Origin of the sequence: Pseudomonas sp. IT-232MI5, from assembly GCF_949767845.1 — a bacterium.
In the GTDB taxonomy this organism is placed as follows: Bacteria; Pseudomonadota; Gammaproteobacteria; order Pseudomonadales; family Pseudomonadaceae; genus Aquipseudomonas.
Map to the genome: position 1 here is coordinate 227967 of NZ_CATKQE010000002.1, position 55784 is coordinate 283750.

Annotated in this window: 55 protein-coding genes (2 of these 55 cut by a window edge); 25 read left to right on the plus strand and 30 right to left on the minus strand. The window is 59.0% G+C overall.

From position 1 onward, the window contains the following. The 3 genes from ACM6JQ_RS02370 to grxD form a co-directional block, all read left to right on the plus strand. Positions 1-51 carry the 3' portion of a hypothetical protein gene (locus tag ACM6JQ_RS02370; RefSeq protein WP_007916677.1) on the plus strand. It extends 240 nt beyond the left edge of the window, so the window shows 51 of its 291 coding nt (coding positions 241-291); its start codon lies beyond the left edge, outside the window; it ends in the stop codon at positions 49-51. A gap of 134 nt (positions 52-185) precedes the next feature. Beyond that, entirely contained in the window at positions 186-2291 is a 2106-nt protein-coding gene (locus ACM6JQ_RS02375) for a molybdopterin oxidoreductase family protein (protein WP_007916675.1), read from the plus strand. 97 nt (positions 2292-2388) lie between these two features. Next, a complete protein-coding gene (grxD, locus tag ACM6JQ_RS02380) occupies positions 2389-2730 on the plus strand; it encodes a Grx4 family monothiol glutaredoxin (protein WP_007916674.1) in 342 nt (113 codons plus the stop codon). A gap of 187 nt (positions 2731-2917) precedes the next feature. On the opposite strand, the gene bfr is transcribed toward grxD, so the two are convergent. Together bfr and ACM6JQ_RS02390 are read right to left on the minus strand one after the other, a co-directional pair. Beyond that, the gene (gene bfr / locus ACM6JQ_RS02385; RefSeq protein WP_007916671.1) at positions 2918-3391 is read right to left on the minus strand and encodes a bacterioferritin; all 474 of its coding nucleotides are present in this window, start codon (positions 3389-3391) and stop codon (positions 2918-2920) included. Between the two features lie 201 nt (positions 3392-3592). Next, the gene (locus ACM6JQ_RS02390; protein WP_003227725.1) at positions 3593-3811 is read right to left on the minus strand and encodes a bacterioferritin-associated ferredoxin; all 219 of its coding nucleotides are present in this window, start codon (positions 3809-3811) and stop codon (positions 3593-3595) included. A gap of 314 nt (positions 3812-4125) precedes the next feature. Between ACM6JQ_RS02390 and ACM6JQ_RS02395 the strand changes: the two genes are divergently transcribed. After that, positions 4126-4728 (plus strand): peroxiredoxin, encoded by a 603-nt coding sequence (locus ACM6JQ_RS02395; RefSeq protein ID WP_003227723.1) that lies wholly within the window; start codon positions 4126-4128, stop codon positions 4726-4728. Positions 4729-4806: 78 nt separating this feature from the next. On the opposite strand, the gene rnt is transcribed toward ACM6JQ_RS02395, so the two are convergent. After that, positions 4807-5484 (minus strand): ribonuclease T, encoded by a 678-nt coding sequence (rnt, locus tag ACM6JQ_RS02400; protein WP_007916667.1) that lies wholly within the window; start codon positions 5482-5484, stop codon positions 4807-4809. After that, on the minus strand, positions 5481-6527 hold the full coding sequence (gene pyrC / locus ACM6JQ_RS02405) for a dihydroorotase (RefSeq protein WP_007916661.1): 1047 nt from the start codon (positions 6525-6527) through the stop codon (positions 5481-5483). Before pyrC ends, rnt begins: the two co-directional genes overlap by 4 nt. A 160-nt stretch (positions 6528-6687) precedes the next feature. On the opposite strand from pyrC, the gene ACM6JQ_RS02410 reads away from it, so the two are divergent. Together ACM6JQ_RS02410 and ACM6JQ_RS02415 are read left to right on the plus strand one after the other, a co-directional pair. Continuing rightward, a complete protein-coding gene (locus ACM6JQ_RS02410; RefSeq protein WP_007916659.1) occupies positions 6688-7596 on the plus strand; it encodes a flagellar protein MotY in 909 nt (302 codons plus the stop codon). A gap of 129 nt (positions 7597-7725) precedes the next feature. Then, entirely contained in the window at positions 7726-8943 is a 1218-nt protein-coding gene (locus tag ACM6JQ_RS02415; RefSeq protein ID WP_007916658.1) for an argininosuccinate synthase, read from the plus strand. Positions 8944-9075: 132 nt separating this feature from the next. Here the strand turns inward: ACM6JQ_RS02415 and ACM6JQ_RS02420 are convergent, their stop codons facing one another. Further along, complete coding sequence (locus ACM6JQ_RS02420) at positions 9076-9792, minus strand: hypothetical protein (RefSeq protein WP_414893162.1); 717 nt, start codon at positions 9790-9792, stop codon at positions 9076-9078. Between the two features lie 503 nt (positions 9793-10295). Between ACM6JQ_RS02420 and ACM6JQ_RS02425 the strand changes: the two genes are divergently transcribed. Next, positions 10296-10922, plus strand: coding sequence for a response regulator transcription factor (locus tag ACM6JQ_RS02425; protein WP_007916656.1), 627 nt, complete (start codon positions 10296-10298; stop codon positions 10920-10922). 89 nt (positions 10923-11011) lie between these two features. On the opposite strand, the gene ACM6JQ_RS02430 is transcribed toward ACM6JQ_RS02425, so the two are convergent. The 8 genes from ACM6JQ_RS02430 to metG all read right to left on the minus strand — a co-directional run bounded on the left by ACM6JQ_RS02430 (position 11012) and on the right by metG (position 18008). Continuing rightward, positions 11012-11188 (minus strand): PA3496 family putative envelope integrity protein, encoded by a 177-nt coding sequence (locus ACM6JQ_RS02430; protein ID WP_007916654.1) that lies wholly within the window; start codon positions 11186-11188, stop codon positions 11012-11014. A gap of 106 nt (positions 11189-11294) precedes the next feature. Next, positions 11295-11933, minus strand: a complete 639-nt coding sequence (nth, locus tag ACM6JQ_RS02435; protein WP_007916652.1) for an endonuclease III — start codon at positions 11931-11933, stop codon at positions 11295-11297. Continuing rightward, positions 11930-12499 carry an Rnf-Nqr domain containing protein gene (locus tag ACM6JQ_RS02440; protein ID WP_414893163.1) on the minus strand — a complete coding sequence of 190 codons (570 nt, stop codon included), beginning with the start codon at positions 12497-12499 and terminating at the stop codon, positions 11930-11932. The genes nth and ACM6JQ_RS02440 overlap by 4 nt, the downstream gene beginning before the upstream one ends. Beyond that, entirely contained in the window at positions 12496-13101 is a 606-nt protein-coding gene (locus tag ACM6JQ_RS02445; protein WP_414893164.1) for an RnfABCDGE type electron transport complex subunit G, read from the minus strand. Before ACM6JQ_RS02445 ends, ACM6JQ_RS02440 begins: the two co-directional genes overlap by 4 nt. Then, the gene (locus ACM6JQ_RS02450) at positions 13098-14081 is read right to left on the minus strand and encodes an RnfABCDGE type electron transport complex subunit D (protein WP_095112327.1); all 984 of its coding nucleotides are present in this window, start codon (positions 14079-14081) and stop codon (positions 13098-13100) included. The genes ACM6JQ_RS02445 and ACM6JQ_RS02450 overlap by 4 nt, the downstream gene beginning before the upstream one ends. Beyond that, positions 14068-15276, minus strand: a complete 1209-nt coding sequence (gene rsxB, locus ACM6JQ_RS02455) for an electron transport complex subunit RsxB (protein WP_095112326.1) — start codon at positions 15274-15276, stop codon at positions 14068-14070. The genes ACM6JQ_RS02450 and rsxB overlap by 14 nt, the downstream gene beginning before the upstream one ends. After that, the gene (locus tag ACM6JQ_RS02460; protein WP_414893165.1) at positions 15273-15842 is read right to left on the minus strand and encodes an electron transport complex protein RnfA; all 570 of its coding nucleotides are present in this window, start codon (positions 15840-15842) and stop codon (positions 15273-15275) included. Before ACM6JQ_RS02460 ends, rsxB begins: the two co-directional genes overlap by 4 nt. A gap of 114 nt (positions 15843-15956) precedes the next feature. After that, a complete protein-coding gene (metG, locus tag ACM6JQ_RS02465) occupies positions 15957-18008 on the minus strand; it encodes a methionine--tRNA ligase (RefSeq protein ID WP_007916615.1) in 2052 nt (683 codons plus the stop codon). Between the two features lie 155 nt (positions 18009-18163). On the opposite strand from metG, the gene apbC reads away from it, so the two are divergent. Further along, positions 18164-19258: an iron-sulfur cluster carrier protein ApbC gene (gene apbC, locus ACM6JQ_RS02470; RefSeq protein ID WP_007916614.1), complete on the plus strand. Its 1095-nt coding sequence runs from the start codon at positions 18164-18166 to the stop codon at positions 19256-19258. 131 nt (positions 19259-19389) lie between these two features. On the opposite strand, the gene ACM6JQ_RS02475 is transcribed toward apbC, so the two are convergent. After that, positions 19390-20148 carry an SDR family oxidoreductase gene (locus ACM6JQ_RS02475; protein ID WP_095112325.1) on the minus strand — a complete coding sequence of 253 codons (759 nt, stop codon included), beginning with the start codon at positions 20146-20148 and terminating at the stop codon, positions 19390-19392. 164 nt (positions 20149-20312) lie between these two features. Here ACM6JQ_RS02475 and ACM6JQ_RS02480 point away from each other — a divergent pair, with 164 nt between their 5' ends. From ACM6JQ_RS02480 to groL, 4 genes are all read left to right on the plus strand, one after another. Continuing rightward, on the plus strand, positions 20313-21044 hold the full coding sequence (locus ACM6JQ_RS02480) for a HugZ family protein (protein ID WP_414893166.1): 732 nt from the start codon (positions 20313-20315) through the stop codon (positions 21042-21044). A 65-nt stretch (positions 21045-21109) separates the two neighbouring features. Next, positions 21110-21586: an FxsA family protein gene (locus ACM6JQ_RS02485; RefSeq protein ID WP_414893167.1), complete on the plus strand. Its 477-nt coding sequence runs from the start codon at positions 21110-21112 to the stop codon at positions 21584-21586. Between the two features lie 260 nt (positions 21587-21846). Further along, complete coding sequence (locus ACM6JQ_RS02490; RefSeq protein WP_007916610.1) at positions 21847-22140, plus strand: co-chaperone GroES; 294 nt, start codon at positions 21847-21849, stop codon at positions 22138-22140. 50 nt (positions 22141-22190) lie between these two features. Continuing rightward, positions 22191-23837, plus strand: a complete 1647-nt coding sequence (gene groL, locus ACM6JQ_RS02495; RefSeq protein ID WP_007916609.1) for a chaperonin GroEL — start codon at positions 22191-22193, stop codon at positions 23835-23837. A 196-nt stretch (positions 23838-24033) separates the two neighbouring features. On the opposite strand, the gene ACM6JQ_RS02500 is transcribed toward groL, so the two are convergent. Continuing rightward, positions 24034-24777 carry a phosphatase PAP2 family protein gene (locus ACM6JQ_RS02500; protein WP_414893168.1) on the minus strand — a complete coding sequence of 248 codons (744 nt, stop codon included), beginning with the start codon at positions 24775-24777 and terminating at the stop codon, positions 24034-24036. Positions 24778-24997: 220 nt separating this feature from the next. On the opposite strand from ACM6JQ_RS02500, the gene colR reads away from it, so the two are divergent. The 5 genes from colR (at position 24998) to ACM6JQ_RS02525 (ending at position 28724) form a co-directional block, all read left to right on the plus strand. Then, entirely contained in the window at positions 24998-25669 is a 672-nt protein-coding gene (colR, locus tag ACM6JQ_RS02505; RefSeq protein WP_007916604.1) for a two-component system response regulator ColR, read from the plus strand. Then, positions 25669-26943 (plus strand): sensor histidine kinase, encoded by a 1275-nt coding sequence (locus ACM6JQ_RS02510; protein WP_007916602.1) that lies wholly within the window; start codon positions 25669-25671, stop codon positions 26941-26943. Before colR ends, ACM6JQ_RS02510 begins: the two co-directional genes overlap by 1 nt. A gap of 161 nt (positions 26944-27104) precedes the next feature. Continuing rightward, complete coding sequence (locus ACM6JQ_RS02515; protein WP_007916600.1) at positions 27105-27773, plus strand: class I SAM-dependent methyltransferase; 669 nt, start codon at positions 27105-27107, stop codon at positions 27771-27773. A gap of 4 nt (positions 27774-27777) precedes the next feature. Next, the gene (locus tag ACM6JQ_RS02520) at positions 27778-28494 is read left to right on the plus strand and encodes a lipopolysaccharide kinase InaA family protein (RefSeq protein WP_414893169.1); all 717 of its coding nucleotides are present in this window, start codon (positions 27778-27780) and stop codon (positions 28492-28494) included. A 2-nt stretch (positions 28495-28496) separates the two neighbouring features. Continuing rightward, the gene (locus tag ACM6JQ_RS02525) at positions 28497-28724 is read left to right on the plus strand and encodes a hypothetical protein (protein WP_034153490.1); all 228 of its coding nucleotides are present in this window, start codon (positions 28497-28499) and stop codon (positions 28722-28724) included. Between the two features lie 167 nt (positions 28725-28891). On the opposite strand, the gene ACM6JQ_RS02530 is transcribed toward ACM6JQ_RS02525, so the two are convergent. From ACM6JQ_RS02530 to ACM6JQ_RS02575, 10 genes are all read right to left on the minus strand, one after another. Beyond that, positions 28892-31927, minus strand: a complete 3036-nt coding sequence (locus ACM6JQ_RS02530; RefSeq protein WP_414893170.1) for a multidrug efflux RND transporter permease subunit — start codon at positions 31925-31927, stop codon at positions 28892-28894. Between the two features lie 13 nt (positions 31928-31940). After that, positions 31941-33089 (minus strand): efflux RND transporter periplasmic adaptor subunit, encoded by a 1149-nt coding sequence (locus ACM6JQ_RS02535; RefSeq protein ID WP_007916593.1) that lies wholly within the window; start codon positions 33087-33089, stop codon positions 31941-31943. A 181-nt stretch (positions 33090-33270) separates the two neighbouring features. After that, positions 33271-34371, minus strand: a complete 1101-nt coding sequence (locus tag ACM6JQ_RS02540) for a DUF1513 domain-containing protein (RefSeq protein ID WP_095048271.1) — start codon at positions 34369-34371, stop codon at positions 33271-33273. Between the two features lie 14 nt (positions 34372-34385). Next, entirely contained in the window at positions 34386-35450 is a 1065-nt protein-coding gene (locus ACM6JQ_RS02545) for an imelysin family protein (protein ID WP_007916589.1), read from the minus strand. Between the two features lie 27 nt (positions 35451-35477). Continuing rightward, on the minus strand, positions 35478-36905 hold the full coding sequence (locus tag ACM6JQ_RS02550; RefSeq protein WP_414893171.1) for a di-heme oxidoredictase family protein: 1428 nt from the start codon (positions 36903-36905) through the stop codon (positions 35478-35480). 294 nt (positions 36906-37199) lie between these two features. After that, positions 37200-38546, minus strand: coding sequence for an imelysin family protein (locus ACM6JQ_RS02555; protein WP_007918935.1), 1347 nt, complete (start codon positions 38544-38546; stop codon positions 37200-37202). 224 nt (positions 38547-38770) lie between these two features. Then, complete coding sequence (locus ACM6JQ_RS02560; protein WP_007918934.1) at positions 38771-40822, minus strand: putative bifunctional diguanylate cyclase/phosphodiesterase; 2052 nt, start codon at positions 40820-40822, stop codon at positions 38771-38773. A 444-nt stretch (positions 40823-41266) separates the two neighbouring features. After that, positions 41267-41863 carry a superoxide dismutase gene (locus tag ACM6JQ_RS02565; protein WP_414893172.1) on the minus strand — a complete coding sequence of 199 codons (597 nt, stop codon included), beginning with the start codon at positions 41861-41863 and terminating at the stop codon, positions 41267-41269. A gap of 176 nt (positions 41864-42039) precedes the next feature. After that, the gene (locus tag ACM6JQ_RS02570; RefSeq protein ID WP_007918932.1) at positions 42040-42642 is read right to left on the minus strand and encodes a LysE/ArgO family amino acid transporter; all 603 of its coding nucleotides are present in this window, start codon (positions 42640-42642) and stop codon (positions 42040-42042) included. Positions 42643-42647: 5 nt separating this feature from the next. Next, positions 42648-43049, minus strand: coding sequence for an ACT domain-containing protein (locus tag ACM6JQ_RS02575; RefSeq protein ID WP_095112315.1), 402 nt, complete (start codon positions 43047-43049; stop codon positions 42648-42650). 96 nt (positions 43050-43145) lie between these two features. Here ACM6JQ_RS02575 and ACM6JQ_RS02580 point away from each other — a divergent pair, with 96 nt between their 5' ends. The 4 genes from ACM6JQ_RS02580 (at position 43146) to ACM6JQ_RS02595 (ending at position 47085) form a co-directional block, all read left to right on the plus strand. Continuing rightward, positions 43146-44045: a LysR family transcriptional regulator ArgP gene (locus tag ACM6JQ_RS02580; protein ID WP_007918929.1), complete on the plus strand. Its 900-nt coding sequence runs from the start codon at positions 43146-43148 to the stop codon at positions 44043-44045. Positions 44046-44142: 97 nt separating this feature from the next. Further along, positions 44143-45135 (plus strand): NAD-dependent epimerase/dehydratase family protein, encoded by a 993-nt coding sequence (locus tag ACM6JQ_RS02585; protein ID WP_007918926.1) that lies wholly within the window; start codon positions 44143-44145, stop codon positions 45133-45135. Positions 45136-45251: 116 nt separating this feature from the next. Beyond that, positions 45252-46106 (plus strand): ATPase, encoded by an 855-nt coding sequence (locus ACM6JQ_RS02590; RefSeq protein WP_414893173.1) that lies wholly within the window; start codon positions 45252-45254, stop codon positions 46104-46106. A 130-nt stretch (positions 46107-46236) separates the two neighbouring features. Continuing rightward, positions 46237-47085, plus strand: a complete 849-nt coding sequence (locus ACM6JQ_RS02595) for a cache domain-containing protein (RefSeq protein ID WP_414893174.1) — start codon at positions 46237-46239, stop codon at positions 47083-47085. A gap of 128 nt (positions 47086-47213) precedes the next feature. Here ACM6JQ_RS02595 and ACM6JQ_RS02600 read toward each other — a convergent pair whose 3' ends face one another. Next, complete coding sequence (locus ACM6JQ_RS02600) at positions 47214-48731, minus strand: MDR family MFS transporter (RefSeq protein WP_007912641.1); 1518 nt, start codon at positions 48729-48731, stop codon at positions 47214-47216. Between the two features lie 79 nt (positions 48732-48810). Beyond that, positions 48811-49995 (minus strand): 4-hydroxybenzoate 3-monooxygenase, encoded by a 1185-nt coding sequence (pobA, locus tag ACM6JQ_RS02605; protein ID WP_177321056.1) that lies wholly within the window; start codon positions 49993-49995, stop codon positions 48811-48813. Positions 49996-50181: 186 nt separating this feature from the next. Between pobA and ACM6JQ_RS02610 the strand changes: the two genes are divergently transcribed. Then, on the plus strand, positions 50182-51066 hold the full coding sequence (locus ACM6JQ_RS02610; protein WP_007912638.1) for a helix-turn-helix domain-containing protein: 885 nt from the start codon (positions 50182-50184) through the stop codon (positions 51064-51066). A gap of 71 nt (positions 51067-51137) precedes the next feature. On the opposite strand, the gene ACM6JQ_RS02615 is transcribed toward ACM6JQ_RS02610, so the two are convergent. Both ACM6JQ_RS02615 and ACM6JQ_RS02620 read right to left on the minus strand, forming a co-directional pair. After that, a complete protein-coding gene (locus ACM6JQ_RS02615) occupies positions 51138-51314 on the minus strand; it encodes a hypothetical protein (RefSeq protein ID WP_007912636.1) in 177 nt (58 codons plus the stop codon). Between the two features lie 130 nt (positions 51315-51444). Then, a complete protein-coding gene (locus tag ACM6JQ_RS02620) occupies positions 51445-52350 on the minus strand; it encodes a LysR family transcriptional regulator (RefSeq protein WP_414893175.1) in 906 nt (301 codons plus the stop codon). A 114-nt stretch (positions 52351-52464) separates the two neighbouring features. Between ACM6JQ_RS02620 and ACM6JQ_RS02625 the strand changes: the two genes are divergently transcribed. Next, complete coding sequence (locus ACM6JQ_RS02625) at positions 52465-53343, plus strand: MBL fold metallo-hydrolase (RefSeq protein WP_095112310.1); 879 nt, start codon at positions 52465-52467, stop codon at positions 53341-53343. 46 nt (positions 53344-53389) lie between these two features. Then, on the plus strand, positions 53390-54004 hold the full coding sequence (locus tag ACM6JQ_RS02630; RefSeq protein WP_095112309.1) for an NAD(P)-dependent oxidoreductase: 615 nt from the start codon (positions 53390-53392) through the stop codon (positions 54002-54004). A 211-nt stretch (positions 54005-54215) separates the two neighbouring features. Here ACM6JQ_RS02630 and ACM6JQ_RS02635 read toward each other — a convergent pair whose 3' ends face one another. After that, entirely contained in the window at positions 54216-55097 is an 882-nt protein-coding gene (locus ACM6JQ_RS02635; protein WP_007912629.1) for a LysR substrate-binding domain-containing protein, read from the minus strand. A 226-nt stretch (positions 55098-55323) separates the two neighbouring features. Between ACM6JQ_RS02635 and ACM6JQ_RS02640 the strand changes: the two genes are divergently transcribed. After that, on the plus strand, positions 55324-55784 hold the start of the coding sequence (locus ACM6JQ_RS02640; protein WP_414893176.1) for a 5-guanidino-2-oxopentanoate decarboxylase. Its footprint extends 1177 nt past the window's final position; the window shows 461 of its 1638 coding nt (coding positions 1-461); the start codon lies at positions 55324-55326; the stop codon falls past the right edge of the window.

A 55784-nucleotide genomic window follows, 5' to 3' on the forward strand; every position in this document is an offset into this window, starting at 1 on the left:
ACCATTCAGGAAATCCAGTTGGCGGCACCGCCTCAGCTCCCTTCCAGTTAAACGTGGCGATCTATCGGCTCTCCTGATAGTCGTCGATTCACAAGACGAACGTCGCTGGCGCCTGGACGGCGCCGGGGCCATAGTTTTGTTCCCGCGGGCGTGATTGTCCGCCCAGAACAAGACAGAGACTGGCCATGACCAAGACTCTCCATCACCGTGCCTGCCACCTGTGCGAAGCCATTTGTGGGCTGACCATCGAGACCACCGAAACCGATGGCCATGTTGCGATCACCTCGATCAAGGGTGATGCCCTCGACACCTTCAGCCGTGGCCACATCTGCCCCAAAGCCGTGGCCCTGCAAGACATCCAGAATGATCCGGACCGCCTGCGCCAGCCAATGCGTCGCGTTGGTAGCGAGTGGCTGCCGATCGAGTGGGACGAAGCGTTTGCGCTGGTGGCCGAGAAACTGGCGGCGATTCAGGAACGTCATGGCCAGAACGCTGTGGCGGTCTATCAAGGCAACCCGAGCGTGCATAACTACGGGCTGATGACCCACAGCAATTATTTCCTCGGTTTGCTGAAGACGCGCAATCGCTTCTCGGCGACCTCGGTCGATCAGTTGCCGCACCACTTGAGCAGTTACTTGATGTACGGCCACGGCTTGCTGCTGCCGATTCCGGACATCGATCACACCGACTTCATGCTGATCCTCGGCGGCAATCCGCTGGCCTCCAACGGCAGCATCATGACCGTGCCAGATGTTGAGAAACGTTTAAAGGCAATCCAGGCGCGCGGCGGTAAAGTCGTTGTGGTTGATCCACGACGCAGTGAGACGGCGGCGATGGCTGATCAGCATTTGTTCGTGCGTCCGGGGGGCGATGCGGCGCTGTTGTTTGGTGTGCTCAACACCTTGTTCAGCGAAGGGCTGACCCGCGACAGTCATTTGCCGATTGATGGTCTGGACGACGTACGCGCGGCGGTGGCGGCGTTCACGGCGGAGGCGATGAGTCCGTTGTGCGCCGTGCCAGCCGAGCAGATCCGCCAATTGGCACGTGACTTTGCTGCTGCGCCGAGTGCGGTTTGCTATGGGCGCATGGGTGTTTCAACCCAAGCCTTTGGCACCTTGTGTCACTGGGTCGTGCAATTGATCAATCTGGTCACTGGCAACCTCGACCGGGTTGGCGGCGCGTTGTGCACCGAGCCGGCCGTGGATCTGGTGGCGTCGACCTCGGGCGGGCATTTCAACAAATGGCAGAGCCGTGTCTCGGGTCGTCCTGAATACGGCGGCGAGTTGCCGGTCTCGGCGCTGGCCGAAGAAATGCTCACTGAAGGCGACGGCCAGATCCGTGCGCTGATCACTGTGGCCGGCAATCCGGTGTTGTCGACGCCGAACGGGCGGCAACTGGAGCAAGCGCTGGACGGCCTGGAGTTCATGGTCAGCATTGACCTCTACATCAACGAAACCACGCGCTACGCCGATCTGATCCTGCCGTCGACCTCGGCGCTGGAGAATGATCACTACGACACCACCTTCAATCTGTTCGCGGTGCGCAACGTCACCCGCTTCAACCGCGCGATCCTCGCCAAGCCTGAGGGTGCTTTGCATGACTGGGAGATCTTCGTCGGTCTGGCCAAGGCCTTCGCCGAGAAGACCGGTAAAGAACTGAAACCGACCATGCCGCCGGCGAAGATGATCGACATGGGCCTGCGCATGGGCCTGTACGGTGACGCCTCTGAGCAGAAACTCTCGTTGGCGACATTGTTCGATCATCCGCACGGGATCGATCTGGGGGCGCTGAAAGCGAATCTGGCGTCGCGGCTGAAAACGCCGAATCAGCGAGTGCAGGCCGCTCCGCCAGAGATTCTCGCTGACCTTGCACGTTTCGCTGCCTTGCAGGCGCCAGCCGCCGATGAGCTGTTGATGATCGGCCGCCGCCACGTACGCAGCAACAATTCGTGGATGCACAACTATCACCGTCTGGTGAAGGGCAAGCCGCGCCATCAACTGCTGATGCACCCGGATGACCTCGCTAGCCGTGGGCTTAACGATGGTCAGTTGGTTCGCGTCAGCTCGCGGGTTGGCCAGATCGAGGTGGAAGTGCTCGGCAGTCTGGACATGATGAAAGGCGTGGTCAGCCTGCCGCACGGCTGGGGCCATGCGCGGCCGGGTGTGCAGATGGCGATTGCCAGTGGCCAGCCGGGCTCGAGTGCCAATGATCTGACCGATGAATGCCAGCTTGATGAATTGTCGGGTAATGCGGCCCTTAATGGTGTGCCGGTGACGGTGGCGGCGGCCTGAACGTGACCGTCGGGGAGACCGAGCATGGCGCTCGGGATTCCGTTACAATGCGTCACCGTGCCGACCCATGAGTCGGAAAGTTCAGCCGAGGTGCTCCATGGATATCATCGAAACGATTAAAGAGCAGATTGCCAACAACACCATTCTGCTTTACATGAAAGGCTCGCCGAATGCCCCACAGTGTGGCTTCTCCGCGAAAGCTGCGCAGGCTGTCATGGCTTGCGGCGAAAAGTTTGCGTACGTGGACATCCTGCAGAACCCGGAAATCCGCGCCAACCTGCCTAAATACGCCAACTGGCCGACTTTCCCGCAACTGTGGGTCGGCGGTGAGCTGGTCGGCGGTAGCGACATCATGACCGAGATGGCTGCAGACGGTTCGTTGCAAACCACCATCAAGTCGGCTGTTGAAGCGGCAGCGGCGAACAAGTCCGAAGCCTGATCGGCCAGGTCTCATGCGACAGCTGCTGCTTCTGTAGGAGCTGTCGAGTGAAACGAGGCTGCGATCTTCTGATCTTCAGCCAATAAAAAGCCCCGCCACTCGAAAGAGGGCGGGGCTTTTTAGTGCGTTCGAAAAGTTACTGCAAGTTGCCGGTGCAATCTGAAAAGATCGCAGCCTGCGGCAGCTCCTACTCTTCGCCCATCTGCGATTGCAGATAGTTCTCAAGACCGACTTTATCGATCAGGCCCAGTTGGGTTTCCAGCCAGTCGATATGTTCTTCTTCGGATTCGAGAATGTCTTCCAACAGTTCACGGCTGCCGAAGTCGCCAACAGTTTCGCAATGCGCGATCGCGGTCTTCAGGTCAGCATGGCCGGTCTTCTCGATACGCAGGTCGCACTCCAGCATTTCCTTGGTGTGCTCGCCGATGTGCAGCTTGCCCAGGTCCTGCACGTTCGGCAGGCCTTCGAGGAACAGGATGCGCTTGATCAGCTTGTCCGCGTGCTTCATCTCGTCGATGGATTCTTTGTATTCGTGCTTGCCGAGCTTGTTCAGACCCCAATCTTCGTACATGCGCGCATGCAGGAAGTACTGATTGATCGCGACCAGCTCATTGGCAAGGATCTTGTTGAGATGCTGGATGACTGTAATGTCGCCTTTCATGATCGGAGTCCTGCCCTGTAATAGCTGTATATACGGCAGAGTTTGAGCTTCGCACTTATAAGTGTCAAACCTAAGTTATTGAATAATATATGAAAATTAATCGGAATAAGAATGTTTGTGTTCCGCGTCTGGACGCTAAGCAATTGATTTACAGGCATAAAAAAACCGGACATAAGTCCGGTTCTTTGAAATGGGGTGTTATTACGCGGCAGTAAATTCTACCGGATAGGGGATCGCGGCCTGAGCGGTTTGCAGCTTGGTCAGGGTTTCGCGTACCACTTCCTTGGCAAGGCAGGCACATTTGCCGCATTGGCTGGCGACGCCGGTGGCCTGGCGAACTTCTTTATAGCTGCAGCAACCTTCATAGATCGCTTCGCGGATCTGTCCGTCGGTGACGCCAGTGCAGAGACAAACATACATAAGTGAGAACCGTCGCTGGTTGTGACTCAATTGCGATGGATCTTAATGTTAACGAGAATGATTGTCAAAGTGCTTTCGGAACGCTTCAGCCGATTAACAGCCATGACTGACGAACGGTATTTACTGGCGATTTGCCTGGCCCCGTAAATGCAGCGCCGTTCTGCGCCTGCTTTGAAAAACCGTTAAGGACAGGCCAAATTCGCAGTGTATGATGGTCGGCCCTTGCGAAGGGGGTTCGTGTCACAGGGCTGTCGCCTGAGGGTGGCAGGCTGGCGCGGACCCTGAACTTCAAGTTTTTACACCAGGAGATATCAATGAGCGTACTCGTAGGCAAACAAGCCCCTGACTTCACCGTCCCGGCCGTACTCGGCAATGGCGAGATCGTTGACAGCTTCACCCTGTCCTCGGCCATCAAAGGCAAATACGGCCTGGTGTTCTTCTACCCACTGGACTTCACCTTCGTCTGCCCGTCCGAGCTGATCGCTCTGGACAACCGCATGGCCGACTTCAAGGCGCGCAACGTTGAAGTGATCGCTGTGTCGATCGACTCGCACTTCACTCACAACGCATGGCGCAACACGCCTGTGAACAATGGCGGCATCGGCCAGGTGAAATACACCATGGCTGCCGACATGAAGCACGACATCGCCAAGGCCTATGACGTTGAATCCGAAGGCGGCGTAGCTTTCCGTGGCGCGTTCCTGATCGACGACAAAGGCGTTGTCCGCTCGCAGATCATCAACGACCTGCCGCTGGGCCGTAACATGGAAGAGCTGATCCGTCTGGTCGACGCTCTGCAATTCCACGAAGAGCACGGCGAAGTCTGCCCTGCCAACTGGAAAAAAGGCGACAAAGGCATGAACGCTTCGCCAGAAGGCGTTGCTGCATACCTGACCGAGAACGCTGCAGCCCTGTAAGGCGCAACGTCGAGGTACAAAAAAACCGGCCCACGTGGCCGGTTTTTTTATCCGCGGGATTTACCCGACGACCATCGATCAGTCGTCGAAATCTTCCCAACCGCCCATCTGTTTCCAGCGGTTGACGATGCCGCAGAACAGCTCAGCGGTTTTCTCGGTGTCGTAACGCGCTGAGTGCGCCTCACGGCCGTCGAAATCGATGTCGGCTGCCTGACAGGCTTTCGCCAGTACGGTTTGACCGTACGCCAGACCGGCCAGCGTCGCGGTGTCGAAGCTGGAGAACGGGTGGAACGGGTTGCGCTTCATGTCCAGTCGCGCGACAGCGGCATTGAGGAAGCCAAGGTCGAAGCTGCTGTTGTGGCCAACCAGAATCGCGCGCTTGCAGCCATTGGCCTTCAACGCTTTGCGAATGCCACGGAAGATGTCGGTCAACGCGGTTTCTTCGCTGACGGCCATGCGCAGTGGGTGATCGAGCTTGATTCCGGTGAACTCCAGCGCCGCTGCTTCGATGTTGGCGCCTTCGAACGGCTCAACGCGGAAGAAGTAAGTGTGATCCGGGTAAACAAAACCCTTTTCATCCATGGCGATGGTGGTCGCGGCAATCTCCAGCAACGCATCGGTGGCCGAGTTGAAGCCGCCGGTTTCTACGTCGACGACAACCGGCAGGTAGCCGCGAAAGCGTGCTGCCATCGGGTGACGGGAACCGCCACCGCCACTTTGACCGTCCAGTTCGTCGTCGAAATGGTCTTCACTCACGCGTGTTCCTCCAGCAGGCGCCAGCGCAGTTTTTCACCGGCGCGCAGCGGGATAACGGTCAGCTCGCCGAATGGCAGGCTGGTCGGGGCGGTCCATTCTTCACGGACCAGGGTGATGCGATCGGTGTTTGCCGGCAGGCCGTAGAAACGCGGACCGTTAAGGCTGGCGAAGGCCTCGAGCTTGTCCAGCGCGTTACGCTGTTCAAAGGCTTCGGCGTACATCTCGATGGCGGCGTACGCGGTGTAGCAGCCGGCGCAGCCGCAAGCGGCTTCCTTGGCGTGCTGCGCGTGCGGCGCCGAGTCGGTACCGAGGAAGAACTTCGCGCTGCCGCTGGTGGCGGCATCGAGCAAGGCTTCCTGATGCGTGTTGCGCTTGAGGATCGGCAAGCAATAGAAGTGCGGCCGAATCCCGCCCACCAGCATGTGGTTGCGGTTGTACAGCAGGTGATGCGCAGTGATGGTCGCGCCAACGTTGGCCGAAGCCTCGTTGACGAACTGCACGGCATCGCCGGTGGTGATGTGTTCGAACACCACTTTCAGCGTCGGAAAACGCTCGACCACGCGGCGCATGTGCTCATCGATGAAAATCTTTTCGCGGTCGAACACATCGACGTCGCCACGGGTGACTTCACCGTGGATCAGCAGCGGCATGCCAACTTCGGCCATGGCCTCGATCGCCGGCAGAATCTTGTCGATGCTGGTCACGCCGGAGTCGGAATTGGTGGTTGCGCCGGCCGGGTACAGCTTGGCGGCGTAGACAAAACCACTGGCCTTGGCTTCACGAATTTCTTCGGGCTGGGTGCGGTCGGTGAGGTACAGCACCATCAGCGGCTCAAAGCGACTGCCGGCCGGGCGGGCAGCGAGAATCCGCTGGCGATAGCCGTCGGCTTCAGCGGCGTTGCGCACCGGAGGTACCAGGTTGGGCATGATGATCGCGCGGCCAAAAGTGCGCGCAACATCGGCAACGGTATTGGTCAACACGGCACCATCGCGAAGATGAATGTGCCAGTCGTCGGGACGCAGCAGGGTCAGGCGGTCGGACATGAGGGGATTCCAGGCGGGTCAAACTGAGGCGAATGCTACCGGAAAAGACTCTTGCAGGCACTCGCTATCAAGTTTTGCGGGAACCTTCCGATATCCCGTAGGTATGCCGTAAACATAGTGTGAATCGGTCTTTGTGTTTCAGAAGCCAATGGAGCCTCCCGTGCGCCAGCGTTATTTAGCCTTGCTCAGTGTGTTTGCCAGCTTTCCCGCGATGGCGCTCACGTACCAGACCCGTCTGGAGAACATTGAGTGGACGGTCGCCGGCGACAAGTTCGAATGTCGTCTGACCCAGCCGATCACCGATTTCGGTTCGGGTGAGTTCGTGCGCAAGGCCGGCGAGCAGGCGATATTTCGTCTGAATGCCTACAACGCCATGCTTGGCGGCGGTTCGGCGACGTTGCTGGCGGCGGCTGCGCCTTGGCAGCCGGGTCGTGGTGACATCAATCTCGGCTCTGTGAGGCTTGGCAGTGGCAACGTGCTGTTCAGCAGTTCGCAGTCGCAGGCCGGCGGTTTGATCAGCGGCCTGCTGGACGGACGGAGCCCGGTCGTGCGTCGCGCGTCTGGCGATGGCCGTGTCTCGGAAGTGCGTTTATTGCCGGTGAAATTCAGCAAGGCGTTTAACGACTATCAGACCTGTGTAGCGAAATTGCTGCCGCAGAATTTCGACCAGATCAAGCAATCGCAGATCGGCTTCCCCGGCGAAGGCGTTGATCTGGACGCCGCCGCCAAGGCCAAGCTGCAAGTGATGCTCGAATTCATGAAGGCCGATCCGACGGTCAATCACATCGAACTCGATGGCCATTCCGACAACAGCGGTAATCGTCTGACCAACCGTGAACTGTCGCGCCGCCGAGCGCTGGCAGTGGTCGACTTCTTCAAGGCCAATGGCATCGCCGAATCGCAGATCACAGTACGTTTCCATGGTGAACAATACCCATTGGTTCCGAACACCAATGCGGCCAACCGGGCGAAGAACCGTCGGGTTGCGGTGAAGCTTGCACGCGTGGCGCCAACCACCGCTCCAGCGCCTCAGGCGAGCACCCCAGCCAGCACTGCAGCGACTTCCTGACCCGCCGGTCATCGTCGCGCTGTCGACAGATTCTGTCGCTTTGTCGTCTTAAGCTGTCGCGCCTCTGTAAATTATCGCGTTTGAGCGGTAGACTCCTCGGCTTTCCGTAGAACCCCGTGGAGTGATGGCATGGCGGACGTAAACAAGGTCGTTCTGGCGTATTCCGGCGGCCTGGACACTTCGGTGATCCTCAAGTGGCTGCAGGATACTTATAACTGTGAAGTGGTGACCTTCACCGCTGATCTCGGTCAAGGCGAAGAGGTCGAGCCGGCCCGCGCCAAGGCTCAGGCCATGGGCGTCAAAGAAATCTACATCGACGATCTGCGCGAAGAATTCGTGCGTGATTTCGTGTTCCCGATGTTCCGCGCCAACACCGTTTACGAAGGCGAGTACCTGCTGGGTACTTCCATCGCACGTCCGCTGATCGCCAAGCGTCTGATCGAAATCGCCAACGAAACCGGCGCTGACGCCATTTCCCATGGCGCTACCGGTAAAGGCAACGACCAGGTGCGTTTCGAACTGGGTGCCTACGCACTCAAGCCTGGCGTTAAAGTGATTGCCCCTTGGCGTGAGTGGGACCTGCTGTCCCGCGAGAAGCTGATGGACTACGCCGAGAAGCACGCGATCCCGATCGAGCGTCACGGCAAGAAGAAGTCTCCGTACTCGATGGACGCCAACCTGCTGCACATCTCCTATGAAGGCGGCGTGCTGGAAGACACCTGGACCGAGCACGAAGAAGACATGTGGAAATGGACCGTCTCCCCGGAGAACGCTCCTGACAAAGCGCAATACCTGGAACTGACCTACCGCAACGGCGACATCGTTGCACTGGACGGCGTCGAAATGACTCCGGCCACCGTGCTGGCGACACTGAACAAAATCGGTGGTGCCCACGGTATCGGCCGTCTCGACATCGTCGAGAACCGTTACGTCGGCATGAAGTCCCGTGGTTGCTACGAAACCCCGGGCGGCACCATCATGCTGCGCGCTCACCGCGCCATCGAATCGATCACCCTGGACCGCGAAGTCGCTCACCTCAAAGACGAGCTGATGCCGAAATACGCCAGCCTGATCTACACCGGTTACTGGTGGAGCCCAGAGCGTCTGATGCTGCAGCAGATGATCGACGCTTCGCAGGTCAACGTGAACGGCGTTGTGCGCCTGAAGTTGTACAAAGGCAACGTGATCGTCACTGGCCGCAAGTCCGACGATTCGCTGTTCGATTCCAACATCGCGACCTTCGAAGAAGATGGCGGTGCTTACAATCAGGCTGACGCTGCGGGCTTCATCAAGCTCAACGCGCTGCGCATGCGCATTGCTGCCAACAAGGGCCGCAAGCTGTTCTAAGCGTTGCAGACTGACGTGCAATGAAAAGGGCGGCCTTGTCATCGAGACAAGGCCGCCCTTTTTGCTTGATTCTTTGGCGGTTTCTGTTCGGGTCATGTTCAGGTTTTCGCACGTGTGGCAACGACTCTGCCTTCATGCTCGCCCCAGTAGTGTCACCGCTTGTGAGCAAAGGTTATAAACAATACACAGCGTGTTGCCAGAGCCTTTTTTTATGTGCCTGATTTGCAGCAGTGCATTTTGCGTCAGTAAAACATCGGACACATGATTGGAAAGAAAGACGACCACACGGGCAGTTTTCCTGTCCAGGTTGCGGATATTTTCCATTATCGTGGCTAACTCTCTCGATGCATCGACATCCCTGGCGTCTATGAGATGGAGATTGCTGATCGACGCGGGCAACTGAATGTTGTGCTGAACAATCAGGCTCGGTTTTGCGTTGATGTCCGCAGGCGGGTCAGGTGCGTTGTGTACTTTGCACGAGTCTTTGCATTCGACAGTGCCCGATTCGCTCGGCACGATACAACTGGAGAATCCGAATGTACCTGGTGTGGCAGGTTCTTGCATCGAGGTGTTTCGTTTGTTCTCGCGATCATTGATATCGATTACTTTCAGGAAGTTCTTGTCTTTACCGAAATCGGAAGGTGAATAGAGGGAGCGGTAGTTGAAGTTCAAAGTGATAAAGAAAAGAAATAACAAATAAAATGGAAAGCTGATCAAGAACCACACATAAATTTCCCTGTCCTGGTTGTCAAGGAAAGGCAGAGACACGGCGGCTGATGTTTCAGAGATGGCCGCAAATATGGCAATGACGGTCATTGGGTTGCTAATCTTCTTTTTGATTTTTAGCATGTTTGTACTCTTTGGTCTGGTCTTGCTCATGGTTAATAAGTTCGTATTGTCTGGATGTAGTTAGTGGTGTTTCAGTGTTTATTTTTATAGCAAAATTATAGGGCTTGGTATAAATATCTTGTTTCAGGTGTTTATGTTTTTCTCGACGTTATAATGCCGATGCGACCGCTGTTGCCAGGTGTTTCCAATATCCCGATATTTTTCAGTCGCGCGCATATGCCCGGGCGCCAATGCCGTTCGGGCACAATGAACTGCAGCGACGGCGTGTGTTTTTTACCGGTAGTCGTAGTCCGTAACAGGTTGAAAGAGAAATTTTTCCTCCGGCAAAAGCAGATGCGGCGTCGGATGTTTAGAGGGGTAGAGGTTTTTTGTAGGATTAATCCGCGATGGATGTAGGGCATGTCTCTCGATGCAAGTGCGTGTTAACACTGGCATGCCATAGAGCAAGTGACTGGGCTATTGTGCGTGTTCTAAAAATTCGAACAGCGAAACTGGACTTGCCCATGAATAAAGTGCTGATCGTGGATGATCACCCTGTCATTCGTCTTGCGGTACGTATGCTGATGGAACGTCATGGCTACGAAGTCATCGCAGAAACTGATAACGGTGTGGACGCGTTACAACTTGCTAGAGAACAAATGCCGGATATTGTCATTCTGGACATTGGAATACCAAAACTTGATGGTCTGGAAGTTATCGCACGCCTGACCTCAACGGCCATGCCTATTAAAGTACTGGTTCTGACTTCCCAGGCTCCCGGGCACTTTTCCATGCGCTGCATGCAATCGGGGGCGGCCGGCTATGTGTGCAAACAGCAGGACTTGACCGAGTTACTCAGCGCAATCAAGGCCGTATTGTCCGGCTACAGTTATTTTCCCAATCAGGCTCTGCATACCGTGCGTACCAGTCTGGGCAATGCAAGTGAAGCCGATATGGTGGATCGTCTGTCCGGTCGGGAGATGATGGTGCTGCAGCAGTTGGCGCGGGGCAAAACCAACAAGGAAATTGCAGATGGCATGTTTTTGAGCAACAAAACCGTGAGCACCTACAAGACGCGCTTGTTGTTGAAGCTCAATGCGCGTTCTCTGGTTGATCTGATCGAATTGGCGCAGCGTAATGGTCTGGTCTGAATCCATCGATGGCTGACAGGGTCATGGGCCGATCAAGCTCAGCTAGCCGCACAAAGAGAAAAGCCTCCGGTTCGGGAGGCTTTCAAGTATCAGTCATCAAAATCGTAATCGGCCAATTGCTTTTGCAGTCGGCGCTCCTCAAGCAGGTTGTCGATCGTACGGCGCTTGCTGAGATTGGTCTTGGCGACTTCGACCACAGGTTCGGCGTCATCAGTTTCTGCAGCGATATCGTCATCTACATCCAGTGGCTCTTTGTCGCTACTCATAAGCTAACTCCCGGCTAAGAATGCCTTTGGCGCCCCTTATATCGACATTCCTGCAGCGGGTAAAAAAGATTTTTTCAATCGACTTATCAATTATTCCAATAGCCGGTCAATCGTCAGAAGTTTTGTCTTTGTACTCGCACAAGTCTTCGATCCGGCAACTCCCACACCGTGGCTTGCGGGCCAGACACACGTAGCGACCGTGAAGAATCAGCCAGTGATGAGAGTCGAGCAGGAATTCCTTGGGTACAAATTTCATCAGCTTGTTTTCCACTTCAACCACATTTTTGCCCGGTGCAATGCCGGTGCGGTTGCTGACGCGAAAGATGTGGGTGTCGACGGCCATGGTCAGTTGGCGGAACGCTGTGTTGAGTACGACGTTGGCGGTCTTGCGGCCTACTCCCGGCAAGGCTTCGAGCTCTTCACGGGTTTGTGGAACCACACTGCCATGGCGTTCGACCAGCAGGCGGCAGGTTTCGATGACGTTCTTGGCCTTGCTGTTGTAGAGACCGATCGTTTTAATGTATTCCGATAGACCTTCGACCCCTAAAGCATGGATCGCCGCCGGCGTATTGGCCACCGGAAACAGCTTCGCCGTGGCTTTGTTGACGCCGACGTCAGTTGACTGCGCCGAAAGAATCACCGCGATCAACAGCTCGAACGGCGAGGAGTAGGCCAGTTCGGTCTTTGGCTCCGGATTGTCTTCGTGCAGGCGGCGGAAAATCTCCAGACGTTTTGCTGCATTCATGGGCGATGCGTTTCCTTGGATATCGAGTTCGGGCGATTCCACGCCTGACGGGCCGCGAGCAGCAGACCCAATACAATAAAGGCGCCGGGCAACAGCGTTGTCAGATGCAGCCCAGCGCCGAATAAAACAAGACCGGAGCCATGCTCGAACAGCCCTCGGCCAAGGCTGCCCTGACCGATGAGTTCACGCAGCGCCGCGAGCCCCAGCATCAAACTGCCAAACAATGCGCAAAGTTTGAAGCGCTGGGCCAGCGGTCGGTCGAAGAAACCGTGGTGCTCCAGCACCACGCACTGCAAGGCGATCAATCCGCCATAGAGACCGAACGACTGATGCCACGCCAAAAACCAGCGTTGCGCCAGAAGATCTGCACAACTGCTTAACGTTGCAGCAAGCAGCACACCGGCCACCAAGGCACTCGCCTCTGTCATGCGCGGGCGCAACGGTGACATGCCCAACGCATAAATGCCCACCACAAGGACAAACATCAAGATCGTCCCCAATGCGCCGGCCAGAGAAACGGTGGTGCCCAGCAATAGCACCAGCATCAGTGAGTTGGGCAGGTTCATGCTCCGCTCCCCAATAATGCCGTTCGATGCTCGTCAAAGTAACGCAACGCATCGTGGATCGCGTTGATGGCCGCGCGCGAAGTAATGGTTGCCCCGGCCATTTGATCGAATTGCCCCTGATCTTTTTTCAGTGCCCAGCCAGTGTCATTCGGTTCACCGCGTGATTTGCCGGTGAAAACCTGAAGCCAGCGGTTCGGCCAGTCGCCAATCGGCCCGCCGAGTGCCGGGGTTTCGTTTTGCTTGAGGGGTTTCACGCCGAGCAACTTGCCGTTGGCATCGATCGCAATCAGCAATTCAATGGCCCCGGCGTAGCCCTCGGTCTGGTTACGCAGCAACACTGCAACGGTTTGACCATGCTTGGTTGCACGATAACCAGCCGCGAGCGTGCTATGGCTCAGACCTGTATCGGTCAGTGTAATCGGCTGGTCCAGCGGTTGGTTGTCGTAGCTGTCAGCGGGAAGCACGTCGAGCAGTTTGCGACTGTCGGCCCAGCGCTGCTCTGCAGCGATTTGCGGTGCACTGCTGCGTTGCAGCAGGTACGTCGCGCCAATGCCGGCCACCGCCAACAACAATAACGTCAGTGCGCTGACCGCGCGGTTCATGAGCTCACCTGTGGCTGACGACTCGCGGCAAACCGCTCCAGCGCTGGCACGCACAGGTTCATCAGCAGCACCGCAAACGCCACGCCATCCGGGTAACCTCCCCAGGTGCGAATCGCATAAGTCAGCAGTCCGACGCCGACACCGAACAGCAGGCGGGCAAGCGTGGTTTTAGCGCCGGAGACCGGTTCAGTGATGATGAAAAACGCGCCCAGCATGGTCGCGCCACTGAGCAGGTGGAACAGCGGCGAACCCTGAGAGTCCGACCCGGAGCCATTCCAGAACAGCAGGCTGACAACAAACAGACTGCCGAGCATGCCTGCTGGTGCATGCCAACCGAAGACCCGGCGCTGCAGCAAAAACAACCCGCCGGCGAGAAACGCCAGATTCACCCATTCCCCACCGTGTCCGCCAAAGCGACCGAAGGCCGGATTACTGGTGAACAATTCATCCATGGTCAGGCTCTTGTTGATGCGCAGGCTGTCCAGCACCGTGGCCTGCGCCCAAGCGTCCGGCGCCTGACCTGCGCCGAATACCTGTTGAAACGTTGCCGTCAGATCCAGGCCATGGGCCGGCCAGTGGGTCATCGGTTGCGGGAACATCACCATGATCAGGGCAAACCCGAGCATCGCCGGATTGAACGGATTTCTACCGACGCCGCCGTAAATGTGCTTGCCGAACAGCAGTCCCGAAGCAACCGCCATCACCGTCAGCCACCAGGGGCAATAAGGTGGCAGGGCGGCCGCCAGCAATGTTGCGCTGACCAACGCACTGCCGTCGCTCAACGCTGGCTGGATGGGCTGTTGACGCAGACGTGCGACGCCGGCCTCGACCATCAGCGCGGCGACGATCGCCAGCAGCAGATTGATCAGCACGCCCCAGCCGTACCACCAGAACAGCGCCAGCAACCCCGGCAAGGCGGCCAGCAGCACCAGCTTCATCGCCTGTTGCAGGCGATTGTCCGGTGTCTCAATGGGCGACATGATCTTGTACCTGGCGCTCGGCGATTTGCAGGCGGACGCGGGCCTTGTCGAGGATTTCGGTGGGCGTGTCGGCGCGTCGTTCGAGTTTGTTGAGGTCCGCACGGGCGTAGGCCAATTCGGTTTTCAACTGACGAAGCTGGCTGTCGATCGGACGTTTTTCGACGCGCACCAAGTCAGGCAACGGCTGATCGCTTGTGGCTTCGGCGGCGTGCAGGGCCTGTTCGGCGTCGCGCAATGCCTGCTCAAGCGCGGCGATCTGCTCGGGCGCCGCTTCGGCGGTCTGGGCTTTTTTCAGTTCAGCACGACGCATGGCCAACTGGATCTTGGCCCGTTTCAGATCGGCGTCTTTGGCGGGGGCAGGCACGATGGGTGCTGGCGCCGGGTTGCTTTCAAGTTTCGCCAGAGCCTGTTCGGCTGCTTCGAACTGCTGCTGCAACACGATCAGTTGCGTCTGCTGCTCAAATGTCGGCGGATGGCCGAAGGCTTTCAACGATTTGTGCAGTTGCGCACGGCTCATCGCCACATCGATCTTGGCTTTCTTCAGCGCCGCATCGGCGGTCGCCGCTTTCTGCGCACGCACCCGTTCCAGTGCCGCCTGTACCGGATCGGTTGCGGCCACTTCAGGTTGCACCGTCCGTTTCGCCCGCGCTTCACGCTCAGCCTGCTTCTGTTGTTCTTCGCGTTGCAAGCGCTGGTTTCGGCGCTCGAAGCGTTGACGCGCGTGATCGCGTTTGGCCGCGCGCGCGCGCTGTTCTTCAAGACTGAAGGCCAGACCGCCCACGACCGGCAATGTGCCGAGCGGCAGCGGGTGCATTTCGATGCAATCGACCGGGCATGGTGCGACACACAGATCGCAACCGGTGCACTCGTCAATGATCACCGTGTGCATCAGTTTCGCCGCGCCGACAATCGCGTCGATCGGGCAGGCCTGAATGCACTTGGTGCAGCCAATGCATTCGGCCTCACGGATGAACGCCACTTGCGGCGGCGCCGAACCGCGACTGATGTCCAGTTCCAGCACCGGTACTTTCAACAGTTCAGCCAGCGCGGCGATGGTTTCGTCACCGCCCGGCGGGCACTTGTTGATCGGCTCGCCCTCGGCGATACCTTGTGCATAGGGCTTGCATCCGGGATGGCCGCACTTGCCGCATTGAGTCTGCGGCAGAAGGGCATCGATGCGTTGAATCAGACTCATGTTTTGATCAGTCCACTGAATCCGAGAAAAATCACTGCGATCAATCCGGCGCTGATCAGATCGATCGGCAAGCCGCGAAAGGGCAGGGGAATATCGTTGTCGGTCGTGCGTTCACGCAAATCCTGAAACAGGCTCAGCACCAGCCAGAAACCCAGTCCGGCACCGAGGCTCAGCGCTGTCGTCTGCAGCAGACCGCGATCGTTTTGCGCGTTGATCAGCGCCAGCCCCAGTACACCGGCATTGCCCAGCAACAGCGGCCATAACCCGTCAAAAGGCAACTTTGGCAGCCAGCGCGCCAGCAGCTTTAACAGCGGCGTGATCAGCAATACGCTCAGCGGCAGAAACACGAACAGGCGCAGGAACTCAAGTTGCAGCGGCACCAGCAGCCAATGCCAGATCGCGTAACCCACTACGCCTGTGATCAACATCAGACACAACGTCGCCAGCCCCAACGCATGCACCTGACGACGACTGCCCGCCAACAGCGGATCGACGCCCAGCGGCCAGTGCAACACGAAGTTGTTGAGCAGTGCAGCACTGATGAGCGTAAGCACAAGTTCGGTCATGGTTCTGCCAGCGAAACGGGCGGGTGTCTCTAAAGGTTAGGCATTATCCGGCCAGATATGAAAAATCCCACAGGCATGCCGGGCACGCCTGTGGGATCAATTGACCGCCAACTGTTACTTGATGCGCTGACCTGGCTTGGCGCCGCTGTCCGGGCTCAGCAGGTAAATCTCTTCACCGCCAGGGCCGGCCGCCATCACCATGCCTTCGGAGATACCGAACTTCATTTTCCGTGGCTTGAGGTTGGCGATCATCATGGTCAGGCGACCGTCGAGTTTGGACGGATCCGGATAAGCGCTCTTGATCCCGGAGAACACGTTGCGCTGCTCGTCACCGATGTCCAGCGTCAGGCGCAGCAGCTTGTCAGCACCTTCGACATGTTCGGCTTTGACGATCAGCGCGACGCGCAGGTCGATGGCAGCAAAAGCATCGAAGTCGATTTCCGGCGACAGCGGGTCCTTGGCCAGTTCGCCATTGCCCGCTGGGGCCGCGGCACCGGTGTCGGTCTGGCTGGCGGTGAGGTCTTCTTTCGAGGCGTCGCTCATGGCTTGTACTTTTACCGGGTCGATGCGGGTCATCAACGGTTTGAATTCGTTCAACTGGTGGTTGGCCAGCAGCGTGGTGTGGTCGTTCCAGGTCAGCGGGGCGACGTTGAGGAACGCCTCGGCATCGGCGGCCAACAGCGGCAGCACCGGTTTGAGGAAGATCACCAGTTGGCGGAACAGGTTGATGGCGGTGGCGCAGATCGCCTGGACTTCATCCTGTTTGCCTTCCTGTTTGTTCAACGACCACGGCGCCTTGTCGGCGATCCAGGCGTTGGCGCGGTCGGCCAGAGCCATGGTTTCACGCATGGCACGGGCGAAGTCGCGGGCCTCGTAGGCGTCGGCAATGCTTGGCGCAGCAGCGAGGAAAGCCTCGGTCAGCTCTGGCGCGGCATTGGTGCCGACCAGCAGGCCGGCGTTACCTTTCTGGATGAAACCGGCGCAACGGCTGGCGATGTTAACCACTTTGCCGACCAGGTCGGAGTTGACCTTCTGCACGAAATCTTCGAGGTTCAAGTCGAGGTCATCGACGCCACGGCCCAGTTTGGCCGCGTAGTAATAGCGCAGGTATTCCGGCGACAGGTGATCCAGATACGTACGCGCCTTGATGAAGGTGCCGCGCGACTTGGACATCTTCTGGCCGTTGACGGTCAGATAACCGTGCACATTGATGCCGGTCGGCTTGCGGTAGCCCGCGCCTTCGAGCATCGCAGGCCAGAACAGCGCGTGGAAATTGACGATGTCCTTGCCGATGAAGTGGTACAGCTCGGCGGTGGAATCCTTGGCCCAGAACGCATCGAAGTCCAGCTCCGGCGTACGGTCGCAAAGATTCTTGAAGCTGGCCATGTAGCCGATCGGTGCGTCCAGCCACACGTAGAAATACTTGCCCGGCTCGCCCGGAATCTCGAAACCGAAGTACGGCGCATCGCGGGAGATGTCCCACTGTTGCAGGCCAGCGTCCAGCCATTCGGCGATCTTGTTGGCGACGGCGTCTTGCAAGGTGCCGCTGCGGGTCCAGGTTTGCAGCATTTCCTGGAAGTCTGGCAGTTTGAAGAAGAAGTGCTGGGAATCCTTGAGCACCGGGGTGGCGCCGGAGATCGCCGACTTCGGATCCTTCAGATCGGTCGGGGCGTAGGTCGCACCGCATTTTTCGCAGTTATCGCCGTACTGGTCTTCGGTACCGCATTTCGGACAGGTGCCCTTGATGAAGCGGTCGGCCAGGAACATTTTCTTTTCCGGGTCGAAGTACTGGGTGATCGAGCGCTGGGCGATGTGCCCGGCGTCACGCAGCTTGATGTAGATCTGGCTCGACAACTCACGGTTTTCTTCGGCGTGAGTGGAGTGGAAATTGTCGAAATCAACCAGGAACTCGGCAAAGTCGGCGCTGTGTTCAGCCTGCACGTTGGCGATCAGTTGTTCCGGGGTGATGCCTTCCTTTTCCGCGCGCAGCATGATCGCCGAACCGTGGGCGTCGTCGGCGCAGACGTAAATGCATTGATTGCCGCGATGCTTCTGGAAGCGCACCCACATATCGGTCTGGATATATTCCAGCATATGGCCAAGGTGAATCGAACCGTTGGCGTAGGGCAGGGCGCTGGTGACGAGGATCTTGCGTGGTTCGGACATGTGGGGCTTCGCTACTTGATGAAACGGAGGTCGGCCACTATAAAGCGCCGGGCAAGATATTTCACCCCTGCAAATCGTTGCCGGGCATGCCGTCCGGAGGATAGAAGGGGTAGGATACCCGCCATCTTTTCCCAGTCTTGTTATCGGAGTTGCCCATGAGCGCCATCACTCGCGCAGCGGTGGAAGCCGTCCTCAGCCAATACACCGACCCTTACCTGAACCAGGACCCGGTCAGCGCCGGTTGCGTGAAGCACATCGAGATCGTCGGTGATCGCGTCAACGTGCAGCTGGAAATCGGTTATGCCGCTGGCCTGTTCAAAAGCGGATGGGCGCAAATGCTGCAATTGGCCATCGAGAACCTCGACGGTGTCGCGGCCGCGAAAGTAGAAATCAATACAGTTATCGCTGCGCACAAGGCGCAGGCGCAGATTCCGGGGCTGGCCAACGTCAAGAACGTGGTCGCCGTGGCCTCCGGCAAGGGCGGTGTGGGCAAGTCGACCACCGCCGCCAACCTCGCACTGGCCCTGGCCCGCGAAGGCGCCAAGGTCGGGATTCTCGACGCCGATATCTACGGCCCGAGCCAAGGCATCATGTTCGGCATCCCCGAGCGCACCCGCCCGGAGGTCAAGGATCAGAAGTGGTTCGTGCCGCTCAAGGCTCACGGTGTCGAAGTCATGTCGATGGCGTTTCTGACCGACGACAACACGCCGATGGTCTGGCGCGGGCCGATGGTCTCCGGCGCGCTGCTGCAACTGGTTACGCAAACCGCGTGGGGCGATCTGGATTATCTGGTCATCGACATGCCGCCAGGCACCGGCGACATTCAACTGACTTTGGCGCAAAAAGTCCCGGTGGCCGGCGCGGTGATCGTTACCACACCACAGGATCTGGCCTTGCTCGACGCGCGCAAAGGCGTGGAAATGTTCCGCAAGGTCAACATTCCGGTGCTGGGCGTGGTGGAAAACATGGCCGTGCACATTTGCTCGAACTGCGGGCATGCCGAGCATCTGTTCGGTGAGGGCGGTGGTGAAAAACTGGCGACCCAGTACGGCGTTGAACTGCTGGCTTCGCTGCCTCTGTCGATGCTGATCCGTGAACAGGCCGACGGCGGCAAGCCAACGGTGATCGCCGAGCCGGACAGCCAGATTGCCATGGTCTATCAGGAACTGGCCCGCCACGTTGGTGCGCGGATTGTGTTGCAGGAAGCGGCGACACCGGCGATGCCGAACATCACCATCAGCGACGATTGATACATCAGCAACACCGATAACCCTGTAGGAGTGAGCCTGCTCGCGATAGCGGAATAACATTCAACAGATTTGTTGAATGAATGACCGCAATCGCGAGCAGGCTCACTCCTACATTTGTTTTGTGCTGGCAGTTAGATACGCAAGCCGCCATCCATCTCCAGAATCCGCCCGGTGTAATAGTCGTTCTCGAAGATATACGCCGCCGAGTGTGCAATCTCTTCCGGCTTGCCCATGCGCTTGAGCGGGATCCCCGAGGTCATCTTCTCCAGCGCTTCCGGTTTCATGCCCAGGGTCATCTCGGTCTCGATGAAGCCCGGCGCGATACCCGCCACACGAATGCCATAGCGCGCCAGCTCTTTGGCCCAGGTCACTGTCGCTGCAGCAACACCGGCCTTGGCTGCCGAATAGTTGGTCTGGCCAACGTTGCCTGCTCGAGAAATCGACGAGATGTTGATGATCGCGCCAGTGTTCTTCAGCTCGACCATTTTCGCCGCCACTTCACGGGTGCAGAGGAACACGCCGGTCAGGTTGACGTCGATGACGGCCTGCCACTGGGCCAGGCTCATCTTGGTCATTTCGCCGTCCTTGACCTTGAGCAGCAGGCCATCACGGAGGATCCCGGCGTTGTTGATCAGGCCGTGGATCGCGCCGAAATCAGCGGCGACCTGAGTGACCATGTGCTCGACCTGCTCTTCATTGGCCACGTTGCACAGATAGCTGCGCGCCTCGACGCCCTTGGCCTTGCAGGCCGCGACCGCGTCGTCGAGTTTTTCCTGATTGAGGTCGACCAAGGCCAGCTTCGCGCCTTTGCCGGCGAAATACTCGGCCATCGAGCGGCCCAAACCCTGGCAACCGCCGGTGATAATGATTACTTTGTCGTTGAGTTGCATTCGCATGCCCCGATAGCAGGTCTGAGTAGTTGTTGTTTTCAGCGACTCCCGATCTGCACCGGCCGTGGCAGGGTTGCACATGAGAATTGCCCGCTGGCGTGACGGGGACTTAATCCCGGGCGCCCGTCCGTTTTTTCGACGGATACTATTTAAGGAGTCATAAATTGAGCGTTGAAGTGGCCAAGAATGCCCGAGAATTGCTTCTCAAGGAATACCGAGGAGTGCTGTCGACCCACTCCAAATCGATGCCCGGTTTTCCCTTTGGCTCCGTGGTGCCTTACTGCCTGGACGAGCAGGGCCGGCCGCTGATCCTGATCAGCCGTATCGCCCAGCACACCCACAACCTGCAGAAAGACCCGAAATGCTCAATGCTCGTCGGCGAGCGCGAGGCCGATGATGTGCAAGCCGTTGGTCGCCTGACCTATATGGCCGAGGCGCAAAAGCTCGAAGACGTTGCCGCGATCGAAGCCGCCGCCGAGCGTTACTACCGTTATTTCCCCGATTCGCAGAACTACCACAAGGCCCACGATTTCGACTTCTGGGGCCTGACCCCGGTGCGTCATCGCTACATCGGTGGTTTTGGTGCGATTCACTGGGTCGATCAACTGACCCTGGCCAATCCGTTCGCCGGCAAGGCCGAGATCAGCATGGTCGAGCACATGAACAGCGACCACGGCAAAGCCATCGCGCACTACGTCGACCTCGCCGGTCTGCCGAAAACTGCGCCGGCGCAACTGGCCGGGATCGACACAGAAGGCATGCACCTGCGCATCGGTCAGGCGCTGTACTGGCTGCCGTTCCCAGCACCTTGTAATACGCCGACACAAGTGCGCGAAGCCCTGGTTTCATTGGCTCATGCCGAGGTCTGGCCAAAAAATGCTGTGGCCGACGCTTGAATTCACGAAAGGGCGACGTCATCTAAGGCTTACTGCAAGGCATTTCTTGCGTTGAGGAAACTTTGATGCGCCCTTTTCTGTTGCTCTTTCTGCTGTTTCCAGTGCTGGAGCTGTTCGTATTCGTCAAAGTGGCAGGGGCTATCGGGTTTTTCCCGGCCCTGCTGCTGATCATTCTCGGCTCGATGTTCGGTGTGTTTGTGCTGCGCGTCGCCGGTCTGGCCACTGCATTGCGTGCCCGTGAAAGCCTGAACCGCGGCGAACTGCCCGCACAAACCATGCTCGAAGGGCTGATGCTGGCTCTGGCCGGTGGCCTGTTGATCCTGCCAGGCTTCATCAGCGACGTGGTCGGTCTGGTCATGCTGCTGCCGTTCAGCCGTCGACTGCTGGCGAACAAAATGCGCCAGCGCGCCGAAGAACAGGCCATGCGTCAGCGTGCGTTCGCCGACGACCTGCAACCCCGTGGCGGTCCTGCACCGCGTCAGCCTCTGGGCCGCGAGGGTGATGTGATCGAAGGCGAGTTCGAACATCGCGACTCCAAGTAACATCTGCATTGACACGGCACCTTCGGGTGCCGTGTTCGTTTATGGGCTGCTTTTGTGCAACATATCGGTGAAAAATTTTTAGCCGCGCCCTTGTAATAAGCTTATGCGCCCTTATGTATCGGTCACCGAAAGGTTTCTGGCATTTGCGCCAGTCAGTCTTCCGCGTCTCGCTCGACGAGGCGCAACCGGCGAAGGCCGGATTTGTTAAACCCGCCGGGACTACACCGGCCGATGAAAACCACAATTAGGAGAGATCGACAATGAAGCTTCGTCCTCTGCATGACCGCGTCGTAATCCGTCGCAGCGAAGAAGAAAAGAAAACCGCTGGCGGTATCGTCCTGCCAGGTTCGGCTGCTGAAAAAGCCAACCACGGTGTGATTCTCGCTGTAGGCCCGGGCAAAGCTCTGGAAAACGGCGAAGTGCGCGCACTGTCCGTGAAGGAAGGCGACAAGGTTGTGTTCGGTCCTTACTCCGGCAGCAACACTGTGAAAGTCGACGGCGAAGACCTGTTGGTAATGAGCGAGAACGAAATCCTCGCTGTTATCGAAGGCTGATACCCCCGTTCATTTTCCCGCTACTACAAAGTATTTAAGGAATATCGATCATGGCTGCTAAAGAAGTTCTGTTTGGCGATTCCGCCCGTAAAAAAATGCTCAAGGGCGTCAACGTTCTGGCTGACGCAGTAAAAGCGACCCTGGGCCCGAAAGGCCGTAACGTGATCATCGAGAAGAGCTTCGGCGCTCCGACCATCACCAAGGACGGCGTTTCCGTCGCCAAAGAAATCGAACTCGAAGATCGCTTCGAAAACATGGGCGCGCAGCTGGTCAAAGACGTTGCCTCCCGTGCCAACGATGACGCTGGTGACGGTACTACTACCGCTACCGTTCTGGCTCAGTCGATCGTCAACGAAGGCCTGAAAGCCGTCGCTGCCGGCATGAACCCGATGGACCTGAAGCGTGGTATCGACAAAGCGACCATCGCGATCGTCAAAGAGCTGAAGAACCTGTCCAAGCCATGCGCTGACACCAAGGCCATCGCTCAGGTCGGCACCATCTCCGCCAACTCCGACAGCTCCATCGGCGACATCATTGCCGAAGCCATGGAAAAAGTCGGCAAAGAAGGCGTGATCACCGTTGAAGAAGGCACTGGCCTGGAAAACGAACTGTCGGTTGTAGAAGGCATGCAGTTCGACCGTGGCTACCTGTCCCCGTACTTCGTCAACAAGCCAGAGACCATGGTTGCCGAGCTGGACAGCCCGCTGATCCTGCTGGTCGACAAAAAGATCTCGAACATCCGCGAAATGCTGCCAGTGCTGGAAGCCGTTGCCAAAGCCGGCCGTCCACTGCTGATCGTTTCCGAAGACGTTGAAGGCGAAGCCCTGGCGACTCTGGTTGTGAACAACATGCGTGGCATCGTTAAAGTCGCAGCCGTCAAGGCGCCAGGCTTCGGCGACCGTCGCAAGGCCATGCTGCAGGACATCGCTGTTCTGACCGGCGGTACCGTTATCTCCGAAGAGATCGGCCTGAGCCTGGAAGCCGCTACTCTGGAAAACCTCGGTAGCGCCAAGCGTGTGACCATCTCCAAGGAAAACACCATCATCGTTGACGGTGCTGGCGTAGAAGCTGACATCCAGGCGCGTATCACTCAGATCCGTGCCCAGGCTGCTGAAACTTCCTCGGACTACGACCGTGAAAAACTGCAAGAGCGTCTGGCCAAGCTGTCCGGCGGCGTTGCAGTGATCAAGGTTGGCGCTGGTTCCGAAGTAGAAATGAAAGAGAAGAAGGCCCGCGTTGAAGACGCCCTGCACGCAACTCGTGCAGCCGTTGAAGAAGGCGTGGTACCTGGCGGTGGCGTTGCGCTGATCCGTGCTCTGCAAACCCTGGTTGACCTGAAAGGCGACAACGCTGATCAGGACGTCGGTATCGCTGTTCTGCGCCGCGCTGTTGAAGCTCCGCTGCGTCAGATCGCTGCCAACAGCGGCGACGAGCCAAGCGTTGTGGTCAACGAAGTCAAGAACGGCAAAGGTAACTTCGGTTACAACGCTGCAACTGGCGAATACGGCGACATGATCGAAATGGGCATCCTGGACCCAACCAAGGTGACTCGTTCCGCTCTGCAAGCTGCATCGTCGATCGGCGGTCTGATCCTGACCACCGAAGCGGCAGTAGCTGACGCGCCGAAGAAAGACGGCGCTGCTGGCGGCGGTATGCCAGACATGGGCGGCATGGGTGGCATGGGCGGCATGATGTAAGCCAGCCTTACCCCGTAACGCAAAACCCCGCTGACGCGAGTCAGCGGGGTTTTTTATTGCCTTTGATTTAGTGTTGGCGCAAGTCCGAGTAATCGTTCATCGCTGGCAAGCCAGCTCCCACAGTGATTCGAGCGTTCACAAAATGTGTGCTCGGCACCAACCCTGTGGGAGCTGGCTTGCCAGCGATGGCGTCAGATCAGGCGCTGACCGGTTGCGCCTCGACCACGGCCTCGGCTTTCACCGCCGGGCGATACAGCACCCAGTAATACGACCCCAGGCAAATCAGCCAGCAGAAAATCGCCGTCCACACGTTGTGCGAAAAGAAGTGCGCGCCCTGCATCATCCGGCTGATGGAAAACACCGACCCCAATGCGAAGGCAAAGATAAACGCCTGTCTGGCCAGACGCGGACGCCGATCACGCAGGACAAAGAACAGCGCAAACAAAGTAAACCCCGTCGCCGCATGACCACCGGGCCAGCAACGCCCGGGTTTATCGGTCTGTGGACGATGCTCCATCAGTTTGCTGTAGGTCTCATGGCCACCGAATTGCTCCAGGCTCCATGGGCATTGCACCGCCGTTACGGCTTTCACCGGGGTGACGAACGAAGTGGCAAGCCCCAGCGAAAGTACCAGGCAACCCAGTTCACGCTTGAACGGTTTCAGCCTGGCGAGAAAAAACGAGCCGATAAAGCCGAGGATGGCCAACACCGAGAACGCAATGACCACCTGTTTGGCACGATCATGGAGGATGTCTTCAAGGAAAAAACTGTGTCGCCCGATAAAGTCGCCTGCGACCGGGTCGTAGAACAGTCTGGCCAGATCCATGTCCAGATCGGTCAGTTCGAGCAACACCAGAATGATTGCCGCGACGGTGGGTATTCCCAGGCAAAGCCAGAAGTTCAGCGGTCTGGGAACGGGGCGGGCAGAAGTCGACACCATGGGCAATTCCTTGGGCGTAAGTAGGATCTGAGGAGCGCAACCGCGCGGAGTCTGCGCGTCTATGCGTCGCTGATTTGTTAATCGAAAGTGAAAAAAACGTTGGCTGGAACAATGAACGTTTTTCTCGCGCAACAACCCAACGCACGCCTAGCCGTGAGCCACACTTGGCCGTAAGCTGCGCGGGCCAAGACGGCCGTTACCCCGTACGGAGGAGGTGCCCATGCGAATTCTATTGGTCGAAGACAACCGCGACATCCTGGCCAATCTGGCCGATTATCTGGGCCTCAAGGGCTATACCGTCGATTGCGCCCAGGACGGTCTGTCGGGCCTGCATCTGGCCGCCACCGAGCATTACGACCTGATCGTGCTCGACATCATGTTGCCCGGCATCGATGGTTACACTCTGTGCAAACGCCTGCGTGAGGACGCCCGTCGGGACACACCGGTGATCATGCTCACCGCCCGCGATCAACTCGACGACCGCTTGCAGGGTTTCAAGGCCGGGGCCGACGATTACCTGATCAAGCCATTTGCCTTGTCCGAGCTGGCTGCGCGGGTCGAAGCGGTGATGCGCCGTGCGCAAGGTGGTGGTCGCCGTGCGCTGCAGGTCGCCGATCTGAGCTACGACCTCGACACGCTGGAAGTGACCCGCGACGGCAAACTGCTGAAGCTCAACCCGGTCGGCCTCAAATTGCTCGCGGTGTTGATGCAGAAGAGCCCGCACGTCCTGCGTCGGGAAATTCTCGAAGAAGCGCTGTGGGGCGATGATTGCCCGGACAGCGACAGCCTGCGCAGTCACGTTCACCAACTGCGTCAGGTGATCGATAAACCTTTTGCCAAACCACTGCTGCACACTGTGCACGGCGTGGGTTACCGGCTGGCCGACGTGTAATGGAGTTCAGGCAAAGTCTTTCCCAGCGGATCATCATTGCTTTTGCCTTGATGAGTGCACTGGTGGCCGGCGCCTTCGCAATGGGCATTGTCGCGACCGTGCACCTGGTGGAAGAAAAACTGATTTCGGCGGGGCTGGGCGGCGACTTGCAGCGTCTGCTGCTGATGGACAATGTTTCGGACTGGAGCCATCGCCCGGAACCCGACCAGTTGTTCTATTTCAGTGGCGGACCGGGCGATTTCGAGCTGCCCAAGGACCTGCGCCACCTCGATTCGGGTTTCCATGAAGTCTTCCGCGAGCAGCTGTCGTATCACGCGATGGTCGAGATCGTCGACGGTCGCCGTTACGTCTTGCTGCAAGATCAAAGCGATTTTGAAGAGCGCGAGCGCGTGCTGTTTGCCGTGGTCCTGGTGGGTTTTGTGCTCAGTCTGGCACTGGCGGTGTTCCTCGGCTGGGTGCTGGCGCGCAAGGTGATGGCGCCGGTGGTCCGACTGGCCCGGCAGGTGCGTCACCGTGACCAGTTACTCGGGTTGGCGCCGCCGTTGGCGCCGGATTACGCGGCAGACGAAGTCGGCGAGCTGGCGGTGGCCTTCGATGCCACATTGGGGCGTTTGCGTCAGGCGCTGACACGCGAACGTTTGTTCACCAGCGACGTCAGCCATGAATTGCGCACGCCGCTTATGGTATTGGCCAGTTCCTGCGAACTGCTGCTGGAAAACCCGGGGATCGACCAGCGTGGTCGTTCACAGGTCGAGCGAATTGCCCGCGCCAGTGAAGAAATGCGCGAATTGGTGCAAACCTTCCTGATGCTGGCGCGCGCCCAGCATGAAGATGCCGGCATGGCACTTCAGCAAAACCTCTCGCAAGTGGCCGAAGGCCTGTTGTGTCTGTGGCGTGGGCCGATCGAGAGCAAGGGCCTGAAACTGATCTTCGAACCTGGCAGTCCATCAGACATTCGCTACAACGCGACCCTGTTGAATGCCGTGATGGGCAACCTGTTGCGCAACGCGCTGCATTACACCGAAAGCGGCTTCATTCGCCTGACACTCACTGCCAACGGCTTCGCGGTGGAAGACTCCGGTGTCGGCATTCCGGAAGAAAAGCGCGAAGCCATGTTCGAGCCTTTCGTACGTGGCAGCGAAAAGCGTGGCGAGGGCCTGGGGCTGGGATTGTCGCTGGTGCAGCGGATCTGCGAGAACCAGGGCTGGACCGTCAGCTTGAGCACGATGGAGCCCAATGGCTGCCGCTTCGAGGTAGATCTGGGCAAAATCTGACGCACGGAGTGGCTCAATGTTACTCCCTCCTTCCTGTCTAAATCCTGTATAACGCTGTAATAATTTGTCTGTTTACCGGACATTTTTTTCACAAATGGATGACCTGACGCTGACACGCCGCTCCTTAAGGTGGTGACATCAGCAATTCAGGAGTCCAGGTGATGTCCGGTCCGATCAAACTCGATTTTTCCGAGAAGTACGACGATCAACACGCGCAGAAATATCTGCGCAAGCACAAAGAAAGTCTTGGACGGCGTCTCTCCCATTGGCGTGACGAACAGATGGCCCGCAAGGCGCTGGCGCTGGTTGGCGAGCCAGGGCTGGTGCTGGATCTGCCTTGCGGTGCCGGGCGTTTCTGGCCCTTGTTGGGCGAAAAGGCCAACCGGGTGATTATCGGTGCGGACAATTCCGAGTCGATGATCAAGACGGCCATGCAGTCGCAACCGGCCGATGTGGTGAAACGGGTACAACCCTTGCACACATCTGCCTTCGACATTGCCTTGCCTGACAACGCCGTCGACAGCATTTTCTGCATGCGTCTGCTCCACCACATCGGTGAAGCCGAGCATCGCCGGGCGATTCTGCGCGAATTCGAGCGCGTCACCCGCGACAGTGTGATCGTTTCGCTGTGGGTTGATGGCAACTTCAAAGCCTGGAAACGCCAGCGAGCCGAGCGCAACCGTGACAAACGCGAGTATCAGAATCGCTTTGTGTTACCGGCCGCTACGGTGGAAAAGGAATTCGAGGAGGCAGGTTTTCGGATTCAGGAACAACTGGACTTTATTCCGCTCTACGCCATGTGGCGGGTTTACGTATTACGCAAGAGGTAACAGGATGGCAGTGCAATTTGCAGCAGAAACGGATGTCGCTCCGCAAGATCGCTTTGACTTTTACTGGAACCAGCGCGGCGAGTGGGTGGAAGAGCCCAATGTTCGACGTGGCGGGGAAAGTGGCGTGCAAAGGGTCGTGGGGCGCGATGGTCAACTGCTGTATGCCAAGCGCCAGACCGGTCATATCTACCGCAGCTGGCTGCACCCTTTCGGCCGTCCTACTGTTCTGCGTGAACTTGACGCGCTGACTGGCGTGAGCAAGCTCGGTGTGCGCGTGCCCCAGATCGTCTTTTGCGGTGCCCAGCCTGATCCGCAACACAAATGGCGTGCACTTTTGGTCACCAAGTCCCTGGACGGTTTCCAGGAACTGGAACACTGGCTGGCGGCTGCCGGCGGTCGCGATCAGTGTGGCGATGTGGTTTACGAGCGTGTGCTCAAGGACCTCGCCGAGAATCTGGCGCGTATGCACAAGGGCCGTTGGCAGCACAGCTGCATCTACATCAAACACGTGTTTGTGCGTGTGACGGGCGAAGACGAGTCGGCCAAGGTTGAGGTCGCCTTGATCGATCTGGAGAAGTGCCGCCAGCGTCTGACCGCCTATCGCGCCGCCTCCCATGACATGAAGCAATTGCGCCGCCATTCGTCGTTCCGCGACGCGGACTGGAAAAAACTCGTCTACTTTTATGAGACGGCGTTTGGCAGCGCTATCAAAGGTTTATAGCGATGAAACTAGAAATTGCACGAGGTTTGTTTTTGGTTGGAGCCTTGGCAGTTGCGTCATTGGCGGTGGCTGCCTGGGAGCAGCCCCGCATGCAGGTGGTTGGCGCGTCCGTAGACGACGCCCACTGCGCAGTCCCACGGGTGGCAAAAGCCTCCGTGGCGACCAAACCCGATCATGATCTGTTGTTGTTCATGTTCGGACTTTCTCAAGGGATGAGGCCGCAAAGTTGAACCGATTGAAGCCCACATAAAAGGCCTCGCAGTTGCGAGGCCTTTTTTTATGCCCGAGACGACACAGATCCCGTGTAGGAGTGAGCCTGCTCGCGATAGCGGCCTGTCAGTTAATAATGATTTGAATGGCACACCGCTATCGCGAGCAGGCTCACTCCTACAGGGGGTTATGCGGTTGGTTTGGGATCAGGTTTCGCCAGCAAGGTGTAAACGCACGGCAGGACAAACAGCGTAAACAACGTACCAATCGACATTCCCGTGGCAATCACCATGCCGATATCAAAACGGCTCACCGCACCGGCGCCCGTGGCCAGAATCAGCGGCACCATGCCAAACACCATCGCCGCCGTGGTCATCAACACCGGCCGCAAGCGAATCGCCGCCGCTTCCTCAACGGCTTCGCGCGCCGTCAGGCCCTTGTCCTTGCGCAACTGGTTGGCGAACTCGACGATCAGGATGCCATGCTTGCTGATCAGCCCGATCAGCGTCACCAGCCCGACCTGGGTATAGATGTTCATGCTCGACCAGCCGAGGAACAGCGGAATCAACGCCCCGCAGATCGACAACGGCACCGTCACGAGAATCACCAGCGGATCGCGGAAGCTTTCGAATTGCGCCGCCAGCACCAGAAAGATAATCGCCAGGGCCAAGGCAAACGTTACCCACAACGCGCTGCCTTCCTGGACGAACTGACGTGACGCGCCGCCATAGTCGAAAGCGAACCCGGCCGGCGCTTCTTCGCGAGCGATCTGCAAGACCGTGTCGATGGCTTCGCCCATGCTCACCAGCGGGAAACCGGAAATCTTCGCCGCGTTGAGCTGCTGGAACTGGTTGAGCTGGCGCGGTCGGGCGCGGTCGCTGACCTTGATCAGCGTCGACAGTGGCAGCAACTCGCCCTGGGTGTTTTTCACGTAGTAGTTGTTCAGCCAGTCCGGGTTATCGCGGTACGGCCGTTCAACCTGAGCAATCACCTTGTAGCTGCGCCCATCAATGGTGAAACGGTTGATTTCTGCCTCGCCCAACAGGGTGGCGAGGGTGCCACCGAGGTCCTGCATCGACACGCCCATCTGCGCCGCTTTGGCGCGGTCGATATCGACAACCACTTCAGGTTTGTCGAACGCCAGATCGACGTCGACGAAGGCGAACTTGCCCGATTCCATGGCGCGTTTCTTGATCCGGTCGGCGACTTGCAACAGTAGTTCGTAGTCGTTGGCGGTGTTGACTACAAACTCGAACGGCAAGCCTTCGCCGGTGCCGGGCAGGGAGGGCAGGTTGAAACCGAAGATCTGCAAGCCCGGGATGCCTTCGAGTTTGCCCTGCACCTCCGGGAGGATCTGCATTTGCGTGCGGCTGCGCTCGTTCCACGGCTTAAGCAGGAAACCGCCGATGCCGGCCTGCACACCGTTGTAGCCGTTGATCTGGAACGAGGAGTAGTACTCGGGGAATTCCTTGAAGATTTTGATGAATTCGTCAGTGTAGGTGCTCAGGTAATCAAGGTTGGTCGGCTGTGGCGCAGTGGCCATCATGAAAATGATGCCCTGATCTTCGTCCGGGGCCAGTTCCGATTTGGTGAACTTGAGGAACACCGGGATCAGGCACAACACGATCACCGCGAATACCAACACCACAGGGCGCGTGTTCAGCGTGCCGTGCAACATGCTCTGATAGCGGCGCTTGAGGCCGTCGAAGATACGGTCGAGGCGATGCGCCAGACCACTGGGGTTTTCCTCGTGGCGCAGCAAAAAAGCGCACATCATCGGTGACAGAGTCAGGGCGACGATCCCGGAAATCACCACCGCACCGGCCAAGGTCAGCGCAAACTCCTTGAACAGCGCCCCGGTCAGCCCGGTGAGAAAACCGATCGGCGCATACACCGCCGCCAGGGTGATGGTCATCGACACCACCGGCATGGCAATTTCCCGCGCGCCTTCCAGCGCCGCATCAAACGGCGTCTTGCCTTCCTCGATGTGCCGGTGGATGTTCTCCACCACGACAATCGCATCGTCGACCACCAGACCGATGGCCAGCACCATCGCCAGCAGCGTCAGCAGGTTCATCGAGTAGCCCATCATCTGCATGAAGAACATCACGCCGATCATCGACAGCGGAATGGTCACCACCGGGATCACTACCGAACGCAATGCGCCGAGGAACAGGAACACCACAACGATGACGATCAGCACCGCTTCGAACAGGGTTTTCACTACTTCATCGATCGAGGCCTGAATGAACAGCGTGGCGTCGTAAGCGATCTCGCTTTTCAGGTTTGGCGGCAGTTGCGCTTCCAGCTCCGGCATCAGCTTGCGCACTTCCTTGATCACGTCCAGCGGGTTGGCGCCCGGTGTGGCTTTGATGCCGATGTACACCGACGGCGTGCCGCCGAACGAGCTGATCGAGTCGTAGTTTTCCGCGCCCATTTCCACCCGCGCGACATCGCTGAGCAGCACGCGGCTGTCGCCACTGACCTTGAGCGGAATCGCCGCAAAAGCCTCGGCCGATTTCAGCTCGGTATTGGCGTTGATGCTGGTGACCACGTATTCGCCTTTCACTTCGCCGGCAGCGGAGAGGAAGTTGTACTGGCGCACGGCGTTGGTCACATCGCTGGCGCTGAGGCCGAAACCGGCGAGTTTTACCGGGTCGAGCCACAGGCGCATGGCGAACACCTGATTGCCGAGAATTTCCGCTTCGGCCATACCCGGCAGGGTTGCCAGTTTTGGCTGGATCACCCGTGACAGGTAGTCGGTGATCTGCGGGTTGCTCAAGTCCTTGCTGAAGAAGCTGATGTACATCAGCGCCGAAGCGTCGGCGGATTCCTTGCTCAGCACCGGGTCTTCGGCGTCCTGCGGCAACTTGTTTTTCACCTCGTTGGCCTTGGCCAGCAGTTCGGTGAACAAACGGTCGGTGTTGGAGCCGATGCGCGCGTAGATCGAGATTACCGAGAAGTTCTGCCGACTGACCGAGGTCATGTAATCGATGCCCTCGGCGCTGGCCAGACTTTGCTGCATTGGCTGCGTGATGTAGCCCTGAATGGTTTCGGCGTTGGCCCCGGGGTAAGCGGTGGTCACCGTGATCAGGGCGTTTTCCATTTGCGGGTATTGGCGCAGCGGCAGCTTGCTCCAGGCCTGAAAGCCGAGCAACACAATCAACAGGCTGACCACAGTGGCGAGCACCGGGCGGCGGATGAACGGATCGGTAAAAGCCATGGGAATTCCTTGATCAGTCGGCGCGGGGCGGACTGTTCTGCTCGCCGAGGGTCTTGTCGTCGCTGATGGCGATGTGGGCACCGTTGTCCAGTTTGATCTGGCCAGCCGTCACCACTTGTTCGCCACTCTGCACGCCCTTGTTGATCATCACCAGGCCATCGCGGCGCTCACCAGTTTCGATGAAGCGGCGTTCGGCGATCAGCACCGGTTGACCCTTGTCATCCTTTTCGACACTACCGTCCTCGGCTTTCTTCTGCCCGACCACGTAGATCGAGTTGCCGTAGAGGGTGTAAGTGATCGCACTTTCCGGCACCACGATATGTTTTTGCGGATCGGGCAGCAGCACTTCGAGGCTGGTAAACATCCCCGGCAGCAGTTTGCCGTCGGGGTTGGCCAGAGTGGCGCGGATCAGAATGTTGCGCGTAGTGCTTTCGACGATCGGGTTGATCGCGCTGATCTTGCCGGCGAAGTTTTGCCCCGGGTAAGCAGAGACCGAGATCTGCACCGGTTGACCGATGGCCAGTTTCGGCACCGATTGCTCGGGCAGATAGAAGTCGGCGTAGAGGCTGCTCAAATCCTGCAACGTCGCAATTTTGGTGCCGCTGGCGAGGTAGTCGCCGACGTCGACCTGACGGATGCCGATGGTGCCGCTGAACGGCGCGAGGATGCGTTTTTTTGCCAGCGAGGCGTTGAGCTGATTGACCGTGGCCTTGTTCTTTTGCAGAACGGCAGAGAGGCGGTCGTACTCGCCTTTGGAGATGGCGCGACTGTCGACCAGTTGCGCGCCACGGCCGAAGTCCAGTTGCGCCAGACCGAGATCAGCCTTGGCGGTTTCCAGCAGGGCGGTTTCAACGGCGCTGTCGAGTTGCAGCAACGGCTGTCCGGCCTTGACCTTCTGTCCGGATTCAAACTTGAGTTCGGTGACGGTGCCGGCGACTTCCAGACTCAGCTCGACACCTTGCAGCGCCTTCAGCGTGCCGACGGTCGGCAGGCGCAGCTGCCACGGCTGCTCGCTGGCGTTGGCCACGGCGACGCTGATCGGCGGTTTCGGCTTGGAAAAGCCCTGGATCATCGTGTAGATCGAAAAGGCTTTATACCCGCCCAGCACCAGGACGATCAGCAAAACAACACCCAACATGATCAGCATGCGGCGACGCAGCATATTTCCAGTTCCTTGGATAAATCAGGTGAGACAGGCGGGCACATTACTCCGAGTACAGGGGGGATTCCAACTGGCAGTTCTTACAGGGGGGGGCAAAAAGATCGCAGCCTGCGGCGGCTCCTACAGAGGAGTGCATTCCAAATGTAGGAGCTGCCGCAGGCTGCGATCTGTTAAGGCTGTTTCAGGCCATCAGATGAAGATGGTTGTCCCAGAGCCCCGCCGGCAATTCCAGCGGCTTGGCCAACAGCTCATCCTGGCGGCAATCGTAGTAACGGCAACGCCCTTGCCCGGAGGTCACGACAAAACCGTCCTTCACCGCACCGACACCGGCGCAATCGGGCAATGGTGCATCAAGGCGTACTTCGCCGCTGTCCAGATCCCAGATAAAGAAGCGGTTGCCACGCGGCGCCGTCAACGCAACCAGACGCAAATCACTGTGCACTGCGACGCTGGCGGTGTAATGCCCCATCGATTGCAACTGATGCTCCGGCACCGGGAACGCCACGAACGGCTGCCCCGGACGCTTGATCGCCAACAGTTCCGAACGCTCATGCGACGCGCCCATGAATTGCTGACCGGCAACGATGGTGCCGTCGCTGGCGATGCCCAGATGGCGCACGCTGTTCATCTGCTGGGCGAGGGTTTCCTTGCTCAGCAGGGTGCCATCGCGCTGCATCAGCACCAGGCTCGGCTCCATGGCGTTGAGGTTCATGTCGACGCGGCTTTCCGCCTCGGTACGAATCCCGCCATTGGCCACCACCAGCGTCTCGCCGTCGGGCATCCACGACACCTGATGCGGGCCGAGACCGTGGGTGGAAATCTCTCCCGTGTGCACCAGCCGCTCGCCTTCGAACTTGTACACGCCGAGCAAGCCGCGACCGGGATCGGTGGTGTCGTTTTCGGTGGCGTACAGGTATTCGCCGTCCTTGTGCACCACAGCGTGGCCGTAGAAGTGCCGGTTCGGCTGCGAGGTCACCGTCTGCAGCAATTTACCGTCGCGCAGGTCGATCAGATAGCTCTCGGTGCCCGGACGACGGGCGACGAACAGTGCAATCGGCTGCGTCGGGTGGTTGATGATGTCGTGGCAACGCTGGCCGACTTCGGTGGCGAATACGCGCGTGCCATCCAGCCGATAGCCGACGGCGTAATGCTTGCCGTCGGTGTCGTCGCGCGCCGACAGCAACAGCGGGCTCTGATCCTTGCGTTTGAACAGCGTCCAGCCGCCCAGCGTCACTGCTCCCAGCAGTGCACTACCTAAAGTCAGAACCTGACGTCGCAGCATGGCACTTGCCCTCATCAGTCACCGTCGTTGGCGTTGAAGCCCAGTTGGATGCCCAGCGCCTTGGCCAGTTCGCCTTCGTGCAGGCGATGGACGACGTTGAGGCTGTCGTAGATGTCGTTCAGTTGCTGACGACCGGCGTCGTCTTCAAGCATTTCGCCGAGCGAACGCTGGGTGCTGTCGAACAGTTTCAGCGAAGCGGCGTAAGCAGCATCGATCTTGTCGGCCAGTGGCTTTTGCTCAGCCGGCAACAGACCGCGCAGGCCTTTGTTGTCGACGCCTTCCCACACGGTTTTCGCCGCCGCGAGGCTGGCTTCCAGTGCGGTCAGCGAAGACTGGCTGCGCCATGCATCGGCCTGGAACGGCTGTGGTACGCCCTTGCTCTGGCGGCCCATTGGCGTGCCGAGTTTTTTCTTCAGGGTGTCCAGCGCGGTGACTTGCACGCGCAGCAGATCGGCGATCGCTTCGTGGGAATCGGCGTAGCGCTGGTTCGGGAACTTGGTCATCTGCGCAAGCATGCCGTCGGTGTTGTTCCAGTTCTGCAGAATCTCTTCGGCCAGCTGCTTCTGACGCTCGCCGATGGCGATCAGCAGTGGGCAGTACTTGGCTTTCTGCTCGGCGTTGGCGACGTCAGGCTTGGCGTCGAACAGGATGTACTCGTAAGCCGACAGGCCTTGTACCACCACGCTCGATTTGGCGAGTGCGGCGGCATCGATCTGCGGCTGCGCGACGACCAGTTGCTCGACCTGACGGCCGACGAGGTTCTTCTTGTCCGGCCAGAACTGCACCTGCCACGAACGGTTGCCCTCGGCCAGCGGGCCGATCAGCAGCGGTTGCAGCTCGGCCCAGGCCTTCTGTGCATGGAGGAAGTCGGCGCGGGCGGTCTCCAGGGTTTCTTTGCCCTGGCAGTAGGCGAGGGCGCTGACCGCCAGTTGCTTGTCGGCCTCGACCCAACGGGTGTAGGTCGGCAGGATCACCGATTTGGCGATGGCCGCCGAGGTGACCGCTTGCGGATCCTGCGGCGAGCAGGCGCCGAGGGCGAGCGCGGCAAGGCTGGTGAACAGTAGCTTGGGACGGAACATGTCGGGCTCCCGATTCTTTATCAGTGTTTAAAGTGAGTTCAAAAACGCCAGCAACGCAGCGCGCTGCTCGGCATTGAAAGACAAAACCTGTTGCTGCGCCGCTTGCGCTTCGCCGCCATGCCATAGCACCGCTTCGAGCAGATTGCGTGCGCGACCGTCATGCAAAAACTGCGTGTGGCCACTGACTGCTTGCGTCAGGCCAATCCCCCACAACGGCGGCGTGCGCCAGTCGCGGCCGGAGGCCTGGAATTCCGTGCGGTTGTCGGCCAGACCGTCGCCCATGTCATGCAGCAGCAGATCGCTGTACGGGCGAATCACTTGATTGGCCAGTTCAGGTTCGGCGGCGTTGGCGGCGGTGGTGTATTTCGGCGTGTGGCAGGAATCGCAGCCGGCCTGGAAAAACAGGTTCTTGCCGGCCAGCACTTCTGCATCGTTGACGCCACGGCGTGCCGGCACAGCGAGATTGCGGCTGTAGAACAAAACCAGGCGCAGGATGTTGTCGCTGACTTCCGGCTCGCCGTCCGGGCCGTTGCCGTTCGGTGCCTGTTTGCAGGCCGTTTGCGCGTCGGTGCAGTCATCGAAGGGGCGCAGGCTGGTCGTGAGGCCCATGTCACCGGAAAACGCGTGAACATTCTGTTGATTGAGGGTCGGTTGCCCGGCTTTCCAGCCAAATCTGCCCATGACGGTCTTCTGCAAAGCGTCATCCCAGACCTGGTTGGGGCGGCCGCTGATGCCATTGTTGTCTTTGGCTTGCGCGGCGGCATTGGCCAGAATCGCATCTTCGGGGATCGCTTCGAGCAGGCCCAGCCCAATCATCGGCGGGGCAACGCGGGCCGAGAAACGCGTGTCCGGGTGCATCGGGCCGTAGCCGAGTTGGGTAATCTGCAACACCGGTTTACGCAGTTCGACTTCGGTGCCGTCCTTGAAGCGTACAGGCACTGGCGTGTAGGTAACGCGGACTTTGCCCTCGGGAGCGACGCCGGGCACGGCCATGTCCTGAAACTGACCGCCGTACACCGGCTCCGGCACCACGCCGACCTGTTCAATGACTTTGGCAAATTCCGGTGTATCGGGAATCGACAGGCGCACGAGCATGGACACCGCGTTAGGTGCATCCGGTGGCGGCGGATGACCGCGCCCGTCCTTGATGTGGCAGCCCTGACAGGCATTGGTATTGAACAGCGGCCCGAGACCATCGCGGGCGGTGGTGGTCGACGGGGCGATCACCCACGGGCTGCGGAAGAAACTGTTGCCGACGCTGAAATCCACTCGCCGTGACGGCGGCAGGTTGGCCGAGGGCAGGGAGAACGCATTCTGATCGGTCTTGCGCACGGTCGCGGCACCGCCCGAGCGTGCTTCACCGGGCTCGGCCTTGGTGAAACGCGGGGCGTCATCGCAGGCACTCAGGCCCAGGGCCAGCAACAGTGCGGACAAGCGAAGAGGCAGCGAGGGCATCAGACATCCTGCGGACGGGCGAAAACAAAGGCGCAAAGTCTAACAGGGCGAAGGAGTTTGAATAAGAGGAATTATCGTTTGCTTGATATGACGCAGGGTTTCACTCGAGACCGAGGTGCGGCCATCGCTGGCCAGCCAGCTCCCACAGGTACAGCGGCGTTCGCAATATCTGTGTACACCAGCAATCCCTGTGGGAGCTGGCTTGCCAGCGATGGGGCCATCAGCATCACCACAGAAAGCAGGCATGAAAAAGGCGACCCGAAGGTCGCCTTTTTTTGACGCAGACGCTGTTGATCAGAACTCGTGATCAGCGTTGTCCGGGTTCAGGTCGCTGATGCCCAGCTTGCCGGCAGCGGCTTCGATCGAACCGGTCTGCTTGACCAGGGACGCGATGGCGTCGCGAACAATCTGGTTGCCAGCGGTGTTACCCGCAGCGATCAACTGGTCGTAGTGCTCACCCTTGTTGGCGTGATCGACCATGACCTGGATCTTGGCTTCGGTAGCGGCCAGATCGGCTTTCAGTGCGGTGTCGGCAGCCGGGTCGGCCTTGGCCACCAGCGACGACAGGCTGGCGCCGGTCATCTTGGTGCCGTCAACACGGGTGTACTCGCCCAAATACACGTTACGAATGCCTTTGGCATCGTAGAAGTGCGAGTTGTGGGTGTTGTCGCTGAAGCAATCCTGCTCGTCTTCAGGGGAGTTGGCTTCCAGGGACACCTTCATGCGCTCGCCCGCCAGTTCGCCCAGGGACAGGCTGCCCATGCCGAAGAGCATTTTGCGCAGACCGGTTTCGCCCGGCTCGGCTTCGAGGGTGGCGCGGTAGTTGTCAGCCACGTTCGGCTTCCAGTTACCGACCATTTCTTCCAGATCGCTGACCAGCAGTTGAGTCACCGACTTCAGGTAGGCACGACGACGATCGTTGTGACCGCCAGTAGCGCCGGCGCCTTCCAGGTAGTCGGAGGCCGGACGGTTGCCAGCGCCAGGGCCGGTACCGTTCAGGTCCTGGCCCCAGAGCAGGAATTCGATGGCGTGGTAGCCAGTGGCAACGTTGGCCTCGGAACCGCCCAGCTCGTTGAGGCTGGCGAGTTTTTCCGGGGTGATGTCTTTGACGTCGACCTTGTCTTCGCCGACCTGAACTTCGGTGTTGGCGATGATGTTGGCGGTAGCGCCCGGGTTACCCAGTGCGTGCTCGTAGGATTTGTCGACGTAGTCGATCAGACCCTCGTCCAGTGGCCAAGCGTTAACCTGACCTTCCCAATCGTCGATGATGGTGTTGCCGAAGCGGAACACTTCACTCTGCAGGTACGGAACGCGCGCGGCGACCCAGGCAGCCTTGGCGGCTTTCAGGGTGTCGGCGTTCGGTTTGGCGAGGAAAGCATCGACAGCGGTCTGCAGGGTTTTCGCGGTGGATTCGGCATCGCTGTAAACGGCGAAGACCATGTCGGCGTAGTGCGCGACCACAGCCTTGGCGGCGGCTTCGTCGACTTTACCGGCAGCGGCAGGCGCCGCCGCAGGTGCGGTGGTGCTGGCGGCTGGCGTCGGTGCAGCCGGAGCGGCGGCCTTGTCTTTACCTTCGCCGCAACCGGCGAGGGAAATAGCGATGGCCAGCAGACTGGCGGTAGCCAGAGGCATACGAATCATGGCGAACATCCTGCTTCGATAGTTGAGTGGACTCGCGCTGGGGGTGCGCAAAACTGCGACATAATGCAAATCTTTCGCATTATGTGTAAAGGGTTGTGGCTGGAAATATTTCTTATTTACGCAGATCAAAAGATCGTCCGATCGCGGCCCGAGCCTTCGGCAGCTCTTACAGGGGAACGCATTTCAAATGTAGGAGCTGCCGAAGGCTGCGATCTTTTGATCTGCTAGAGAATGGCCGCGTTAGTGCGTTGCGCTTGCTTGAGATAGGCACCCAGCTCGCGGGCCGGCAATGGCTTACTGTAGTGATAGCCCTGACCTTCGTGGCAGCCTTCGGAAATGATGTAGCTTTCCTGCTCGGCCGTTTCCACGCCCTCGGCAATCACCTGCATGCCCAGACTTTTGCCCAGTTGAATGATCGCGCGAACGATGGTTGCATCGTCGTCGTCATCCAGCAGATCCTGCACGAAGCTCTTGTCGATCTTGATCTTGTCCAGCGGCAGACTTTTCAGATAACTGAGCGATGAATAACCGGTGCCGAAGTCATCGATGGCGATCAACGCGCCGGAGCGACGCAGGCTGAGCAAATGTTGGGCGGCGGTGCTGATGTCTTCCATCAGGCCGGTTTCGGTGACTTCCAGCTCCAGGCTGCGCGGCGGCAGGCGGTACATCTGCAACAGGTTGTTCACCACTCGCGGCAGCTCGGCGTGGTGCAGCTGCACGGTGGACAGGTTCACGGCCATGCGCAGGTCGGCGAAACCCTGATCGTGCCATTCGCGCAATTGCTTGCAGGCCTGGTCGAGTACCCATTCGCCGATGGCGATGATCGTGCCGTTCTGCTCGGCCAGCGGAATGAAAAGGTCCGGCGGCACCAGACCGTGTTCCGGATGCTGCCAGCGAATCAGTGCTTCGACGCCGACCACGCGGTGATCGCGATAGCTGATCTGCGGCTGATAAACCAGATAGAACTGATCGCGCAAAAGGGCATCGCGCAGGTCTTTTTCCAGCTCGCGGCGACGACGCATCTCGCTGTCGACGCTGGCGATGTAAAACTGATAACGGTTGCGCGAGCGGGTTTTGGCCAATGTCATGGTCTGCTCGGCTTTCTGCAACAGCTTCTCGGTGCTGTCGCCATCCTCCGGGAACAGGGTGATGCCGATGGTCGCGCGCAGGCGGATTTCCTGATGGTCGAGGGCGAACGCCGCTTCCAGATCATCAAGGATGCTTTGCGCCAGTTCCGCTGCTTCGTAAGGTTGTTCGATGTCGGCCTGTACCAGCGCAAACTGGTCACCACCCAGGCGGGCGAGGGCGCCGAGGCGGCCGCTGTGGGCACGCAAGCGATCGGCCAGAGCCAGCAACAATTGGTCGCCGGTCTGGTAGCTGAACTGCTCGTTGATGCCTTTGAAATCGTCCAGCCCCACGCACAACACTGCGACCCGACGTTGCAGCTTGCCGGCGTCGACCAGAATCTTGTCCAGTTGCTGCTGCAGTTGCTGACGGTTCGGCAGACCGGTGAGGAAGTCGTATTGGGCCATGCGCAGCAGACTGTTTTCCGCTTCGTGGCGCAGATGGGTGTTGCGTTCGATCGACTCAAGCAACTGATTGGCGGTGTTGATCCAGATGCCCAGTTCGTTTTTTTCGTGGCCCTTGAGCTGCGGGATCTTGTGCTCGCTGGGGCGATCCGGGTTGATCTCGGTGAGGTGCTCGATGATCCGCGACAGCGGTTTGGTCAGCAGCCAGTGATAGACCAGGTACAGCACCAGACCCATCGCCAGTGCGCGCAACACGCCGGAGATGAAGATGATTACCGAACTGACGATAAAGCCTTCGCCATAGGTGGCGGTATCGAGGGTGATGCTCAGGTCGCCGTAATACTCACTGTACGGGCCACGCCCCACCAACTGCGTGGTAAAAGTGCGCTCCTGGCCGAGGATAAGGTCGGTCAGCCAGCGGCTGTTGGACTGCTGCAGGTCGCGGGATTTCTGCGCGAGCATGGCTTCGTTGGGATGGCCGATGGAGGCTTGACGCACGGCATCGTCCTGGAACAGGCCTTCGATCACCTGCATGCCCATCTCCCGGTCCAGGCTGTAAACGGCCTGGGTCGACGGGTCGCGGAACATGTCGAGGATGCGTTCGGCGTCGCCGGCAACGGCCTGACGGGTTTTATAGGCATCGAAAACGATCTGCGCGCAGCTCAAGACTACGCCGACGATCAATGCCGACAGGAGCACGACCCGGAGCAACTTCACCGACAAGCTGTTCTTGAGTTCCAGCTTCAAAGGGTTATTCCTTGTTCCGTGCGGGTAGCGTCAAGTTGCCATGAGTATTGGCAATCCCGTGTTTGCAGTCAAAGGGACAATCAGACCGGGGATGATTTGCCCGTGGCCTTGGCCGAAATGCTGCTGTTTGGAGTATTAGCCCTATTTGTACTGTGTCGGTAGTTTCGGCCCTCAACTTGAGCGGTTCGCAGCATTTTTTCCTCTTTTTGATGGTAGTCCGCTGTGGCACGGCGGCAAGCAGCGGCAGACCGCTTTCAGCGTGAGAAAAACGCTATTGATCGTTCCCATGCTCAGCGTGGGAATGCCTCTAGGGACGCTCTGCGTCCAGTGACGCGGAGCGTCACGGGCTGCATGCCCACGCGGAGCGTGGGAACGATCATCGTACGGGGTCTATCCGGGCATAAAAAAACCCGGCAAAAGCCGGGTTTTTGACTGGCGCGCAGCTTAAGCGGCGAAGGTTTTGCCTTCGAACTGCTCAGCAACGAACTTCCAGTTGACCAGGTTCCAGAACGCTTCGACATACTTCGGACGAACGTTGCGGTAGTCGATGTAGTAAGCGTGTTCCCAGACGTCGCAGGTCAGCAGCGGGGTGTCGCCGCTGGTCAGCGGGTTGCCGGCGCCGATGGTGCTGGCCAGGGCCAGGGAACCGTCAGCCTTTTTCACCAGCCAGCCCCAGCCGGAACCGAAGGTGCCGATCGAGGTTTTGCTGAACTCTTCCTTGAACTTGTCGAACGAACCGAAGGCTGCGTTGATGGCTTCAGCCAGCGCGCCGGTTGGTTGACCGCCGGCGTTTGGCGCCAGGCAGTTCCAGTAGAAAGTGTGGTTCCAGACCTGAGCGGCGTTGTTGAAGATACCGCCCGAGGAAGTCTTGACGATTTCTTCCAGGGTCTTGCCTTCGAACTCGGTGCCTGGCACCAGGTTGTTCAGGTTCACGACATAGGTGTTGTGGTGCTTGTCGTGGTGGTATTCCAGGGTTTCCTTGGAAATGTGCGGCTGCAGGGCATCGTGTGCGTAAGGCAGCGGCGGCAATTCGAAAGCCATGATGATTCTCCTAATCAGGTCTGTTGCGGTGAGCGCAAGGCCGATCACGGGCGGCCAGAAATGCACCGGTGAGTTTTTACTCTTTGCGGCGCAGGGTTTCGATCATAGCACCGGGGTTGCGGCATAACCACGCAACAACTGTGTGGGATAGAGGTTCCAGAGCTGTTTGGAATAAATCAGCTCGCGAGAACTAGTTGCCCGGCAACCGTGAACATCATCAACGCCACTACCAGATCAAGGATCCGCCAGGTACTCGGACGTGCCAGCCACGGCGCCAGCCATGCCGCACCCAGCGCCAAGGTGAAAAACCACAGCAGCGAAGCGCTCGCAGCCCCCACTACATAAGCCCCTGGCACTGATTGCTGTGCGCCGAGCGAGCCAATCAACAACACCGTATCCAGATAAACGTGCGGGTTGAGCAGCGTGACCGCCAAAGCGCTGAGCATCACCGCCCGCAGCGAACGCACCGTTTGGTTCTCACCCTGCTCCAGGCTCTGTTTCGAACAGGCCCGGCGCAACGCCTGGCTGCCGTACCAGATCAGAAACGTCGCGCCACCCCAGCGGGCGATCGCCAACAGCGTCGGGTTCTGCGCCAGAACCGTCGCCAGTCCGAATACGCCAGCGGCGACCAGCAGCGCATCGCAGACCACGCACAGCGCCGCCACCGGCAAATGATGTTCACGTCGCAGGCTTTGCGCCAATACAAACGCGTTCTGCGTGCCGATCGCCATGATCAGCCCGAACGCCACCAGCAGGCCGTTCACATAGCTTTGCCACATGAGATTTACTCCGCGTTGGCTGCGAGATCGCGCAGCACTTGCATGGCGCGTTCGGCGTCGGCCTGGCCGACAAACAAATGGTCGTGGTAGTAACCGGCGATCACGTTGCAACTGATCCCGGCCTTGCCCAGTGCTGTGGCAAACGCGGCGGTGAGGCCAACGGCTTCCAGCGCCGAATGCACGTTCAAGGTGATCCACGCGGCGACGTAGTCGAAGCTGAAACCGGCCTGTTCGGCATGGGCGCGTTGCAGAATCACGGTCAGGCCTTCCTTTTCACGGAAGCTGCCGACAATCTCCAGACCGCTCGGCAACACACCGTCGCGCAGGGTGCAGAACACGTATTCGCCGGCGTTGAGTTGCGGGCTCATGCTGCGCAACAACGTCGAGAGTGAAGTTTCGCCAGCCATCAGTGTGGTCCTTGAGAAAGAGTGCTTGCTGGCTATTCTCCGGTCGAAACCTGTATAAGAAAAACCAATAGTGCTGATCGCTCATTAGGAAAACTGATGTTCGACTATAAATTGCTTTCTGCTCTGGCCGCCGTGGTCGAGCAGGCCGGTTTCGAACGGGCCGCGCAGGTGCTCGGATTGTCGCAATCGGCGATTTCGCAGCGGATCAAGCTGCTCGAAGCGCGGGTCGGCCAACCGGTGCTGATTCGCGGGACGCCACCGTCACCGACCGAGATTGGCCGGCGCCTGCTCAACCATGTGCAACAGGTACGTTTGCTTGAACGCGACCTGCAAACGCTGGTCCCGGCGCTGGATGAAGAGGGCCTGCCGGAACGTCTGCGCATCGCGTTGAATGCCGACAGCCTCGCCACCTGGTGGGCCGAAGCGGTAGGCGATTTTTGTGCCGAACAACATTTGCTGCTCGATCTGATCGTCGAAGACCAGACCGTCGGCCTCAAACGCATGCGCGCCGGCGAAGTCGCCGCGTGCCTTTGCGCCAGCGAACGGCCGGTGGCCGGTGCGCGCAGTGTGTTGCTCGGCGCCATGCGTTATCGCGCGCTGGCCAGTCCGGCGTTCATCGAACGGCATTTCCCTGATGGCGTACGCGCCGAACAATTGCCGCGCACCCCGGCGCTGGTGTTCGGGCCTGACGATTTTCTCCAGCATCGCTATCTCGCTTCGCTGGGCGTGGATGGCGGATTCGAACACCATTTGTGCCCATCCTCGGAAGGTTTTATCCGCCTGACCGAAGTCGGACTGGGCTGGGGCCTGGTGCCGGAACTGCAAGTGCGCGAACAATTGCAACGCGGGTTATTGCGCGAACTGTTGCCAGATAAACCGATCGACGTGCCGTTGTACTGGCATCATTGGCGCAATGGCGGTCAGCTGCTGGGTTTGCTGACCGAGCAATTGGTGCGTTCATCGGCGCAATGGCTGGTGCCCTGGAAGCAGCCATGAGCGTCAAGCTGCAAGCGGCAAGTTAAAGCGCTTGCACACTGTTTTAATTTTGCAGCTCGAAGCTTGAAGCTCGCAGCTGGTTTCATTGGAGCTTTGCATGAAAATTCTGGTCACCGGCGCAAGCGGCTTCATTGGCGGACGCTTTGCGCGTTTCGCCCTGGAGCAGGGCCTGGACGTGCGGGTCAACGGTCGCCGGGCCGAGAGCGTCGAGCATCTGGTGCGCCGTGGTGCCGAGTTTGTCCCCGGCGATCTGACCGATGCCGATCTGGTTCGTGAGCTGTGTTCCGATGTTGAAGCCGTGGTGCACTGCGCTGGCGCTGTTGGACTGTGGGGACGCTATCAAGAATTCCATCAAGGTAACGTGCAGGTCACCGAAAACGTCGTCGAAGCCTGTCTGAAGCAGCGCGTCCGGCGTCTGGTGCATTTGTCATCGCCATCGATCTATTTCGATGGCCGCGATCATTTCAACCTGACCGAAGAGCAAGTGCCCAAGCGCTTCAAACATCACTACGCCGCAACCAAGTACCTGGCCGAACAAAAGGTCTTTGGCGCGCAGGAATTCGGCCTGGAAACCATCGCCCTGCGCCCGCGTTTCGTCACCGGCGCCGGCGACATGAGCATCTTCCCGCGCCTGCTCAACATGCAGCGCAAAGGCCGCCTGGCGATCATCGGCAATGGCCTGAACAAGGTCGATTTCACCAGTGTGCACAACCTCAACGAAGCGCTGCTCAGCAGTTTGCTGGCCGCCGGTTCCGCGCTGGGCAAGGCCTACAACATCAGCAACGGCGCGCCGGTGCCGTTGTGGGATGTGGTCAATTACGTGATGCGCAAGATGGAGGTGCCGCAGGTCACCAAGTACCGTTCGTATGGTCTGGCCTACAGCGTCGCGGCGCTCAACGAAGGGGCGTGCAAGCTCTGGCCCGGACGTCCGGAGCCAACCCTGTCGCGCCTGGGCATGCAGGTGATGAAAAAAAATTTCACCCTCGACATCAGCCGCGCCCGGCATTATCTGGACTACGATCCGAAAGTCAGCCTGTGGTCGGCGCTGGATGAGTTCTGTGCGTGGTGGAAAGCTCAGGACATCCGTTGAAACGATTCGGCCGGGCGGCAATGAACCGTGTAGCCGCTTGGGGGTCAATCCCTGCGGCTGCGGCGGTTATACTTCGCAGCATTTAGCCATCACCGCGTTTCACAAAGGTTGCCTCAATGTCCATGCGTAATGATGCCCACGACGATTTCGATGATGTCCCGAGCCTGCGTGCCGACACCTTCGACGACGATGACATTCCAACCACCGCCCGCACCTCCGTGCACTCGCGCACGCCGCCCGTGGTCAAGGTCAAGGCGGCCAGCACCGGCCCGTTGTGGGCTTTGGTCGGCGCATTGTTTTTCGCCTTCATCGGCCTCGCCTGGTGGAGCTTTCAGCAGATCTCGCTGATGGAGCAGCAACTGGTCGCGACCCAGGAAAGCTTCGCGCGCATCAGTGAAGAAGCCGCCGGACGCTTGCAGGATATTTCCGGCAAGGTCGTGGCCAGCCAGTCCAACGTCACCAGCGACAGCGAAGCCCTGAAGCTGCAAATCAAACAGCTCGAAGGCAAGCTGCTCGATCAGAGCAAACAGCAGCAAGGCGTAGCGGGGCAGGCCAGCGATCTGGACAAACGCCTGGCACAGATGACCGCGCAGACCACCGAACAGCAGAACGCCAACACCCAGTTGCAAGCGCAGGTCAAAGCCTTGACTGCGGAACTGGCGACGCTGAAAAGCACACCGGCCGACACCAGCAAGGTCGACACGCAGTTGAAGGCCTTCGATGCACAGTTCAAAAGCCTTGGCGCCGATATTGCTGCACTGAAAAAGCAGGGCAATCCAAGCGCGGCGATCGATCGTCTTGAGCAGGAAATCGTCGTGCTCAAAAGCGAGCAGGACAATCGCCCGGCGGCACCGCAGGGTGGCGGCAATACCGCCGAGTTCGACGCCTTCCGTGGGCAGATGACCCGCAACATCAACACCCTTCAGGCGCAGATTCAGAATTTGCAGCAGCAGATCAACGCCCGCCCGTAAGGCCTGAACAACGCTGGTGGGGCTTGCCTCACCAGCGTATCCGCGACACGTTCAGAAACCGTCTGAATATCCATACATCACCCCAAGCCGTCTACGCTCTTGAAACACCAACAAGAACGAGGGATGCGCTATGGGGTTTTTGCATAAAGTGGCCTGGCTCGGCGTGATGTTACTGGCCGGTTTCGGCCAGGCCAGCGCCGCCACGACCGCCAAGGATGACAGTCAGGCCGCCATCGCCTTGCTGGAAAAAGCCCTGGCCTATTACCACGACAACGGCGACAAGGCGTTCGCCGCGTTCAGCCGTCAGGGCGAGTTTGTCGATAAGGATCGCTATGTATTCGTGGTCGATACCAAGGGCGTGATGCTTGCCAGTGGCGGACCTTCGTCGGCGTTGATCGGTCGGGACGTCAGCGAAGTACTCGGCCCGGATTTGCAGAAAACCTTCAAGGACGCGTTGAAAGTGCCGGAAGGTAATGGCATTCAGCAGGCCGAATACCGTTGGCAGAACTGGTCGGACGGCAAGGTCGAGCGCAAGCATGTGTATTACCAGCGCATTGGTCAGCGAATTCTGGCGGTCGGTTACTACTTGCCGCAAGCGTCACCGGAGCAGGCCAAGGCATTGCTCGACAAAGCGGCGACTGATCTGGGCAAAGACGAGAAGGGCACGCTGAGCGCGATCAACTCGCTCAAGGGCGGCTATTTGCAGGATGACCTGTATGTCTTCGTCGTCGACCTGAACACCCAGCGATATGTTGCCCATGGCACCAATCTGCGCTTGATCAATACCGACTTCGGCAAGGTCAGGGATCCGGAAGGCAAACCGGTGGGCGAGCCGATTCTGGCGCTGATCGGCAAGCAGGATGAGGGCGAATATGAATACCGCTGGAAAAACCCGGTGACCGGCAAGGTCGAGGACAAACATGCCTACCTGAAGAAGGCCGGGCATTTCCTTGTCGCCGTGGGTTACTACAGCCCTTGAAGGATGATCGTTCCCACGCTCCGCGTGGGAATGCAGCCCGGGACGCTCTGCGTCCCATCCAAAGCCGAACGCAGAGCGTTCGTTGAGGCATTCCCACGCAGAGCGTGGGAATGATCAAGGGGAGAAAGTTATTTGGCGCCGTGCTCACGCCCGCGCAGCAGGTTGTTGGGCATTGCAATCGCCGCCGCCAAACCCAGCAACGACACCGCCGCACTCACCCACAACAAATGCCTAAACGTCACCAGCAGTTCTGCGCGCAAGGCGTTCTGCGCATCCCCCGGCGCGGCGTTCAAACCATCGAGCAGAACGTTGCCCGAATGCCCTTCGCTCATCAGCGAACTGCTCGCCAGATGGGCGAAATTCGAATCCTGCAGCAACGCCAGCAACAGTGCCGACATCAACGCCACGCCCACTGCGCCGCCGAGAGAGCGAAACAGGTTGGTGGTGCTGGTGGCTACGCCGATGTCGCGTTGTTCCACCGAATTTTGTGTACCGACCAACGAGGTCGGGAACTGCATGCCGCTGGAAATACCACAGAGCAACATGAACAGTGCGCTGAGCAGCGTCGCCTCCGGTGGGCTGAACGCCATGCCGAGAATCGCGATCGGCATCAGCAGAGCGCCGCTCAGAATCTGTGGTTTGTATCGCCCGGTGATCGACGTGCGCCGGCCAGCGAAAAATGCACCAATCGGCAACCCCATTGCCAACGGCAACAAGTGCAAAGCGGCGCTGTCAGCCCCGGCACCGGTGACGCTCTGAAAGCGCAGCGGCATCAGCACGATGAGCGAAATCGCCTGGAAACTGGTAAAGAAAATCGTGCACCAGCACAGCAGGGCGTTGCGGTTGGCGAACAGGTGCATCGGCAGCAACGGTTCCTTGGTCCGACGCTCATGCCAGACAAACACCGCCAACACCACCACCGCACAAGCGAACAGGCCAAGCACTTCACCGCTGCGCCACGAATGACCCTGACCAACCTGAGTAATGCCCAGCAGCAGGGCAGTGAGGCCGATGATCATCAGCACGGTGCCGAGGTAGTCGATGATTGGTTTGCGCTGGGGAATCGGCAGTCCGCGCAAGTTGCGCCGCGCCACCCACCAGGCACCGAGGCCCAGCGGCAGGTTGATCAGAAATACCCAGCGCCACGACAGGTACTCGGTCATGTAACCACCGAGTACCGGGCCGGCGACACTGGCCACCGCGTACATACTGCTGAAGTAACCCTGATAACGCCCACGCTCACGCGGCGGCACGATGTCGCCGATGATCGCCTGACTCACCGAGATCATCCCGCCGGCGCCGATGCCCTGAAGGATTCGCGCCAGCACCAGTTGCTCCATGCTCTGCGCCATGCCACAAAACAGCGAGGCGAGGGTGAACAGGCCCATGCCGAACAGCATCAGTTTGCGCCGTCCGTACAAGTCCCCGAGCTTGCCGTAGATCGGCACCGCCACCGTCATCGCGACCATGTACCCGGAAATCACCCAGGCGAGCAGGCTGACATCCTTGAACTGAGCAGAGATGGCCGGCATCGACACGGCGACGATGGTCTGGTCCAGCGCACCGAGAAAGATCGCCATCATCAGCGCGACCAGCACGCTGCGAATGGCCGGTTTGGGCGTTTCGGGGTGATTGAGATTGGTCACGGGCAAAACCTGCGGGCAGTGAGAGTCCCGCAGATCGTCAGGCGAGCGGGGATGCTCGCCAGTGTAAGTCGGTAGCAGGCTATTCGATAGCCTCGTAAGGAAGTCCGACGTAATTTTCTGCAATGGTTTTTCGCCCCGCTTCTGAACTGACAAAGTAGTCCAGTTCCGAGGCGCTGATGCGCTGGCTGAAAGCGTCGTGATCATCGAAACGGTGCAGCATCGAGGTCATCCACCAGGAAAAGCGTTCCGCTTTCCAGACGCGGCGCAGGCAGATTTCCGAGTACTTCTCGAGCAGATCGGTGCGCCCGTCGCGGTAAACCTTCAGCAGAATATTGAACAGCGTGCTGACGTCACTCGCCGCCAGATTCAAACCCTTGGCGCCAGTGGGCGGGACGATGTGCGCGGCGTCACCGACCAGAAACATCCGCCCGTATTGCATCGGCTCCACGACAAAACTGCGCAGAGGCGCGATGCTTTTTTCGATCGAAGGGCCGGTAACCAGTTTCTCGGCAAGCTCTACTGGCAGACGATTTTTCAATTCATCCCAAAAGCGCTGATCGCTCCAGTCATCGACGTTTTCATCCGCCGGTACTTGCAGGTAATAACGAGTGCGCGTTGCCGAACGCATGCTGCACAAGGCAAAGCCGCGTTCGTGGCGGGCGTAGACCAACTCGTCATGCACCGGCGGCGTGTCAGCCAGAATCCCCAGCCAGCCAAACGGATAAACCCGCTCGAAGACTTTCAGACTATCGGCCGGAATCGACTGCCGCGCGACGCCGTGGAAACCGTCGCAACCGGCGATGTAATCGCAATCGACGCGAAAGATTTCACCGTCCTTTTCAAAGGTGACAAAAGCTTCATCGCTTTTCATGCCGTGAGGAACGACATCGCGCGCCTGGTAAATCGTCGGCGCGCCAGCCTCCCGACGAGCGGCCATCAGGTCGCGAGTCACTTCGGTCTGGCCGTAGATCATCACCGTCTTGCCGCCGGTCAGCGCGTGCAGATCGATGTGCACCTGACGCCCGTCCAGCGCCAGATCGAAACCGCCATGCACCAGTCCTTCGGCGTCCATCCGCCGACTCACGCCAGCCTGACGCAACAGCTCTACCATGCCCTGTTCGAGCACACCGGCGCGGATGCGCCCGAGCACGTAATCGGGGGTCTGACGTTCAAGAATGAGGGTGTCGATGCCAGCGTTGTGCAACAACTGGCCGAGGAGCAGTCCGGACGGACCGGCGCCAATAATGGCGACTTGGGTTTTCAGCGTTTTCATTGTTTTTATGACTCGCAAGCTTCACGCGGCCAAGACCGGTGAATGATTTTTATGGATCGAGTGCTTGCATTTTTCCCTTGCGGGTCTGTCAATTGAAGGTGAAAACTGAGCCGATACCTGTACATTCTGCCAATCGGTGCGATTATCGCCCACAACCCCGAGGCCTGGATTGAAGTGATGAACAAGCCTGAGCTGCCTTCGATTCCAGTGTTCAAGCTCTACGGTGAAAGCCTGGACTGGCCGACCCCTGACTTGCTGCACTGTGAAACCATTTCCTCCCGCAGTCGCGAACATGAGTGGGAAATCAAACCCCACCGCCATGCTGATTTGTGCCAATTACTCTTCGTCTTCAAAGGTCAGGCAGAGCTTGAGATCGAAGGGCAACGCACGCAACTCCACACCCCGGCCATTCAAGTGCTGCCACCGCTGTCGGTGCACGGCTTTCGTTTTTCCGAAGACGTCGAAGGGTTCATCGTTACCCTCGCCACACCGCTGATCAACCACTTGCAGGCGCAACTGGGCGATTCGGTACATGCGCTGGCCAGCGCAGAACACTATCCGGCCGGCCACGACGGCGATTACCTCAACAGTCTGTTCTCGGCGCTGCAGGCCGAGTACAACGGCCACCAACCGGCGCGGGAAATGCTCATGCATTCGCTGGTCAGCGTGATCATGGTCTGGGTCAGCCGTCAGGCGATCGTGCGGCACAAAGCCAGTCAGCGCCCGCAACGGCAGCGCGAATACCTCAATGGTTTCATTCAATTGGTCGAGGAGACTTATCGCCAGCACGTGAAGGTCGAGGACCTGGCGCATCGCCTGGGGATTTCGGTGTCGCACCTCAATGGCACGTGTCGAGAACTGGCGGGGCAACCGGCCTTGCAGATCATGCATGAACGGCAGTTGCTGGAGGCCAAGCGCTTGCTGACCTACACCAGCATGACGATTTACGAGATGTCGGAGTTGTTGGGTTTTTCCGATCCGACCAACTTCACGCGGCTGTTTCGGCGGCGGGTGGGGATATCGCCAAAGGCTTTCCGCGACAGCCTGAAGGCCGAGCACTAATCTCATAAACGCCGCAAAAACCTGTGGGAGCTGGCAAGCCAGCTCCCACAGGTAATGAGTCAACCTCAGGCTCAGCGCAATGCGTTCAGCGTGGCATTGTGTGGAATACAGCGCTCGAAGTTGCAGCTCGCGTACTCGCGCGGCAACTGTCGCAGCTGTTCGACCCGCCAGGCAGCGGTGCCGTAAAGCGCCAGCGTGGCGGCGCAGGTGATGAAAATCGCGACGTACCTTCTTGTTTTGATGTTCATGGCGTTGACCTCTGAACGACATACCCTGCGGTATTACTTTCAGCATAGGTCAGCGGTGGGGAGTTGCCAGCGAGTGCGCTTGAGCTTGTAACTGGCCATTCAGCATATCGATAGCCACAGTGGATCGGGTTTACAGGCCGATATCCCACTCGGGGTTTTCGGGAAATCTGAGCACCAGAAAATCCAGCATGCTACGCAGCGCCGCCGGCATGTGTTTGCGCGAGGCGTACACCGCATAGATGTTCATTTGCCGTGGTTCGGCATGGGGCAGCAGTCGCACCAGTTCACCGCTGTGAATATGCACCCCGGCCTGATAGGTCGGCAGCATCGCCACCCCCGCGCCAGCCAATGTTGCGCGCAATAACGTACTGGCTTCGTTGGCGCTGATATTACCCTGCACCGGCACCGAAACCGGTTCGCCATCCTCCTCGAAATGCCACAGGCTTTTGCCGAAATACGAGTGCGTCAGGCAGTTGTGTCGACTCAGTTCCTCGACCCGCAGAGGCGCCGGCTGTTCTTGCAGATACGCCGGCGCGGCGCAGACCACCGAACGACAAACGGTCAGGCGCCGGGCGATCAGGTTGGGGTCGAGATCGTTACTGGTACGAATCGCCAGATCGATGCGCTCATCCACCAGATTCACCGTGCGATCGAGCATTTGCAGGTCGATGCTGACTCCGGGGTAGCGTTTGACGTAAGCGGCTACGGCATCGGCCAGTTGGGCCTGGCCGAACGAAGTACTGACGCTGATCCTTAGCAGCCCGCGCGGTGCGTCGTGGGGTTCGCTGACGGCGGCCTGCATGTCGGTCGACAGTTCGATCATCTGTCGGCAACGCGGCAGAATTTCACTGCCGGCAGCGGTCAGGCTCAACTTGCGCGTGGTGCGGTGCATCAGGCGTGCGCCGACCCAGTCCTCAAGCTCCGCCAGATAACGTGAAACCACCGGCCGCGACAGGTCCAGATGATCGGCCGCTGCCGACTGGCTGCCTAGATCCACCACGGTGACAAACACTCGCATTGCTTGGAGACGATCCATGATTTGCCCGCTTTCAGAAACAAACTATGTTCAAGCATCGCATTTTTTGTACTGAGTCAGGCAACTAAGCTCTGTTCCATCGCCAAACACGGCATTCGGACACCGGAGCAACAGATGATCGGCTTCACCACACTCAAACGCGTTCTGCTCGCCACCGCTTCCCTGGGTTTCGCCGCGCATGCCGCCGCAGCCAACCTGACCCTCGACGTCTACAACCCGGGAACCAGCGCGATTTTCCCGGTGACCTCGGTGCTGGTCAGCGGCGAGAAAGACGCGATCCTCGTCGATGCGCAGTTCGGCAAATCCCAGGCTGAACAGGTCGTGGAAAAGATCCGCGCCAGTGGCAAGCACCTGACCACTATCTACATCAGCCACGGTGACCCGGATTACTACTTCGGCCTCGATACCCTGACTCAAGCATTCCCGGAAGCCAAGGTAGTGGCCTCGCAGCCGACGGTTGATCACATCAACCAAACCGTCGCCGGCAAACTGGCCTTCTGGGGGCCGAAAATGGGCGCCGACGTTCCGGCGAAAACCATCGTGCCGGGCGTGCTCAAGGGCGACAGCCTGATGCTCGAAGGGCAGAAGTTGCAGGTGGTCGGCCTTGAGGGCAAACAGCCGGATCGCAGCTTTGTGTGGATTCCGTCGCTCAAGGCCGTGGTCGGTGGCGTCGTCGTTGCCGAGAACATTCACGTATGGATGGCCGATACCCAGAGCGCGCAATCCCACGCCGATTGGCTGGAAACATTGCACGCGATCGAAACCCTCAAGCCGAACACCGTGGTGCCAGGCCATTACCTCGGCAACAGCAGCCGTTCGCTGGCCAGCGTGAAATTCACCGCCGACTACATTAAGGCGTTCGACGCGGAAACCGCCAAGGCCAAAGACTCCACCGCACTGATCAAGGCGATGAAAAAACGCTACCCGAAACTGGGTGAGGAAAGCTCGCTGGAGCTGAGCGCGAAAGTCGCCAAGGGCGAAATGCAGTGGTAAGCCGATTCTGAAAAACGCAGCACTCTCAAGCTAACTGGAGAATGTCATGAGCAAGATCGCAATCATTGGTGCCACCGGCCGCGCCGGTAGCCAATTGCTGGAAGAAGCCCTGCGTCGTGGCCATAGCGTGACCGCTATCGCCCGCGACACCTCGAAGATCGGCGCCCGTGCCGGTGTGGTAAGCAAGAATGTCGATGTGCGGGATTCCGCAGCGCTGCAAGACGCGGTGGCCGGTCACGATGTGGTGATCACCGCCGCGCATTTCGCCACCGTCCCTGCGGCGGCGATTGTCGGGCCAGTGAAGCAGGCGGGCGTGCAGCGCTTGCTGGTGGTCGGCGGTGCTGGTTCGTTGTTGCTGCCGGACGACACTCGGGTGATCGACAGTGCGGGTTTCCCGGCGGAGTACAAAGCTGAAGCCAGTGCCGGTGCGGCGTTTCTTGAGGCGTTGCGTCAGGAGAAAGATCTGCACTGGACCTTTCTGTCGCCGTCGGCGGAGTTTGTTGAAGGTGAGCGCACGGGGAGTTTCCGTGTCGGCCAGGATCACTTGCTGGTGAGCGCTGAAGGGCGTAGCTGGATCACTTTTGCTGATTACGCGATTGCGTTGATCGACGAGGTGGAAACGCCGAAGCATTCGCGTCAGCGGTTTACTGTCGGGTACTGAGTGAATCCTTGCCCCCTCACCCCAGCCCTCTCCCGAGGGAGAGGGCTGGGGTGAGGTGTCTGGCGTTGTACATCGACCTGAGTGATCGAGTCGATTATGGATTCAACGCAGTAATTTCACGTCGGCGTATTTCTAGAGCATCCCCTAATCAGTCCCCTCTCCCTCTGGGCGGTCCGACGTTTCGGGAGGGTTAGGGTGAGGGGAAATGGCCTCACCGCAAATGAGCCTGCTCAACCAGCCAGATCATCAATTCCTCCAACTGCGGCGAAGGCTCGGTTCCCGCAGGCACCACCACGTAATACGCCAGCCCCGTCTTCACCTTCAACGCAAACGGCATCACCAGCCGTCCCGCGCGCAAGTCATCACCAATCAACGACCAATCCCCGATCGCCACCCCCGTCCCATGCGACGCCATCGACATCGCCTGATCCAGCGTTTCGAAATGCTGGCCCAGGTTCACGTTGTTCAATTGCAACTCGGCCGCTGTCAGCCAGACCTTCCAGTCCTGAGTGTCGGAAGTCGGATGCAGCAACAAGTGCTGTTGCAGATCCGCCGGCTCGAACAACGCTGGCGGGCCTTTCAACAGTGCCGGTGAACAGACCGGGGTCAGTTGCTCATCGAACAGGTGCAGGGCAGTCGAGGAGTTGTCCGGCGGCGTTCCATAGATCACCGCCGCGTCAAATTGCTCGCGCTGAAAGTCCACGCCATGGGCCAGGGTGGTGGTCAGTTTGACCGGCACATCCGGGCGTTCCTTTTGCCATTGCAGCAGGCGTGGCACCAGCCAGCGCATCACACAACTGGGGGCCTTGAGTTGCAGGGTTTCGCGCTTGAGACCGATCTGCTCGGTGGCCTCAGTGATCAGACCGAAAACCTTCTCCACTCGCGGCAACCATTCCCTTCCTTCAGCCGTCAGCTCCAGCCCTCGGGCCAGGCGGATGAACAATTCATACCCCAGATGATCTTCCAGTCCGGCGATCTGCCGGCTCACCGCGCCCTGGGTGATGTGCAACTGCTCGGCGGCCCGGGTGAAGTTGCAGCACTGCGCGGTGATCAGAAACGTATGCAGGGCGGGCAGGGGGGGCAGTCGTTTCATGTGGATCCAAGGTATGACGTGAGGACATGGCTAGTATGACTTTTAATCGATTGTTGCCGCTACCTGCCGACCGTTCAATGAGCCCATGAAGGGCCCTCTGTAGGAGTGAGCCTGCTCGCGATAGCGGTGAGTCAGTCACCGCAGTGTTGAATGTGAAGACGCTATCGCGAGCAGGCTCACTCCTACAGAAAGGCCCTGTGTTTTTAGCTGACAAAAGGGCAATGACATGGCGACGTGTGGCGAAGTACTGGTCAAGTTACTCGAAGGTTACGGGGTCGAGCAGGTGTTCGGCATTCCCGGCGTGCACACCGTGGAGTTGTATCGCGGGCTGGCCCGTTCGAGCATCAACCACGTCACCCCACGGCATGAGCAGGGCGCCGGTTTCATGGCCGACGGTTATGCGCGCACCAGCGGTAAACCGGGGGTGTGCTTCATCATCACCGGCCCGGGCATGACCAACATCACCACCGCCATGGGCCAGGCTTACGCCGATTCGATCCCGATGCTGGTGATCTCCAGCGTGCAGAGCCGCAACCAGTTGGGCGGTGGGCGCGGCAAGCTGCATGAGTTGCCGAACCAGAGCGCACTGGTCGCTGGCGTCGCGGCGTTCTCCCACACGCTGATGTCGGCGTCGGAGTTGCCGGGCGTGCTCGCTCGCGCATTCGCCTTGTTCCAGGCCGGCCGTCC

What these genes read in the sequence shown, in the direction of transcription:
- ACM6JQ_RS02375 (WP_007916675.1), top strand. Translation starts at nt 186, where the DNA reads ATGACCAAGACTCTCCATCACCGTGCCTGCCACCTGTGCGAAGCCATT.
- grxD (WP_007916674.1), top strand. Translation starts at nt 2,389, where the DNA reads ATGGATATCATCGAAACGATTAAAGAGCAGATTGCCAACAACACCATT.
- bfr (WP_007916671.1), bottom strand. Translation starts at nt 3,391, where the DNA reads ATGAAAGGCGACATTACAGTCATCCAGCATCTCAACAAGATCCTTGCC.
- ACM6JQ_RS02390 (WP_003227725.1), bottom strand. Translation starts at nt 3,811, where the DNA reads ATGTATGTTTGTCTCTGCACTGGCGTCACCGACGGACAGATCCGCGAA.
- ACM6JQ_RS02395 (WP_003227723.1), top strand. Translation starts at nt 4,126, where the DNA reads ATGAGCGTACTCGTAGGCAAACAAGCCCCTGACTTCACCGTCCCGGCC.
- pyrC (WP_007916661.1), bottom strand. Translation starts at nt 6,527, where the DNA reads ATGTCCGACCGCCTGACCCTGCTGCGTCCCGACGACTGGCACATTCAT.
- ACM6JQ_RS02415 (WP_007916658.1), top strand. Translation starts at nt 7,726, where the DNA reads ATGGCGGACGTAAACAAGGTCGTTCTGGCGTATTCCGGCGGCCTGGAC.
- ACM6JQ_RS02420 (WP_414893162.1), bottom strand. Translation starts at nt 9,792, where the DNA reads ATGCTAAAAATCAAAAAGAAGATTAGCAACCCAATGACCGTCATTGCC.
- ACM6JQ_RS02425 (WP_007916656.1), top strand. Translation starts at nt 10,296, where the DNA reads ATGAATAAAGTGCTGATCGTGGATGATCACCCTGTCATTCGTCTTGCG.
- ACM6JQ_RS02430 (WP_007916654.1), bottom strand. Translation starts at nt 11,188, where the DNA reads ATGAGTAGCGACAAAGAGCCACTGGATGTAGATGACGATATCGCTGCA.
- nth (WP_007916652.1), bottom strand. Translation starts at nt 11,933, where the DNA reads ATGAATGCAGCAAAACGTCTGGAGATTTTCCGCCGCCTGCACGAAGAC.
- ACM6JQ_RS02440 (WP_414893163.1), bottom strand. Translation starts at nt 12,499, where the DNA reads ATGAACCTGCCCAACTCACTGATGCTGGTGCTATTGCTGGGCACCACC.
- ACM6JQ_RS02445 (WP_414893164.1), bottom strand. Translation starts at nt 13,101, where the DNA reads ATGAACCGCGCGGTCAGCGCACTGACGTTATTGTTGTTGGCGGTGGCC.
- ACM6JQ_RS02450 (WP_095112327.1), bottom strand. Translation starts at nt 14,081, where the DNA reads ATGTCGCCCATTGAGACACCGGACAATCGCCTGCAACAGGCGATGAAG.
- rsxB (WP_095112326.1), bottom strand. Translation starts at nt 15,276, where the DNA reads ATGAGTCTGATTCAACGCATCGATGCCCTTCTGCCGCAGACTCAATGC.
- ACM6JQ_RS02460 (WP_414893165.1), bottom strand. Translation starts at nt 15,842, where the DNA reads ATGACCGAACTTGTGCTTACGCTCATCAGTGCTGCACTGCTCAACAAC.
- metG (WP_007916615.1), bottom strand. Translation starts at nt 18,008, where the DNA reads ATGTCCGAACCACGCAAGATCCTCGTCACCAGCGCCCTGCCCTACGCC.
- apbC (WP_007916614.1), top strand. Translation starts at nt 18,164, where the DNA reads ATGAGCGCCATCACTCGCGCAGCGGTGGAAGCCGTCCTCAGCCAATAC.
- ACM6JQ_RS02475 (WP_095112325.1), bottom strand. Translation starts at nt 20,148, where the DNA reads ATGCAACTCAACGACAAAGTAATCATTATCACCGGCGGTTGCCAGGGT.
- ACM6JQ_RS02485 (WP_414893167.1), top strand. Translation starts at nt 21,110, where the DNA reads ATGCGCCCTTTTCTGTTGCTCTTTCTGCTGTTTCCAGTGCTGGAGCTG.
- ACM6JQ_RS02490 (WP_007916610.1), top strand. Translation starts at nt 21,847, where the DNA reads ATGAAGCTTCGTCCTCTGCATGACCGCGTCGTAATCCGTCGCAGCGAA.
- groL (WP_007916609.1), top strand. Translation starts at nt 22,191, where the DNA reads ATGGCTGCTAAAGAAGTTCTGTTTGGCGATTCCGCCCGTAAAAAAATG.
- ACM6JQ_RS02500 (WP_414893168.1), bottom strand. Translation starts at nt 24,777, where the DNA reads ATGGTGTCGACTTCTGCCCGCCCCGTTCCCAGACCGCTGAACTTCTGG.
- colR (WP_007916604.1), top strand. Translation starts at nt 24,998, where the DNA reads ATGCGAATTCTATTGGTCGAAGACAACCGCGACATCCTGGCCAATCTG.
- ACM6JQ_RS02510 (WP_007916602.1), top strand. Translation starts at nt 25,669, where the DNA reads ATGGAGTTCAGGCAAAGTCTTTCCCAGCGGATCATCATTGCTTTTGCC.
- ACM6JQ_RS02515 (WP_007916600.1), top strand. Translation starts at nt 27,105, where the DNA reads ATGTCCGGTCCGATCAAACTCGATTTTTCCGAGAAGTACGACGATCAA.
- ACM6JQ_RS02520 (WP_414893169.1), top strand. Translation starts at nt 27,778, where the DNA reads ATGGCAGTGCAATTTGCAGCAGAAACGGATGTCGCTCCGCAAGATCGC.
- ACM6JQ_RS02525 (WP_034153490.1), top strand. Translation starts at nt 28,497, where the DNA reads ATGAAACTAGAAATTGCACGAGGTTTGTTTTTGGTTGGAGCCTTGGCA.
- ACM6JQ_RS02530 (WP_414893170.1), bottom strand. Translation starts at nt 31,927, where the DNA reads ATGGCTTTTACCGATCCGTTCATCCGCCGCCCGGTGCTCGCCACTGTG.
- ACM6JQ_RS02535 (WP_007916593.1), bottom strand. Translation starts at nt 33,089, where the DNA reads ATGCTGCGTCGCCGCATGCTGATCATGTTGGGTGTTGTTTTGCTGATC.
- ACM6JQ_RS02540 (WP_095048271.1), bottom strand. Translation starts at nt 34,371, where the DNA reads ATGCTGCGACGTCAGGTTCTGACTTTAGGTAGTGCACTGCTGGGAGCA.
- ACM6JQ_RS02545 (WP_007916589.1), bottom strand. Translation starts at nt 35,450, where the DNA reads ATGTTCCGTCCCAAGCTACTGTTCACCAGCCTTGCCGCGCTCGCCCTC.
- ACM6JQ_RS02550 (WP_414893171.1), bottom strand. Translation starts at nt 36,905, where the DNA reads ATGCCCTCGCTGCCTCTTCGCTTGTCCGCACTGTTGCTGGCCCTGGGC.
- ACM6JQ_RS02555 (WP_007918935.1), bottom strand. Translation starts at nt 38,546, where the DNA reads ATGATTCGTATGCCTCTGGCTACCGCCAGTCTGCTGGCCATCGCTATT.
- ACM6JQ_RS02565 (WP_414893172.1), bottom strand. Translation starts at nt 41,863, where the DNA reads ATGGCTTTCGAATTGCCGCCGCTGCCTTACGCACACGATGCCCTGCAG.
- ACM6JQ_RS02570 (WP_007918932.1), bottom strand. Translation starts at nt 42,642, where the DNA reads ATGTGGCAAAGCTATGTGAACGGCCTGCTGGTGGCGTTCGGGCTGATC.
- ACM6JQ_RS02575 (WP_095112315.1), bottom strand. Translation starts at nt 43,049, where the DNA reads ATGGCTGGCGAAACTTCACTCTCGACGTTGTTGCGCAGCATGAGCCCG.
- ACM6JQ_RS02580 (WP_007918929.1), top strand. Translation starts at nt 43,146, where the DNA reads ATGTTCGACTATAAATTGCTTTCTGCTCTGGCCGCCGTGGTCGAGCAG.
- ACM6JQ_RS02585 (WP_007918926.1), top strand. Translation starts at nt 44,143, where the DNA reads ATGAAAATTCTGGTCACCGGCGCAAGCGGCTTCATTGGCGGACGCTTT.
- ACM6JQ_RS02590 (WP_414893173.1), top strand. Translation starts at nt 45,252, where the DNA reads ATGTCCATGCGTAATGATGCCCACGACGATTTCGATGATGTCCCGAGC.
- ACM6JQ_RS02595 (WP_414893174.1), top strand. Translation starts at nt 46,237, where the DNA reads ATGGGGTTTTTGCATAAAGTGGCCTGGCTCGGCGTGATGTTACTGGCC.
- ACM6JQ_RS02610 (WP_007912638.1), top strand. Translation starts at nt 50,182, where the DNA reads ATGAACAAGCCTGAGCTGCCTTCGATTCCAGTGTTCAAGCTCTACGGT.
- ACM6JQ_RS02615 (WP_007912636.1), bottom strand. Translation starts at nt 51,314, where the DNA reads ATGAACATCAAAACAAGAAGGTACGTCGCGATTTTCATCACCTGCGCC.
- ACM6JQ_RS02620 (WP_414893175.1), bottom strand. Translation starts at nt 52,350, where the DNA reads ATGGATCGTCTCCAAGCAATGCGAGTGTTTGTCACCGTGGTGGATCTA.
- ACM6JQ_RS02625 (WP_095112310.1), top strand. Translation starts at nt 52,465, where the DNA reads ATGATCGGCTTCACCACACTCAAACGCGTTCTGCTCGCCACCGCTTCC.
- ACM6JQ_RS02630 (WP_095112309.1), top strand. Translation starts at nt 53,390, where the DNA reads ATGAGCAAGATCGCAATCATTGGTGCCACCGGCCGCGCCGGTAGCCAA.
- ACM6JQ_RS02635 (WP_007912629.1), bottom strand. Translation starts at nt 55,097, where the DNA reads ATGAAACGACTGCCCCCCCTGCCCGCCCTGCATACGTTTCTGATCACC.